Here is a 46282-nt window from a genome sequence, read left to right as displayed (position 1 = left end):
CGCCACGCCGATCATGGAGATGCCCAGCAGCAGGTTGTTCGCCACCTTGGCCACCTGGCCGTTGCCGGCGCCGCCGCAGTGCACAATGTTCTTGCCCATGGCCGCCAGCACCGGGCGGGCGCGCTCGAAGTCGGTCTGCTCGCCGCCGACCATGAAGGTCAGGGTGCCCGCAGCCGCGCCGGCGGTGCCGCCGGATACCGGCGCATCGACCATCGGGTTGCCGTGGGCGAGGGCAGCGGCGCTGACCTCGCGGGCGTTCAGCGGGTCGATGGTGGACGAGTCGATCAGCAGCACGCCGGGCTGCACGTTGGCCAGCAGGCCGTCGTCGCCGAGGAAGACCTGCTTCACATGGGCGGCGGCGGGCAGCATGGTGATGATCACCTCGACATCGTCGCGGGCTACCTCAGCCGGCGATGCCAGGGCGCGGGCGCCGAGGGCGACGGCTGCTTCCACGGCCTTGGCGGAGAGATCGAAGACGCTCAGGTCGAAGCCAGCCTTGAGCAGGTTGGCGGCCATGGGGCCGCCCATGTTGCCGAGTCCGATGAAACCGATGCGCATGGGATGGTCCTCTTCTTCTTGTTCGGGGCGCGCTGTCCAGCAGGCGCCAAGGGAGGTGCCCGCCCGCGTGGCGCCGTGCCCGGACCAGCATCCTTGCTGAAGTCCGGGCCGGCTCGGGGCAGACGGGCGGGCAGGCTTACTTGAGGTTGATGGTGGTGTTCACCGCGCCGCCGACCTCGTTCTCGTCGAACCAGCGTTCGGTGACGGTCTTGGTCTGGGTGTAGAACTGCACCACCTGCTTGCCGTACGGGCCGAGGTCGCCGAGCTTGGAGCCGCGCGAGCCGGTGAAGGAGAACAGCGGCACCGGCACCGGAATCGGCACGTTGATGCCTACCTGGCCGACGTCGATCTCTTCCTTGAAGTGCCGCGCGGCGGCGCCGGAGCGGGTGAACAGCGCGGTGCCGTTGCCGTTGGGGTTGGCGTTGATCAGCTCGATGGCCTCGTCGAAGGTTTTCACTGACACCACGCAGAGCACCGGGCCGAAGATTTCCTCGCGGTAGATGGTCATCTGCGGGGTGACGCCGGAGAACACGGTCGGGCCGACGAAGTTGCCCTTGGCGTAGCCGGCCACCTGCGGATTGCGGCCGTCCAGCTCCAGCTTGGCGCCTTCCTGGGTGCCGCGTTCGATCAGGCCGCTGACGCGGTCCAGCGCCGCGCAGGAAACCAGCGGGCCGACATCGGTGTTGGCCTCGGTGCCGCCGCTGACCTTGAGGGTCTGCGCCTTGGCCACCAGGTCGGGAATCCACTCGTGGGCTTCGCCCACCAGGATCGCCACCGACAAGGCCATGCAGCGCTGCCCGGCGGCACCGAAGGCGGCGCCGGCAATGGCGTTGAGGGTCTGCTCCTTGTTGGCATCGGGCAGCACGATGGCGTGGTTCTTCGCGCCCATCATGCATTGCACGCGCTTGCCGGCCTGGGAGGCGCGGTTGTAGACGTGAGTGCCGACTCGGGTCGAGCCGACGAAGGAGACGGCCTTGATGTCCGGGTGGTCGCAGATCGCGTTGACCACGTCCGGGCCGCCATGGATGACGTTGAGCACGCCCGGCGGCACGCCGGCTTCATGGGCCAGCTCGACCAGGCGCATGGTCACCATCGGGTCCTGCTCGGAGGGCTTGAGGACGAAGGTGTTGCCGGTGGCGATGGCCATCGGGAACATCCACAGCGGGATCATCGCCGGGAAGTTGAAGGGGGTGATGCCGGCGCAGACGCCGATGGGCTGCAGGATGGTGAAGGTATCCACGCCACCGGCCACGTTGTTGGCCAGCTCGCCCAGCTGCAGGTTGCCGATGGCCGCGGCGTGCTCGACCACTTCCAGGCCGCGGAACACGTCGCCTTCGGCGTCAGGCAGGGTCTTGCCCTGTTCGGCGGTGAGGATCGCCGCCAGCTCCTTCATGTTCTCGCGGATCAGTTGCTGGTACTTGAGGAAGATGCGCGCGCGGGCGCCGATGGGGGTCTTCTTCCAGGTCTTGAATGCGGCCTTGGCGCTGGCCACCGCGCGCTCGACTTCCTCGGGCGTGGCGAAAGGCACGCGGGCGAGGACTTCCTGGGTGGCGGGGTTGATCACGTCGCGCCATTCGGCGCTGGTGGACTCGACAGGCTTGCCGTCGAGGAAGAGTTTGACGGTCGGGGCGGCAGTTGCGGTCATCGTGGGTTCTCCCAGTCGGGAGGCGCGTCGAGTCGCCTGGCAGTCTGCGCGGGAAGACGGTCGGGAGGGCGCACCCTCCGAACCACTTTCCGCTCGCTTCGTACGCTGTGGCGAGATCGAAGTCGGCCTCTGTGGCTTTCTTGTTGTCCGCATCGATCCTAGCAGTGCATTTTTGATGTGCTCAATGAGGTGATGTGCAAGTATGCTCTGCGTTTTTGCAGACACGGCCCGCGCCGAGGCGGATATGGACTGGGACAACCTGCGGTTTTTCCTTGAGCTTTCCCGGGCCGGCAAGCTGACCGTCGCCGCCCGCCGCCTGGGTGTGGACCACACCACAGTCGCCCGGCGCCTGCAGGCGCTGGAGAAAAGCATTGGCGCCCAGCTGCTGGTGCGCGAGCCCGCCGGCTATCGGTTGACCGAGGCCGGCCACGGGCTGCTACCCCAGGCCGAAGCCATGGAGAGCGCCTGCAAGGTCATCGAGAAACGCCTGGCCGGCGCCGAGGACAATCTCTCCGGCAAGGTGCGCATCGGCGCCACCGAGGGCTACGGCTCGACGCTGCTGACCTCGCAGCTGGTGGAGCTGAACCAGCGCCACCCGCACCTGGGCGTGGATCTGCTGGCGGTGCCGCGCGCGCTGCAGCTGTCGCGCCACGAGGCGGACATCGTCATTACCCTGGAGCGCCCCGGCCGCGGCCCGTATCTGATCACCCGGCTGACCGACTACGTGCTGCGCCTTTATGCCTCGAAGGACTACCTCGCCGAGCGCGGGCCGATTCGCAACCGCGACGACCTGCGCGAGCATGCCCTGGTCGGCTACGTCGATGACCTGCTCTACAGCAAGGAGCTGCAATACCTCGACGAGATCGGCCGGCCACTACACATGGCGCTGCGTTGCACCAGCATCCTCGCCCAGCAGCGTGCGGTGGCGGAGGGCGCCGGGCTGGCGATCCTGCCGGCTTTCGCGGCAGCCGAAGACCCGTCGCTGCAACCGGTGCTGGCGGGCGAGATCGAATTCGTGCGGACCTTCTGGATGCTCATGCCAACCGAGCTCAAGGACATCGCGCGGATGCGCACCACCTGGGATTTCCTGCGGGAGAAGGCCGAAGGCAGCCAGGACGTACTGATGGGCCGCGCCGTGTGAGCGGCGGCAGGCTGGAAGTTTCAACAGTGACAGGGGCCCGCCAGGACAGCGCGGGAACCGTTTGAGGAGAAGGAAGCATGGCTGAAATCATCCCGCTGTCGGCGGATATCGAGCAACAACTGGCCGACCTGCAGCAGCAGGGTCTGGCACTGCTTCAGCTGGCGCCGGAATTGCCGCCCCATGAGGTGGTCGCAGCGATCACCCAGTACGTGCGCGACGCCAAGGCGCAGCAGCGCGAAGTGGACGATGACGCGGTGTTCGCCCTCGGGGCGCTGCTGGGGCGACAGTTCGTCGAAGGGCTGGGCTGGCACTGGGGCGATGTGACCTGGGACAACGATCCCGATTCGGCGGCCATCGGCGTGCTCAACCCGGATGATTCGCTGTTCAACAACCCCATCGGCTGGGTCAGCCAGGCGCTGGGCAGCGACGGCGGCGTGGCCTTCATGCTGAGCTACAACATGATCCAGGCCAACGAGACGCCGGTGTTCGAGCCGGGTAGCGCGACCGGGCTGTACTGACGCTGGCGCGAGGGAGATGGGTTTGCCCCATCTCCCCAGGGTGCCTTGCCGTTACGCCAGGCCGACGTAGAGGTTCTGCACGTCGTCGTTGCCGTCCAGGGCGTCGAGGAAGGCTTCGACTTCCTCCAGCTCCGCGTCGGACAGGCTCACCGGGTTCTTCGCCTTGTAGCCAAGCTTGGCCGAGGCGACGGTGAAGCCATGCTCGGGCAGGGCGCGGCAGACGGCGTCGAGGTCGGTAGAGTCGGTGAGGAACAGGGTGTCGCCGTCTTCCTCGCCCGGCTCGAAGTCCTGGGCACCGGCCTCGATGGCGGCCAGTTCCGGATCGGCGTCAGCGCTGGCCGGGGTGGCCTCGACCAGGCCCAGGTAATCGAAGTCCCAGGACACCGAGCCGGAAGCGCCCAGCTGGCCCTTGCGGAACAGCACGCGGATTTCCGCGATGGTGCGGTTCACGTTGTCGGTCAGGCACTCGACGATCACCGGCACGCGGTGCGGGGCGAAGCCTTCGTAGACCACGCGCTCGAAGGTGGCGGCGCCGTCCAGCAGGCCGGCGCCTTTCTTGATCGCGCGCTCCAGGGTGTCGCGGGGCATCGAGGCCTTCTTGGCCTGCTCGACGACCAGGCGCAGTTTCGGGTTCATGTCCGGGTCGGCGCCATTGCGCGCGGCGATCATGATTTCCTTCGACAGTTTGCCGAACACGCGGCCCTTGGCGTTGGCGGCGACTTCTTTATGTTTGGCTTTCCACTGGGCGCCCATAGTGATCTCTTGCTGGCGGTTGCTGATGGGCGGCAAGTCTAAGGCCTCAAGCGGCCGCTGGCGATATCCAGCGGATCAGCGCGGGACCGCGAACACCGCGCTGGCCTGCGCCACCACCTTGTCGCCCACCGACAGCAGCGCGTTGGCGAAGGCCATCTGCCGGCCGCGCCGGCAGTGCAGCAGGCGGATGCTCAGCCAGTCGCCGACCTGGGCACTGGAGACGTAGTCCAGGGTCAGGCTGGCGGTGACCAGCGGCTGCGGCGGCTGGCTGGAAAAGGCCATGGCGTAGCCCATGCCGATGTCCGCCAGGGTGGCCAGGATGCCGCCGTGCACGCCGCCGCGGCTGTTGGTGTGGCGTTCGTCCAGCAGCAGGCCGAGCTCCAGAGATTCGCCTTCGCCGCGTGCCAGGAAGGGACCGAGCAGGTCCAACAGCGGGTTGCGCCTCGGCAGCGGCTGGAAGCCTTCGGGGTAGTCCAGATCGGCGAGCGCGTTCATTGCCAGCCTCCGGTGTGTTGCAGTAGCACGGCGCGGACGGTTTCGATGACCCGTTGCGGGACCTGGTAATCCGGGTGGGCGCGGAACACCGCGGCGGCATCCGCCAGCCGGGTCAGGGCCAGCAGCTCGCTTTCGGCCCTGCGCGTGTCGCTGGCGCCAGCCGGCAACGCCAGGGCCTGGCGCTCGCAGGAGCAGGCCGCCTGCGAATTGACCAGCCCGCAGTGCCGATGCATGAACTCGTCCAGCCGCTGGCGCGCCCGTGACAGGCGCTTGCGGTAGGCCGCCGGTTCGATCTCCAGCACCGCCGCTGCCGTCTCCGAGTCCAGCCCGAAAGCGATGTCGAGCACATAGGCCAGGCGCTGCTCGCGCTCCAGGCACATCAGCATGCCCTGGGTGCAGGCCAGGGCGATGCGCTCGGCGGCGAGCTTGTCGGCCGGCTCCAGCGGGCGTTCGTTGGCGTCGGCCAGGCGCAGGCCGAGGTCGAGCTTGTCCGCCAGGGCTTCCAGCGACACGGTGGGCGTCTCGCGGACCTTGGTGCGGGCAGTCAGCAGGGCGTTGCTGGCAATGCGGAAGGCCCAGGTGGAGAACTGGCTGTCACCGCGGAAGCTGGCGAGGTGGGTGGTAATACGCAGGAGGATTTCCTGGCTGGCGTCCTGAGCGTCTTCGCGGCGGCCGAGCATGCGCAGGGCGAGGTTGTAGACCGGCGCCTGCAGGGCCAGCAGCAACGCGTCGAGGGCTGCAGGGTCGCCTTGCTGGGCGCGTTGAAGTTGCTGTGGATCGATGGCGGGAAATTTCACGGTGTCCTCCTGACGTACCGGACGAAATGCCGGCTGTTCTTCCTTGGACTCGGTGGCCACGAGTTTTGTGACCGCGAGGCAGCCCGAAGCGGAGAGGGTGCCTGGAAGTTCAGGTAGGAGCGAGCTTGCTCGCGAACGGGCTTGCCGGTAGCCAAGGTGCCTGGGCGGTTCGCGAGCAAGGACTGGGCGTCCCCCTCGGTCCTACAAGTTGATCAGCCTTGAGCGGCGAGGAATGCGTAGAGCCGCTCATCCAGCGAGTGCGCAACGTTGAAGCGCATCCACGGCACGCTGCGGCCGTCGGGCATGAACAGCTGGCCGGGGAACAGCAGGATCTTCGCTTCCTTGGCGCGGCTGGCTAGCACCGTGGCGTCGTCCACGGCGCGGTGGCGGGCCCAGAGGAACAGGCCGGCGCGCGGTTCATGGAAGACTTCCAGGCCGGCGGCTTCCAGCCGCCGGGCGACGCTGTCGTGGGCCTCGGCGAGCTGATCGCGTAGCTGGCGCACGTGCTTGCGGTGGCGGCCCTGCAGGAGGATGTCCAGGGCCAGGGTCTCGGTGAGCTCCGAGCTGGTCAGGCCGCTGACCATCTTCAGCGGCACCAGCTCCTCGATCAGCTCAGGGTGCGCGGCGATGAAGCCGGTGCGCAGGGCCGGGGCGATGACCTTGGACAGGCTGCCGATGTAGATCACCCGCGCCAGTTGGTCGAGGTTGGCGAGGATCAGCTGACCGGCGGGGTCGAGGTCGGCATAGATGTCGTTCTCGACGATGAGGAAATCGTACTTCTCGGCCAATTGCAGCAGGCGGTGCGCGGCGGCCAGCGACAGGCTGCCGCCGGTGGGGCTCTGCAGCCGCGCCTGGGTGAAGTAGACCTTGGGGCGGTGCTCGCGGGCCAGTTGCTCCAGGCGGTCGAGGTCCAGCCCGTCGGCGCTGCGCGGCACGCCCAGCAGCTGCGCGCCCTGCAGGCGCAGGTTGAGGAACAGGTTGTGGTAGCCGGGCTCGTCCACCAGCACCGGGTCGCCGCGCTGCACCAGGTAGCGCACGGTGAGGTCCAGCGCCTGGCTGGCGCCAGCGGTCAGCAGGATCTGCTCGGGGCTGGCGGCCACCCCGGCATCGGCCAGGCGGTCGGCCAGCTTGCCGCGCAGCTTCAGGTTGCCCTTGCTGTGGCCGTAGTTGCCGAACTGCGTCGGCTCCTCCCGCGCCAGGCTGCGCAGGCCGCGCAGCAGACCCTCGGCATCCAGCCAGTGCTCGGGCAGCAGGCCGACGCCGGGGCGCAGCTCCATGCCCAGCGGCTGGAACACCTTGTGCAGCAGCAGGTGGGCGTCGAAGTCGAACTCGGTGGGCGTCTCGTCGCTGGCGCCGTCTTCGACCACCTGGCCGCGCACGAAGAAGCCCGCGTTGGGCACGGCGTTCAGGCAGCCGCGCGCCACCAGCCGGTCGTAGGCCTCGACCACGGTGAAGTGGCTGACGCCATTGGCCTGGGCGAACTTGCGGATCGAGGGCAGCTTGGCGCCGGGGCGCAGGCGCTGCTCGTCGATGGCCTGGGCGATGCCGTCGACGATCTGGGTGACCAGGGGAATGTCCGAGGTGGGGTCGAGCAACAGCATCCGAAGGTCCGATTCTGGTGGGGAAGGATCTGTACAGGTCGCCGGACCATAACAGCACTGCAAATTCCGTGAGGTCCCTGTGCATGGTGCGGGCCGGGCGCGCGCAGCACACTCGGTCCCAGACGGCGGCAATACGCCGCACAGCCTGAATAAGAACCCCCGAACAAGAACAGGGACAGCCCGTCATGCGTGACACAGCTTACAACATCGATCCGTCGAGCATTTCGGCCGAAGAGTGGCAGGCGCGCTGCGACCTCGCCGCGCTGTACCGGCTGATCGCCCACTTCCGCTGGACCGACCACATCGACACCCACATCTCCGCGCGGGTGCCGGGCGAGCCGGGCCACTACCTGATCAACCGCTACGGCGTGCTGTTCCATGAAATGCGCGCCTCCGACCTGGTCAAGGTCGACCACCACGGTGACGTCATCGACCCGCGCTTCGGCCCGAAAAGCGTCAACCGCGCCGGCTTCAACATCCACTCCGCGGTGCATGCCGCCCGCGAAGACGTGGCCTGCGTGATCCACACCCACACCGCCGCCGGCATCGCGGTGTCCGCCCAGGAGGACGGCCTGCTGCCGATCAGCCAGCACGCGCTGAAGTTCTACAACCGCCTGGGCTACCACAACTACGAAGGCATCTCCCTGGACCCGGAAGAGCGTGCGCGCCTGGTCAACGACCTGGGCAGCCACATGGTAATGATCCTGCGCAACCACGGCCTGCTGGCCACCGGGCGCTGCATCGCCGAAGCCTTCAACCAGATCTACTTCCTCGAACGTGCCTGCCAGGCGCAGATCCAGGCCCTGGCTGGCGGCCGCCAGCTGCGCTACCCGCCTGCAGCGGTGTGCGAGCGGGTGGCCGTGCAGGAAGAAGAAGCGCTCACCGATGGCCTGCACCTGCTGGCCTGGGAATCGGCGCTGCGCCTGATTGAGGACGGTGAGGCGGTCTACCGTACCTGACCTGCTATCGTGCCCCGGTCCGCAGAGACCGGGCGCCTGCGTGCTTGAAGCATCTGCCAACAACAAAGCCAAGAGGTGGAAATGAAAAACCCGATTCTGGGAGCCCTGCTCATGGGTATGGCGTCCGGCGCCATGGCCGCTGACCTGACCGTGATCTCCTTCGGCGGTATCAGCAAGGACGTACAGACCGAAGCTTTCTACAAACCCTTCGAGAAGAAGGAAGGCATGAAGGTGATTGCCGGCGAGTACAACGGCGAAATGGGCAAGATCAAGGCCATGGTCGACACCGGTGGCGTCAACTGGGACGTCGTCCAGGTGGAAGGCCCTGAGCTGCTGCGTGGCTGCGAGGAAGGCCTGTTCGAACAGCTCGACCCGGCGATCCTCGGCAAGGCCGAGGACTACGTGCCCGGCACCATCTCCGACTGCGGCGCCGGCCTGCTGGTCTGGTCGATGGCCATGGTCTACGACGGCAAGCGCCTGGCCAACGGCCCGACCGGCTGGACGGATTTCTGGGATACCAAGAAATTCCCCGGCAAGCGTTCCCTGCGCAAGGGCGCCAAGTACACCCTGGAGATCGCCCTGCTGGCTGACGGCGTGAAGAAGGAAGACCTGTACAAGGTGCTTTCGACCAAGGAAGGCGTGGATCGCGCGTTCAAGAAGCTCGACCAGATCAAGCCGTCGATCCAGTGGTGGGAATCCGGCGCGCAGCCGATGCAGTTCCTCGCCAGCGGTGACGTGGTCATGAGTACCGCCTACAACGGCCGCGCCTTCGCCGCACAGGAAGAAGGCGTGCCGATGAAGGTGGTGTGGAATGGCAGCCTGTACGCCATCGACTCCTGGGCGATCCCCAAGGGCAGCCCGAACAAGAAGGCCGCCGAGGACTTCATCGCCTTCTCGCTCTCGCCCGAACAGCAGAAGATCCACACCGTGAAGCTCGGCTACGGCTCGGTGAACCTGGGGACCAACAAGCTGATCGATCCCAAGCTGATCGAACGCCTGAACACCGCGCCGGCCAACCTGGAGCAGGCCGTGCCGGTGAACTTCGAGTTCTGGGTGGACCACGGCGAAGACCTGGAGCAGCGCTTCAACGCCTGGGCGGCGAAGGGCTGACCTGCCTCGGGCGCTGCTTGCAGCAGCGCCCAGGTTGAGTGATCGCGGACAGGGTCCGCTCCTGCGAGGATCGTGTTCCCCCGCAGGGGCAGGCCCTGTTCGCGTTTTTGTTTCGGCAATGCAGGCGACGAATTCACGCTGCCCAGTCGGATGGGGAGTCCCTGCAGGAGCGGACCTTGTCCGCGAAAGCCTCCATGGCGTCCTCCGGCGTCACAACGGCGGATAACGCTGGCGCGTTATGCGTCCTACGGTTTGTGCCGTGCCGTGCCGTGCGGTTCGCGAGCAAGCTCGCTCCTTGTAGGAGCGAGCTTGCTCGCGAACGCCCAACGCCGGCCTTGCCGGAGAGCTCCCAACGTAAGATGGCGTGGAGCGCAGCGATACCCATGCTGCCCACCCACCGAAGTCACCTCAGACCCGCCGCCAGACGCTCGCCAGCCACGGTTGTTGCTCGCGCGGCAGGCCGGCGGGGCGGTAGTAGTGTTCCAGTTCGCGGAAGCCGGCGGCTTCCAGCAGGCGGGTCCAGTTCTGCAGGTCGTGGTAGGAGCCGTAGCGCCCGCCGTTCCAGCCTTCCTGGTTGTCACCGCGGGGGTTGGAGCTGAACAGCACGCCGCCCGGCTTCAGGGCCGCATGCAATTGGTCGAGTACGCGCGGCAGTTCGCTGCGCGGGACGTGGAACAGGCTGGCGTTGGCATAGATGCCGTCGAAACGGCCGGCGGGCAGGTCGAGGGCGAGGAAGTCCTGCTGCCAGACTTCGCAGCCGCTGGCTTCGCAGGCCATGGCGACGAAGTCGGCGCAGCCGTCGAGGCCGACCGGTGCGTGACCCATGGCCTTGAGCGCACAAAGGTCACGGCCGGGGCCGCAGCCGAAGTCGAGCAGGGCGAAGGGCGCCTCGCCCTGGACGTGCCGCAGCAGCGCGGCGATGTTCTGGGTGACGTCGTGGTCCCAGGTGCCTTCGCGGAAGGCCTGGGCGCTGTCCTGGTAGTGCTGCAGGGTGACGCGGGAGATGTCGCGCAGGATCGGGTCTTCGGTGCTCATGGCGGTGGTCGGTCTGGAGTGGATGTCCGAGTCTACAACGACGCCCGATGGATGACCCCATTGGCCGGCAGGTAACCCGACTTCCTCGCACCCGTAGGGCGGATAACCCGGAACGGGTTATCCGCCGATGTCACCGCGGCGTATAACGCTGGCGCGTTATACGCCCTACGGTTTGTGCCGTGCATACGGGGAGTTTGAAAGTCAGCGCCGGGGCGCGCTGTGGGAAGGGGCGCTTCTAGACTGGGGTCTTGCCATCAAGGATCGCCAGGATGTCCATCCACCAGAAACTCGCCACGCTCGACTGGCCCGCACTCACTGCGCAACTCGACGCCGACGGCCATGCTGTTATCCCCGGCCTGCTCGACAAATCCCAGTGCGAGGTGCTTCGCGCGCTCTACGTGCAGGACTCATCGTTCCGCAGCCGGGTGATCATGGCCCGGCACAACTTCGGCCTCGGTGAATACCGTTATTTCGCCTATCCCTTGCCGGAGCTGTTGCAGGAGCTACGCGAACGCCTCTATGCGCCACTGCGCGCCATCGCCAACACCTGGCACGAACGCCTGGAGACCGGTATCCATTATCCGCCCGAGCATGCCGGGTTCCTCGACCAGTGCCACGCCGCCGGCCAGCAGCGGCCGACGCCCTTGCTGCTGCGCTACCGCGCTGGTGACTACAACTGCCTGCACCAGGACCTGTACGGGGAGCTGGCATTCCCGCTGCAGGTGGCGATCCTGCTGTCGCAGCCGGGCGAGGAGTTCAGCGGCGGCGAGTTCGTGCTGACCGAGCAGCGCCCGCGCATGCAATCGCGGGTGAGCGTGGTGCCGTTGCAGCAGGGCGACGCCGTGGTGTTCGCCGTGGCCCAGCGGCCGGCACGTGGTGTGCGCGGCTATCACCGGGTCAATCTGCGCCATGGCGTCAGTCGCCTGCATACCGGCGAGCGCTTCACCCTTGGGGTGATCTTCCACGATGCGTTGTGAGGAGTAGCATGGGTCGGTCCAGGGAGATGGGAGACCGATATGCACTACGAAGTGATTCAGCGCCATCGCAGCGAGTACCCGGCGCCCATCACCTTCGTCCGCGGCGCGCCTTTGTACGTGGGCGAACGCTACGAAGGCGCCGAGGGCTGGGAGGACTGGTATTTCTGCTCGACGCCGGGCCAGCGCCAGGGCTGGGTGCCGACCCAGGTATTCAACATGACCGCGCCGGGCGCCGCGGTAGCGACGGAGGATTACACCGCTCGCGAACTCGACGTGGAAGTCGGCGAGCGGCTGGAAGGCGGCCGGGAGCTGGGCGGCTGGCTCTGGTGCGTGCGCGGCGGTGGCGAATCCGGCTGGGTGCCGCTGGATTGCCTGCAGGAAGTCAGCGCCTGATCTGAATGGGGGTCAGGCCTTGTAGCGGCGTCCCGCGCGCTGTTTGAGCCAGGCAATCAGGCCGCGCTGCTGCACTACCGTGGGCTGCTCCACCAATAGCGCGGCGCTGGCCTTCTGGCGGAAGTCCAGTAGCCGGCTCATCGCCTCGGCGATTTCCTGGCGCGCTTCCATGCAGGGAGCCAGGGTTTCCTTGTCCAGGTAATAGGCGGCGCCGTCGCTGATGGCAGTGAACTGCGCCTGCCAGGCCGAACCGGTGAGCACACCGGCCTCGCCGAACACCTCGCCCGGCCCCATGCGCCCGGCCTCGATGGCCTGGCTGTCGTGGGGCAGGGTGACGCTGACCACCCCGGAGTCGATGATCAGCAGGCGCTCGCTGACATCACCGGGCGCCAGCAGCACTTCGCCGCGCTTGAACGGCCGGCGCTGCATCCGCGTCGCCAGCTCGTCGCGCTCCTCCTCACGCAGTGCGTCGAACAGGCCCGAGCGCACCAACAGCGCCCGCGCCCGCGAGGCGCTTTCACGCATCGGCGCGTCAGCTTCGGTCAGCAGGTTGATACCGGCGGCCTGCAGATGGCGGTAGGCGAGGTCGAACAACTGGTTGCGCACCTCGCGCTTCTCGCCCATGGCGGCGACGAAGCCGCTCATTTCGTATTCCACCCCGTCGGGCGCGGACTTGCGCACGCTCACCGCTGGCGCCGGGGAGGCCAGCAGGGCGCGGCAGCCACCAAGAGCGTGCTCCAGCGCTTCGATCACCTTGCGCGGACGGATGTGCGGGCTGACCGTCAGGCTCACGCTGACGCCATAGAGATTTGCCGGGCGGCTCAGGTTGAGCACCTTGGCCTTGGCGGCGAGGGAGTTGGGCACCACTGCCAGCGTGCCCTGGGAGGTTTGCAGGTAGGTGGAGCGCCAGTCGATCTCGGTGACCTTGCCCTCGATGCCGTCGATGGAAATCCAGTCGTCCAGCTGGTAGGGCTTGGTGGTGTTCAGCACGATGCCGGAGAACACGTCGCTCAGGGTGCTCTGCAGCGCCAGGCCGAGGACGATGGCAACCACCCCGGAGGTGGCCAGCAGGCCCTTCACCGGCAGCTCCAGCACATAGCCGGCGGCGGCGATGATGGCGACCAGGAAGATCAGCGCGCCGACCACATCCTGCAGCAGCCGGCCGCCATGGCCGATGCGCTGCACCAGCAGGAAGCCCAGCACCACCGTCAGGCAGCGTGCGGCGAACAGCCACCAGAAGATCTGCACCGCAGTGGCGACCATGTGGCTGGGCAGGTCGTCGGCCCAGGGTGCGGCGCGCAGCGGGTTCATCCCGGCGTTGAACAGCAGCAGGCTGAACAGCAGGAAGCCCAGGATGCGCGCCGCCAGGCGCCAGTGCGGATGGGCCGCGCCAATCAGCCGCCAGAGCAGCAGGTCGATCAGCAGCAGGATGGGCGCGGCGAACAGCGGGTGGGTGGTGAGCAGGGCGGGCATCGAGCCTCTCCTTGGAACGATCGCAAGAAGATGGCACAGAATGCGCCTTTCGGGCAGCGTCCTCAGCTGGCGTTGGGGTTGTCCAGCAGCTCCAGCCACTCATCGGTCTCGACCTTGCCGGCAATGTTCAGCTGGGGATCGCGGCGGTCGTACAGCACCAGCGTGCTGCCGTATTCGGGGGTGTCGGCGTCGCTGGCCTTGAGGTTCTCGCGCAGGCGGTCGAAGCACTCGCTGTGGGTGACCAGCACCATGTTGCGGTCGGCGGCCTTGTGGCTGAGGATCTGTTCGGCGAAGTCATCGTCGCTGCAGGCCAACAGCCAGTCCTGGCGCACTATCGGCTTGCCGAACATCAGGTCGGCGGTCTGCGCCGTGCGCAGCGACGGGCTGCTGTAGATGTCGGTGGCGGCCAGGCCGAGGCGGGTGATGGTGCTGCCCAGCTGGGTAGCCAACTGGCCGGCGCGGGCGGTAATGCCTTCGGTGTCGCCCAGGCAGGGCGCCTCGGAGCGGTCGCAGCGCTCCATGTGGCGTACCAGCAGGATGACGCCGCCTCGGGCCCACTTCTGCGCGAAGAGGCCGCTGCTGGGCGGTTCGGCCTGCGGGGAGGGCAGGCCGCGCCAGGCGATGAGGGCAAGCGCGGTGCAGGTCAGCAGGCCGGCAGTGAGTAAGCGGAATCGGGGCAAGATCAGGGCTCTCGAATTTGCGTGTTCGCGTAGGACGCGGAACACACGAGGCTGGGAATTCAGGGAATGCTGCACTCGGTCCGGTGACAGTCATAAGTTGAATTGATGACTGAGCGAAGACGAAAGTTCCACACTCGAAATCCCTTGTAAGGTCTTGCCTTAGTCCTCTGTGCTATCGATCACGCTGACCGTGGCAGTAGTTCCGGCACGCAGTCGGGCGCGTTCCTTGTAGTTGGGATCGATGCCGATGCGCACGGGAATGCGCTGGGCCAGCTTCACCCAGGTGTAGCTCGGGTTGATGTTGGCCAGCAGGCGCGCGCCGGGGGCGTTCTCGCGGTCGGTGATGGCGAAGGCGATGCTCTCGACGCGGCCATCGAAGCGCTCACCGCTCATCAGTTGGACCTTCACCGCGTCGCCTTCGTGGATGCGCGGCAGCTTGGTTTCCTCGAAGTAGCCGCCGACGTAGAAGGAGTCGCTGTCCACCAGCGCCACCAGCGAATGCCCGGCGGTGGCGTAGTCGCCGGCGCGGGTCAGCAGGTTGGTGACGTAGCCGTTCACCGGCGCGATCACCTGGGTGCGCTCCAGGTCCAGGCGCGCCTGTTTCTGCGCGGCTTCGGCCAGTGAGACGTTGGCTTGTGCCAGGCCCAGGTTGGCCTGCTCGCGCAGCAGCTGAGCCTCAGCCACGGTGACGTCGGTCTGGGCCTTCTCCCATTCCTCGTTGGAGATCGCCGAGCGCGCCTTCAGCGCGCGGCGGCGGACTTCTTCGCTGTGGCGCTGCTGCAACAACGCCTGGTTGGCGGCAATGGCAGCCTGGGACTGGCCGAGGGCGGCGCGGGCGACTTCCACCGCGCGGTCGGCACGCAGTACCGCCAGCTCATAGCGTGCCGGGTCGATGGTCAGCAGCAGCTCGCCCTTGTTGACGTGCTGGTTGTCCTTCACCCGCAGTTCGACGATGCGCCCGGTGACATCGGCCGAGACCGTCACCACGTCGGCGCGCACTCGCGCATCGCGGGTCCAGGGCGCGCGGGTGTAATAGGTCCAGGCGAAGTAGCCGAGGATCAGGGCGAGCGCCACCACCGCCAGAGTGATCAGCGGCGGCAGGGCTTTGCGCAGGGCGGTCATTCAGTGCAGGGCTCCCATGAGCAGGATCAGGCCGGCGCAGATGCAGGCGTAGAGGGCGCCTTCGAACAGCGCCTCGTGCCAGACCAGGCGCAGCACGCCGAGACGGCGCAGGCTCCAGTCCAGCAGCAGGAATATCGGCAGGGCCAGCAGCAGGGCCTGGGCCAGGGGCGGCAGGTAGACCCCGCCCAGTTCGATATCAACGGGCATGCAGCGGCTGTTCCCCTTGATCGTCGTGCAGGTCCAGGGCTTCGCCGTAGAGGTCGCGGAAGCGTTCCAGCAGGTCGGCGGCCACCAGCAGCGCCACGCCGCTGACGAACACCGGGCGCATGGCATCGCCGCTGGGATAGCTGCCGTGGCCCTGCAACTCATCCAGTTCGCTGCCCAGTTCACGCAGGGCGGGCAGCACTCGGTGCAGCGGCGCGGCGGGCGGCTGGTCGAGGCAGGCGGCCAGCTCGTCGAGTACCAACGACAGACGTTCGCGCAGGGTTTCGGGCAGTCCTCTGGCATTGAGGCTCTCGCGGCGCAGCTGATGCAGCACCACGCCCAGGGTCATGCTTGCCAGGCTGCACTGGAAGCGCTCGGCGGACTCGCTGTCACGCGCCGCCGGCAGCAGCCCGAGCATGATCGCCAGGCGATCCACCATGCGGCTTTCGAACAGGAAGCGGCGCGCCTCGCTGGGCTTGGAAAGCAGCACCGAGCGCACTTCCGCGCGGGTCCGCCGCGATTGCCGGCGCAGGCGCGCATCGGCGTCGAAGGGGAACACCCAGGCGTACACCAGCAACGCCAGCACCCCGGCGCTGACGTAACCGCCGGCGAATTCGAACCATTGCAGCGAGGTGTTGATCCACGCGCCCTGGTTCTGCGGGCCGACCAGCAGGAAGGTCGACAGTCCCAGGCCGATGCCGATCCCGGCGGTCTGCGGATTGGCCAATCCCACCGCGATCACGTACAGCAGCGGCGTGAGAAACAGCGCGAGCATCTCGAAATCGCCGATGCTGGGCAGCAAGAGGAATTGCAGCAGCGCCGCCGCCACCAGCGCCATGGCCAGCCCGCGCATGTACGCCAGGCTCGCCATCAGCGGGCGCGGGAAGGTGGCCAGCAGGGAGCAGAGGATGCCGATCAGGATCATCCCGGCGCGGGCGCCGTCCCAGGCGGTTTCGACCCAGATCCAGCCAGCGCAGCACAGTGCGACGAAGGCGCGGGTAGCGTTCATCGCGGCGAGGTGGAAGTCCAGGTGCAGCGCGTGGGCCTGGCTCTGCGGATAGGAGCTACTGCCGGGGCGGCCTTCCTGGATCGCTTCGCTCAGTTCGATCATCTCGTCCAACTGCTGCATCAGCCGCGCCTGCTCGAAGCGCAGCGCCCAGGCCAGGGAGCGCAGCGAGGTGGGCAGGCCGTCGGCCAGCTCCTCCGTCTGCCGCGCGGCGGCGTCGAAGCGCTGGCGCAGCTGGGTGATGCGCTTGCGGGTGGCGGTGGGCAGGTCGCGGCCGAACTCGGCCAACTCGGCGAGGCAGGCCAGTTCGTCCTCGCGCAGGCGCCGCACGGATTCCGGCAGCGGGCCGCTCAGGCGCGCCTCGATCAGCTTGCGCTGGCGCCGCAGGATGGCCAGCCGCGAGGTCATCAGCACCAGCTGGTTGGCCAGTTGCTGCACCAGTTCATCGGCGCCGCGCAGGCGCGGGGCATCGAAATACAGGTGGCGGCGCAGCATCTCCAGGGCGGCGATCTCGCCCAGCAGCTGTTTCTGCCGTTGCTGGAAGTCTTCTTCGAGTTCCTCGCCACGGATCACCGCGGCGGCGTGTACGGCGATCAACCGGATCAGTTGGTCGACCTTGGCGAAGTAGCCGCGCGCGACGCTCTGCGGGCGGGCGAAGAACAGGCTGACCAGGGTCACGCAGGCCACGCCGAGCAGGGTTTCGGTAACGCGGGTGATGGCCAGGGTGTAGGTGGACTCGGGCGCCGGCTGGGCCAGCAGCGCAACTATCACCGCGGTGAAGCCGCTGAGGACGAAGGCGTGGGAATAGGTGAAGCGCATCAGCGTGCCGCCGGCGGTGCAGATCGCCAGCCACAGCGCCAGGGTGACGATGAAGGGCAGCGGCGCCTGGGGGAACAAAGCCATGATCGCCACCGCGACCATGGCGCCGATGGTGGTGCCGATCACCTGGGCGAAGCTCTTCTGCAGGGTCATGCCGGCCAGCGGGGTGCTGATGATCACCACCGTCATGGTCGCCCACTTGGGCTGGTCGAGGTCGAGCAGGAATGCCAGGTACAGCGTCAGCAGCCCTGCGATCACGGTGCGCAGGGCGAACAGCAGGGTGTCGCGGCCAGGGTGGATGATGGCGCGCAGGTACAGCAGCATGGGGGACATGCCAGGCCCTCTGGTCTTGGCGGGGCGGCACGGCGTTGCAGCACGGTGCCGGCGAACCCTGATCAGTGTGGTCGAGGTTCGGCGGCTTTGCGGGAATTTTCCTTCAGCCTGTGGCGTGCAGCGACTGCGCCAGGCGCTCCTGGATGAAGTCGAGGAAGCACTGGATGCGCAGGGCCAGCTGCGAGTTGCGGTAGTACACCGCGTGGATCGGCTGGCGGCGCTCGCTGGTCAGCTCCGGCAGCACGCGCACCAGGCGCCCGGCGCGGATGTCGTCGCAGGTCATGAAACTGGCGAGGCAGGCGATGCCCTGGGCGCTGATGGCCAGCTGGCGCAGGGTTTCGCCGCTGGAGGCAGACAGCGACGGGTTGACCGTGAGGGTGTCGCCGCCGGCATGGCGGATCGGCCAGACGTTCAGCGCCTCGGGCTGGGTGAAGCCGAGCAGCGAGTGGCCGAGCAGTTCTTCCAGGTTGGCCGGGGTGCCGTGGCGTTGCAGATACTCGGGCGCGGCCAGCAGGTTCAGGCGGCTGCTGCCCAGGGGCCGGGCGTGCAGGCTGGAGTCGGCGAGATGGCCGATGCGGATGGCAATGTCGGTACTCTGTTCCAGCAGGTCGATGTTCAGGTCGTTGGTATTGAGCTGCAGTTCGATATCCGGGTAACGCTCGCGGAAGGCGCCGATATGCGGCACCACGGCGTGCAGCATGAACGGCGAGGCGGCGTTGATCCGCAGGCGTCCGGCCGGGGATTGCTGACGCAGGGCCAGGCGCTCTTCCAGGGCGTCCATCTGTTCGAGGATGTGGCGGGCGTTTTCCAGGAAGAACTCGCCTTCCTCGGTCAGCTTCATCCGCCGCGTGGTGCGGTTGAGCAGGGTGGTGCCGAGCTTTTCCTCCAGCTTCGACAAGGCCCGGCTGACCGCCGAGGGCGTCAGCCCCAGCTGTTCGGCGGCGGCGGTGATGGAGCCGCAGTCGATCACCGTGGCGAAGGTCTTGAGTTCGTCGGAGTGGGCTTTCATTGGTGGGCCTGTTCGGGAGCGACGGGGGGATTGTAGAGCCAGGGGCGGTGATTGTAGGAGCGAGCTATGTCCGCGATCACGCCCATGGGGCGCTCCTACAGCACAGCTCTGGCGTTTCGGGCTGGGTAGGAGCGGACTTTGTCCGCGATCGATTCACCGCAGCTCCGATCGACCACCAGGCGCGGCCCAACCATCGCGGACAGAGTCCGCTCCTACGGGGATGGCAGTAACGGTCAGTACGTCCCCGGATAGGCGCCGCCATCGAGCAGCAGGTTCTGCCCGGTCAGGTAGCCGGCGTGGGCGCTGCACAGGAAGGCGCAGAACGCACCGAATTCCTCGGCGCTGCCGAAGCGCCCGGCAGGGATTTCCTGTCTGCCGGCCTCCACCAGTTCGCCTTCGTCACGCCCGCTCAGCGTCGCCGAGCGGTGGTAGCCGCTGCGCAGGCGATCGGTGTCGAAGGAGCCGGGCAGCAGGCCGTTGATGGTCACGTTGTTGCCGGCCACCTGGGGCTGGCGGGCTACGCCGGCAACGAAGCCGGTCAGCCCGCTGCGCGCGCCGTTGGACAGGCCGAGGGTGGCAATCGGCGCCTTCACCGAACCGGAGGTGATGTTGATGATGCGCCCGAAGCCGCGCTCGGCCATGCCGTCGATGGTCGCCTTGATCAGCTCGATGGGCGTGAGCATGTTCAGCTCCAGGGCGCGCAGCCAGTCCTCCCGTTCCCAGTCGCGGAAATCACCGGGCGGCGGGCCACCGGCGTTGTTGACCAGGATGTCCACCTGCGGGCAGGCGGCCAGCAGTGCGGCACGCACGTCCGGCTGGCTGATGTCGCCGGCCACTTCGCGCACTTCCACGCCCAGCTGGCGCAGCTCGGCGGCGGTGGCGGCGAGGGTGTCGACGTCGCGGGCGTTGATCGCCAGGTTCACGCCTTCGCGGGCCAGCGCCAGGGCGCAGCCCTTGCCGAGGCCCTTGCTGGCGGCGCAGACGACGGCCCAGCGGCCCTTGATGCCCAGATCCATGGTGTTCTCCTGTTCGGTGTTAAGCGCCGGTACTTCCGGCAAGCGTAGGAGCGGACTTCGTCCGCGATCGTTTCATCGCCGCTCCAGTCAGGCATGGCACGAGGCAGGCCCATCGCGGACAGAGTCCGCTCCTACGCACATACGCCATCCCGCGCACGGGTCGGTCAGGCGATGACCATCGGCGCCGGTAGGCGACTGATCCATTTACCGCGGCCTTCGCCGGACTTCAAGCGGCGCAGCGCTGTGGGCAGCTCGGCGAAGTCGAAGAACTGCTTTGCCGGCGCCTGCAACTGGCCGTCGGCAACGCCCTGCATCAGGCGCGCGGCGGCCTGGTGCAGCTCCTGCCAGTCCAGTGTTTCGCCGTGGGCATGGATGCTGTTGAGCGCCACCTCATGCAGCGAAATGGCGGTGCTGAAGGCCGGCAGCGGCGCGCTTTCCTGGCGGTCCTGGACGCACACCAGGTGGCCGTTGTAGCCCAGCAGCGGGGCGAGGCTGGCTGCGTGGTTGCCGCTGACGGTATCGAAGATGCCATGCAGGCGGCGCGGACCGAGGGCTTCGCGCAGTTGCTGGGACCACTGGCCGTCGCGGTAGTCGAAGACCCCGGCGATGCCCAGTTGCAGCAGGTGCTCGCGGTGTTGCGCCGCTGCCGTCACCCAGACGCGCAGTCCGCGCTGCAGGGCGAGTTGCGCCAGCAGGTAGCCGACCGCACCGCCGGCACCGGTTACCAGCACGTCGCGGTTGGTGCAGGCCGGCAGCTTGTCCAGCGCCTGCCAGGCGGTGAGGCCGGGGCAGGGCAGGCTGGCGGCGGTGGCGTCGTCCAGTGAGTCCGGCACCGGGTAGACCGCGCGGGCGCGCAGCAGGGTGTATTCGGCGAAGCTGCCGCCACGGGTCAGCGCCTGGTGATAGGCCACGCGGGCGCCTGCGCGCAGGTTCACCTCGCTGCCCACCGCGATGACGATGCCGACGCCATCCACGCCGGGCACCTGGCCCTGCTGCCAGTCGTCGCGGCCCCAGTCGATCATCTTCCAGTCCACCGGATTCAGCGCGATGGCGGTATTGGCCACCAGCACCTCGTCCGGACCGGGCGTGGGCACCGGCAGGTGGGCGAGGACCAGACCGTCGAGGCCGGCGCCGGGCGTCCAGGTCCAGGCTGCATAGTCGTTTGCGGGGGAATGGTCGTTCGCGCTCATGGGTACTCCTTGGAAACGGCAAAGCCGCCCCGAGGGGCGGCTGTCGATCAGTTGCGGATCAATCCCAGGTCGGGGCCAGGCTTTCCGGGCTGGTGATGCGCTCGTTGCGCTCCAGCGCGGCGATGGCGGCCATGTCGGCGTCGGAGAGACGCAGGTCGACGGCGCGCAGGTTGCCTTCGAGGTTCTCGCGCTTGGTCGACGACGGGATCACCGAGTAACCCAGCTGCATGGCCCAGGCCAGGGTGACCTGCGCCGGGGTGACGCCGTGGCGCCTGGCGATCTCGATGATCACCTCGTCGCTCAGCACCTTGCCGTAGCCCAGGGTCATGTAGGAGGTGATGTGGATGCCCTGGCTCTTGGCGAAATCCACCACCTTGCGGTTCTGCAGGTAGGGATGCAGTTCGACCTGGTTGGTGGCGATCTGGCCGGCGCCGACGGCGGCGATGGCTTCCTGCATCAGTGCGATGGTGAAGTTGGAGACGCCGATCTCGCCGGTCAGGCCCTGGGCCTTGGCTTCGGCCAGGGCGCCCATGAACTCGGCGACTGGCACCTGGCCCTTGGGCGACGGCCAGTGGATCAGGGTCAGCTCGACGCGGTCGGTGCGCAGCTTGTGCAGGCTGTCCTTGAGGCTGGGGATCAGCTTGTCGGCGGCGTAGTTCTCGGTCCAGATCTTGGTGGTCAGGTACAGCTCGTCACGCTTGACCTTGCTGCCGGCGATGGCTTCGCCGACGTCGGCTTCGTTGCCGTAGATCTGCGCGGTGTCGACGGCGCGATAGCCCAGCTCCAGTGCGGTGCGGATGGAGTCGATGACAGTCTGGCCCTTGAGGCGGAAGGTGCCGAGGCCGAATGCGGGAACGCTCATGGGAAATCTCCTTGGTCGATCAGTGAGTGGGAACCGCGCCAGGGGCGGCGGGTTCCATGGAATTGCTGCGGTCCAGACGGCCACTCAGGGCGGTCAGGCCGAAGGCGGCGAGGGTGACGACGGCGGCGATCCAGGGCGTATGACCCAGGCCGAGGTGGCTGACCACCAGGCCGCCGGCCCAGGAACCACCGGCCACGCCGAGGTTGAAGGCAGCGATGTTGAAGCCGGCGGCGACGTCCACGGCGTCCGGCGCCACGCGCTCGGCCTGCTGCACCACATACACCTGCAGGCCCGGTACGTTGCCGAATGCCACTGCGCCCCAGGCCAGCACTGTCAGTACCACCAGCCACGGGTTGCCGGCAGTGAAGGTCAGCACCAGCAGCACCGAAGCCAGCAGGCCGAAGATGATCTTCAGTGCGCTCACCGGGCCGCGCTTGTCGGCCAGGCGGCCGCCCCAGATGTTGCCGATGGCCACCGAGACACCGTAGGCCAGGAGCACGGCACCGACCATGTTCGGGCTGAAACCAGCGAGGTCCTGGAGGATCGGCGCGAGGAAGGTGAAGGCGATCAGCGAGCCGCCGTAGCCCACGGCAGTCATCGCATAGACCAGCAGCAGGCGCGGTTGCAGCAGCACGCGGGCCTGGCGCAGCAGCGGCGCCGGCGGGGTGTGCTGGATGTTCTTCGGCACGAACAGCAGGCTGCCGAGCAGGGCGACCACGCCGAAGGCGGCGACCACCAGGAAGGTCACGCGCCAGCCCAGGTGCTGGCCGATGAAGGTGCCCAGGGGGATGCCAGTGACGAAGGCCACGGTCATGCCGCTGAACATGGTGGCGATGGCGCTGGCAGCCTTGTCCTTGCTCACCAGGTTGGTGGCGATGATCGAGCCGACCGAGAAGAACACGCCGTGGGCCAGGCCCGTGAGGATGCGCGCGATGATCAGCGATTCATAGCTGGGCGCCTGCCAGGCCACCAGATTGCCAACGGTGAACAGTGCCATCAGGCCGACCAGCAAGTCCTTGCGCGGGATGCGCCCAGTCATGGCGGTGAGCAGCGGCGCGCCGATGGCGACGCTCAGGGCGTAGAGGCTGACCAGCAGGCCGGCGGAGGGCAGGGTGACGCCCAGGTCGCTGGCAATGGTGGGTATCAGGCCGACGATGACGAACTCCGTCGTGCCGATGGCGAAGGCGCTGAGGGTCAGCGCGAGGAGTGCGAGGGGCATGGTGTGGGGCTCCGGACGAATGGATGCGATGGACGGCATTGTCCGGAACTCGGCCCGTGAGAAAAACGCGATGAACGGCAAAGGATAGTTGAGCTGAATTCACGAATAAGCTGGCGGTCTACGCTGGGTACGTCCATCCAGGAGTATTCAGCCATGCATTACACCGGCACCTGCCACTGCGGCGCGGTGGCCTTCGCCTTCGACGCGGAACTCGATGAACTGGTGCGCTGCGACTGCTCGCTGTGCGGCAAGCGCAACGCCCTGATGGCCACCGTACCCAAGGACAACTTCCGCCTCACCCGCGGCGACCAGGCATTGCGCCTGTATCGCTGGAACACCGGGGTGGCCATGCATTACTTCTGCGGAACCTGCGGCATCTACGTCTACCACCAGCGCCGCAGCAACCCGGCGGTGCTCAGCGTGAATGCCTGCTGCATCGATGGGTTTGACCCCGAGTCGCTGCCGGTACTGAAGGTGGATGGCAAGAGCCGGAGTGTGGTTTCGGCGCCGAAACCTTAAGAGCGGCCGGTGCAAAGCGTTCGCGAGCAAGCTCGCTCCTACAGACCAGATGAGCCTCGGTGTGCCTTTTGTAGGAGCGAGCTTGCTCGCGAACCGCATGACTCAGAGGTAACGGCAGGAGTGCGTGTATGGCGCGCGGGCAGCATGGGTATCGCTGCGCTCCACGCCATCCTACAGCCTAGGGTTGCCGGAAGGTTCGGCGCGAGGGGCGCATGGACGGTAGGGCGCATAACGCGCCAGCGTTATCCGCCGTCGTGACATCGGCGGATAACCCGTTCCGGGTTATCCGCCCTACGCAAACACCGGCTCTGGCTCTGGATATTGATGACTTCCAGAGAAATACCCGCACGCTCCGGGGTGCCCCTTTCAGGAGGCCGAAGGTGATCGGAGTTTCAGGGGTTGAGCGACATGGATGTCGCGAGAGCTGCGATGGGCCAGGGACGGTCCTTCGCAGCGGGCCCCTGGAACTCCGAAGAACCGAGGGTACTTTTCGCGAAGCGAAAAGCCGGATGTAGGGGCGAGACCTTTGCCTACTTTGGGTCTTTCCAAAGTAGGTCGCCCGAGGGGGCGAAACACGGAGTCCGCGCGTACGCCGAGGCGGCGCGGAAACTCCTCAGCCCAAGCCCAAGCCCAAGCCCAAGCCCAAGCCAAAGCCAAAGCCAAAGCCAAAGCATCGCGGAGAAGCTCCGCTCCTACAAAGTCAAAAGCCCCTCACCCTAACCCTGTCCCAGAGGGAGGGGGACTGTTCGGCGTGAGCGGTAGCCATGGCATCAGCTGGCTCGGCCGTGCCTGTACGAGGCGTACGGCAAGGGCCAACCCAAGGCAAACGCTCCAACCCAAACAAACAAGCCTGCCTGCCGAGGCGCCCAATCCCAATCAACGAACACAAAAAAGCCCCGCACAAGGCGGGGCTTCTTCTTCATCCATAGCGCGATCAGTTGGCGGCAGCAGCGGCAGCCATGTCCGACACGCTTTCACCACGGTGCGCACTGAACTGCGGAGCCAGGGAGCCGATGATCATGCCGATGGCGCTGCAGATCAGGCCCACCAGCTGCGGCGGCCAGAAGTCGCCTTCCTGGTGACCCAGCTCCAGCGACACCCAGCCGATCAGGCCGCAGGCGATGGCAGTCAGGGCGCCCTGGGTGGTGGCGCGCTTCCAGAACAGGCCGAAGAACAGCGGTACCACGGCGGCGACCAGGGTCACCTTGTAGGCGTTGCCGACCATCTCGTAGATGCTGGCGTTGGACAGCAGGGCGAACAGGCAGGTGGCGACGGTCATCGCCAGTACGCTGCAACGCATGGCCAGCAGGGACTGGCGGTCGCTCATGTTGGGCAGGAAGTGCTTGACGATGTTCTCGGTCAGGGTCACCGACGGGGCCAGCAGGGCACCCGAGGCGGAGGACATGATGGCCGAGAGCAGGGCGCCGAAGAACATGATCTGGGCGAACAGCGGGGTGCGTTCCAGGATCAGGCGCGGCAGGATCTGCTGGGAGTCTTCGGTCAGCCAGTGCTTGACCATCTCCGGCTCGATCATCTGCGCGGCGTAGATCAGGAAGATCGGCAGCATGCAGAAGACCAGGTAGCAGCAGGCACCGGTCATGGTGGCGCGCTTGGCGATCGTTTCGGTCTTGGCCGACATCACGCGGGCATACACGTCCTGCTGCGGGATGGAGCCGAACATCATGGTCACCGCAGCGCCGAGGAAGGCGACGATATCCTTGGCCGAGGTGCCGTGCAGGAAGGTGAACTTGCCTTCGCTGGCGGCGTGGCTGATCACGTTGACCGGGCCACCGGCCATGTCGCCGATGAGCCAGACCAGGTAGAACAGACCGCAGACGATGATGATCATCTGCAGGAAGTCGGTCAGCGCCACCGACCACATGCCACCGAACAGGGTGTGCAGCAGGACGATGATGGTGCCGATGATCATGCCCTGGGTGGTGGTGATGCCGCCGTCGGAGAGCACGCTGAACACCACGCCCAGCGCGGTGATCTGTGCGGCGACCCAGCCCATGTAGGAAATGATGATCACCAGGCTGGTGAAGATTTCCACGTGCTGGCCGAAGCGCTTGCGGAAGAAGTCACCGATGGTGAGCAGGTTCAGGCGGTACAGCGGGCGGGCGAAGACGACACCCACCAGCATCAGGCAGCCGAAGGAACCGAACGGGTCTTCGATGATCCCGGAGAAGCCTTCTTCGAGGAAGGTGGCGGGAATGCCAAGGACAGCCTCGGAGCCGAACCAGGTGGCGAACACCATGGTCACGACGAGGGGGAAGGACATGCTCCGGCCAGCGGCGGCATAGTCCGAGGAGTTGTGCACGCGGGTGGTGGCGTAGAAACCGACAGCTACGGTGATCACCAGATACACCGCTACAAACCAGATCAGCATTTGTTCGTTCCGTTGGCTCGCCGGGAACCGTACTGCCGAGACATAGCTCGGGCAGGTGGGCCACGACTGACAAAGTTGTTTTTGTTGGGTTGCGCGGCCGAGGTCATCCGGTGCACCAGGCAGTGGGAGCCGGAAAAACGTAACCAGTTGCGACAACGGGCCGCAGTCTGCCAAATCCGTCAAATATGTCAAACACTTGAATTGATCATGAGCGAAAAAAATTACATCGGATGACGAATGGTGTAAGCAAACGATTGATTTGATTGGCTGCTAACGATTCTGACTGACTGGTTAGTCGTTTATTTTTTACAGGTCATGTTCGATAAGCAGAACATCTGCCAAGCCGCTAGGCTCTTGGCACTGGCCGTTTTCAAGGACCTGCATGTTCGATCACCTGAATCTTGCGCAACTGCTTTCCAGCTACGGCTACCTGGCCCTGTTCATCGGTTGCCTGCTGGAAGGCGAAACCATCCTCATCCTCGCCGGCCTGGCGGCCCACCAGGGCCTGCTCGGCTACGCGCCGGTGGTGTTCTGGGCAACAGTGGCCGGGACCCTGGGTGACCAGTTGCTGTACTGGACCGGCCGCCGCGCCGGCGACCGCGCGGTGCCCTGGCTGCAGCGCCGGGGCCTGGCCATCGAGCGGGTCACCGGGCTGATCGAGCGGCACCCGCTGCTGGCGATCTTCTCCGTGCGCTTCCTCTACGGCATGCGCCTGGCGGGGCCGCTGCTGATCGGCGCGAGCCGGGTAGGGCCGCTGCGCTTCCTGCTGGTCAACCTGCTTGGCGCATTCTGCTGGGCGCTGCTGTTCGCCAGTGCCGGCTACTGGGCCGGTGAAGTGCTGGAACGCTGGCTGGGCAACCTGCGGCCGTACCGTCTGCCGATCTTCCTCGCGGTGGTGGTGCTGGTCGGCGGGCTGGAGCTGTGGCGTCGACAAAGGCAGCGGCAAAAGGCGCAGTCGGCCGCGTCGCGGGAAAGATTGCACAAGCCTTGATGCAGAGCGGCTTGGATTCTGTGGCCAGATGATTAGAATCGCCGCTCTTTCGTTCAAGGACGCTGTCATGAGCCTCTACCAGCCCGGCATTCTCGCCACTCCGGTTCCCGCCCACGCCCGCCATCTGTTCTTCGATCTGAAGTCGCTGCAGGACCTGCCCGCCGCGCTGGATCGCCTGATGCAGTTTGCCGACGGCGAGCGCGCGGTGATTGGCTTTGGCGAGTCGCTGGTGCGCGCTCTGGGGCGTCGTATCGACGGGCTGCGCGAGTTCCCGGCGATCTCCGGCGTGGGCGTCGACAACCCGTCTACCCCGCATGCCCTGTGGGTCTGGCTGCGCGGTGACGAGCGCGGCGCATTGCTGCTGCGCACCCAGGAGGTCCAGTCCCTGCTGGCACCGGCGCTGGAGCTGAGCAGCCTGACCGAGGCCTTCCGCCACGGCAGCGGCCATGACCTGACCGGCTACGAGGACGGCACCGAGAACCCGCAGGACGACGACGCCGTCGCTGCTGCCATCGTTGAATCGGGCGCAGGCATTGCCGGCGGCAGCTTTGCCGCGATCCAGCAATGGCGCCACCAGTTGCAGGACTTCGCCGCGCTGCCGCAGCACGAGCGCGACGACATCATGGGCCGCCGCCTGAGCGACAACGAGGAGCTGGACGACGCGCCGGAGTCCGCCCACGTCAAGCGCACCGCCCAGGAGAGCTTCGAGCCGGAAGCCTTCATCGTCCGTCGCTCCATGCCCTGGACTCAGGGCCAGGACGCTGGGCTGATGTTCCTCGCTTTCGGCTGCACCCTGGACGCCTTCGAGGTCCAGCTGCGCCGCATGAGCGGCCTGGAAGACGGTATCACCGACGCGCTGTACCGCTTCAGCCGCCCGCTGACCGGCGGCTACTACTGGTGCCCGCCGCGCAAGGGCGGGATGCTCGACCTGAGCGCGCTGCTGGGCTGATATCGCCGCTGCGCCTTGAAAGCCCCGTCAACGTGCGGGGCTTTCTTTTTGACGCTGGTGCGCCGATTTCGTGGACAAGGTCCGCTCCTACTCGGTGACGACTGGCGTAGGAGCGGACCTTGTCCGCGAGTCCCGACCAGAGTCGCGCAGCTGAAATCCGGCTCCGTTACTCTCCGTGACTCCCACAATGGCCCCCCGATCTTCCCGGAAATTGGCTGTTGGCCCTCGCCGACACCGGGCGTAGCGTGGACCCATCTCCCCACTGCCGAGACCACCGCCATGCCCGCCACCACTTCCCTGAAATGCCTTCTCGCTGGCCTCGGCCTGGCCCTGAGCCTGCCGCTCTTCGCCCACGATGCCACCCAGGAAAAGATCGAGGTCCAGCAGGAGCAGAAGCTCCCTGACGCTGCCGGCAAGAAGGGCCTGATGATTACCGTCTCCTATGCGCCCGGCCAGGCCTCCGGTGCCCACGTACACAGCGGCTCGGTGTTCGCCTACGTGCTCGAAGGCGCGGTGATCTCCCAGTTGGAGGGGCAGAAGCCGGTGACCTACCAGGCCGGCCAGTCCTGGTACGAGGCGCCGAACACGCCGCACTTGGTGTCGCGTAACGCCAGCAACGAGAAGCCGGCCAAGCTGCTGGTGTGGATGCTGCTGGACGAGAAGGCCCCGGTGCTGACGCCGTTGAAGCAGTGACCCCATGACGAAGAACCCCGCCGATTGGCGGGGCTCTTCGTTACAGCTTGGACGTCGCAATGGTCTCGGCGGATAACCTGTTCCAGGTTATGCGCCCTACGCAGGCCAAGGATTACTCCGGCGTGCGCTGGGTCATGAAGAGTGCCGCGACCCGTAGGGCGCATAACGCGCCAGCGTTATCCGCCACAGAGGTCCCGGCGGATAAAGGATCACTCCGGCGCACCCGGCACCTTGCGTGGCGCCATGAAGAACATCCAGGCCAGGGCCAGGAAGTACATGGTCGGGATGATGGTGAAGAGGATCGCGTAGTTGTTGTGGGTGACGGTGAGGATGTAGCCGACGATCTGAGTCATGAACATCCCGCCAATGGCCGCGAACATGCCGCCAAAGCCGAACACCGTGCTCATCAGGTGCTTGGGCGTGTAGTCCATCACCAGGCTCCAGATGTTCGCCGTCCACGCCTGGTGCGCGCCCACGCCCAAGGCGATGGCGGCCACGGCGATCCACAGGCCGCTGGCCTTGGCGGCGAAGATCACGCCGATGATCGCGCAGGCGCAGATGAACATCGACAGCAGGCGCGCATGGATCGAGTTCATGCCGCGGCCGATCAGCCAGGACGAGAGGATGCCGCCGCCGATGCTGCCGAAGTCCGCGGTCAGCCAGATCAGCATCAGCGGGATGCCCATCTGGGTGACGCTGATGCCCAGGCCGTACTGCTGGTTGAGGAACGGCGGCAGCCAGTAGAGGTAGAACCAGAACACCGGTGCGGTCAGCGAGTAGGCGAGGGCGAAGGCCCAGGTGCCGCGCATGCGCAGCACGGCGGAAAAGGGCACGCGCTCGGCCGGCGGCTCGTCGGCTTCCTGGATGTAGTCCAGCTCGCTCTGCTTCACCGTCGGGTGTTCTTCGGGGTTGAAGTACTTCAGGCTCCACAGCACCACCCAGACGAAGCCCAGCGCGCTCATGCACAGGAACGCCGCCTGCCAGCCCCAGGCCGCGAGGATCAGCGGCAGCAGCGCCGGAGTGACCATGGCGCCGACGTTGGTGCCGGCGTTGAAGATGCCGGTGGCCATGGCCCGCTCGCCGGCAGGGAACCACAAGCGCGTGGTCTTCACGCAGGCCGGGTAGTTGGCCGCTTCGGTCAGGCCGAGGATGAAGCGGCAGACCATGAAGCCCGCCGCCGAGCTGGCCAGGCCGTGGGCGCCAGTGGCGAAGCTCCACAGCAGCACGGCGAAGAAGAACGCGCGCTTCACCCCGATGCGGTCGATCAGCCGGCCCTGCAGCACGAAGCCGATGGCATAGCCGACCTGGAACCAGAAGTTGATGTTGGCGTAGTCCATGGCCGTCCAGGCCATCTTCTCGGCGAGCACCGGTTGCATCACGCCCAGGGCGGCGCGGTCGATGTAGTTCAGGGTAGTGGCGAAGAACACCAGGGCGAGCATGCCCCAGCGCACCTTGCCGACGGCCATGGCGCCACGCACCTTGCCGAAGAAGGAGGAGCCGTGCGGGGCGACCGCGGCGAGGGGAGCGGATTGCGTATGGATCATGATCGGGCCATCCGTTATCGGGCTGACGCGCAGCCTCAGGAATTATTGTCGTGCCGCAGGCATCCCGCGTGCTCCACCGCCGATCGGCGGGGGCATCAGGAAAGACGTGCGGTGGCTGGCGAAAATCAGTGCGCCCGACGGCGCCCGAGCAAACTGCACAGCCCTGGCATCAGGCGGGCCAGGACGGTTTGCCGGTGGGGGATGGAGGCGGCGAGGCGAGGGTGAGGGATGTACATGAGCATTTACCCGTTCTTGAAATTGTTATGGATGACACGCAGGCCATCTCGCAGCGGCTTGTGAGCATCCCACGGGCAAAGGCAGTGCCGGGGGAGCAGCCGGATTGCGTCGACGTGGCTAAATCTTGAGCAGCGGCCGGAACAGCGTCAATTCGATAAACGGCCTTTGGTTCGGTAATCGAACACAAAACTAACCAGTTAGTACACTTTAAATTGCCGGCAACCCGGACCGCCAGAATAATCAGACTCAGCCGGAGACCGATTCCAACAAGCCCCCAACCACGCCCGGCAGGAGTTCCCCAGATGCAACGATCGATCGCCACCGTTTCCCTGAGCGGGACCCTGCCGGACAAGCTCGAAGCCATCGCCGCCGCTGGTTTCGACGGTGTGGAAATCTTCGAGAACGATCTCCTCTATTACGGCGGCAGCCCGCGCGACGTGCGCCGGGTCTGTGCCGACCTGGGGCTGGCGATCACCCTGTTCCAGCCGTTCCGCGACTTCGAGGGCTGCCGCCGCGATCGCCTGCCGCGCAACCTCGACCGCCTGGAACGCAAGTTCGACCTGATGCAGGAGCTGGGCACCGACCTGGTGCTGATGTGCAGCAACGTTGCCGCCGACTCCCTGGGCGAACGCGAATTCCTCCTCGAAGACCTCGGCCTGGCCGCCGAGCGCGCCGGCGCCCGTGGCCTGCGCGTGGGCTATGAAGCCCTGGCCTGGGGCCGCCACGTGAACACCTGGCAGCAGGTCTGGGACCTGGTGCGCGAAGTGAACCACTCGGCGCTGGGCGTGATCCTCGACAGCTTCCACACCCTCTCGCTGAAGGGCGACCCGGCGGGCATTGCGCAGATTCCGGGGGAGAAGATCTTCTTCGTGCAGATGGCCGACGCGCCGATCCTGGCCATGGACGTGCTGGAGTGGAGCCGGCACTTCCGCAACTTCCCCGGCCAGGGCGAGTTCGATCTGGCGGGCTTCCTCGCGCCGATCCTCAAGAGCGGCTATCGCGGCCCGCTGTCGCTGGAAATCTTCAACGACGGCTTCCGCGCCGCACCGCCGCGCGCCAATGCCGCCGACGGCCTGCGCTCGTTGCTCTATCTCGAAGAGAAGACCCGCGAGCGCCTGCTCAGTGAGGGCACACCGAAGGAACAGCTCGACTGCCTGTTCGCGCCGCCGCCGGCCAGCCAGCTGGAGGGCGTGGAGTTCCTCGAATTCGCCGTCGACGAGGCCCTTGGCGCGCGCCTGGGCAACTGGCTGGAGCGCCTGGGCTTCGCCCGCGCCGGCGAGCACCGCTCCAAGGCGGTGAGCCTGCTGCGCCAGGGCGATATCAATATCGTGCTCAACGCCGAACCCTATTCCTTCGGCCACAGCTTCTTCGAGGCCCACGGCCCGTCGCTGTGCGCCACCGCTTTGCGCGTGCGTGATGCCGCCAGCGCACTGGAGCGCGCGCAGGACTACAAGGGCCAGCCGTATCGCGGGCTGGTCGGCCCCAACGAGCGGGAGATTCCGGCCGTGCGTGCGCCGGACGGGAGCTTGATCTACCTGGTCGAAGAACGCGCCGCCGGGCAGACCATCTATGACATCGACTTCCGCCTCGATCCCGAGGTGCAGCCCAGCGGTCGGCTGCAGCGCATCGACCACATGGCCATGGCGCTGCCGGCGGACGGGCTGGACAGCTGGGTGCTGTTCTACAAGGGCCTGTTCGACTTCGAGGCCGACGACGAAGTGGTGCTGCCCGATCCCTACGGCCTGGTGAAGAGCCGCGCCCTGCGCAGTGCCAACGGCAGCGTGCGCTTGCCGCTGAACATCTCGGAGAACCGCAACACGGCGATCTCCCATGCGCTGTCCAGTTATCGCGGCTCCGGCGTTCACCACATCGCCTTCGCCTGCGAAGACATCTTCGCCGAGGTGGCGCGGGCGAAGGACGCCGGAGTGCCGCTGCTGGAAATCCCGCTGAACTACTACGACGATCTTGCCGCGCGCTTCGACTTCGATGACGAATTCCTCAGCGAGCTGGCCTACTTCAACGTCCTCTACGACCGCGATGCCAGCGGCGGCGAGCTGTTCCACGTGTACACCGAGCCGTTCGAAGAGCGCTTCTTCTTCGAGATCATCCAGCGTCGCGGCGGCTATGCCGGCTACGGCGCGGCCAACGTCGCCGTGCGCCTGGCGGCCATGGCCCAGGCGCGCAACGGCACCACGCGTCGGCCGAAGGTCTGAGCCGCCGCGCTTTGCCTGAAGGGGGCGGGGGCGCGCATAATCCGCGCATCCCTTCACCCCAGCAGGCGCCCCTGGCGCCTGCTCGACGATGCAAAGCCATGACTGACAGTGCCACCCAGCCGATTCCCGCCGAAACCGCCCGCCGCGGCCGCAAGAACAACCCGGAGAAGACCCGCGAGGACATTCTCCAGGCGGCCATCGTCGAGTTCGTCCAGCAGGGGCTTTCCGGCGCGCGGGTGGACGCCATCGCCGAGCGCATGAACACCTCGAAGCGGATGATCTACTACTACTTCGGCAGCAAGGAGCAGCTCTACCAGGCGGTGCTGGAGAAGCTCTACGGCGACATCCGCGGCACCGAGCAGTCGCTGCACCTGGCCGAACTTGAGCCGCTGGAAGCCATGCGCAGGCTGGTGGACTTCACCTTCGACCACCACGACCGCAACGTCGACTTCGTGCGCATCGTCTGCATCGAGAACATCCACTACGGCCAGTTCGCCTCCGGCTCCGAGGCGATCCGCTCGATGAACAGCAATATCCTGCGCACCATCGAGGACATCCTCCAGCGCGGCGCCGCCAGCGGCCAGTTCCGCGACGGCCTGCAGGCCATCGACGTGCACATGCTGATCAGCGGGTTCTGCTTCTACCGCGTGTCCAACCGGCACACCGTCGGTTCATTGTTCCAGATCGAGCTGGAAGACGCGGCGGTGAAGGCGCGGCACAAGGAAATGATCGTCGAGGCGGTATTGCGTTACGTCCGCCCCTGATCTGCTTGGCTCCGGCACGGCGGTCGTTCGCGAGCAAGCTCGCTCCTACAAGCTGACCGGCGCGCTCCTCTTAGGAGCGGACCTTGTCCGCGAAATCCTCCCACCCACACCCATATCACCGTCAAACACCTGCGCAGGATGGCGTGGAACGCAGCGATACCCATCACCGGCGCCCATCGGCGGATAACCCGTTCCGGGTTATGCGCCCTACGTGAACTCAGGTAGCCGGCCGCACTTTCTCATAGCGCACGTCCCGCTCATCCACCCGCCCGGCAAGCTGCCAGCCTCGTCCGAGGTAGAAGGCATTGGCACGGATATCCTCGCCGCCATCGGTGACCAGCCAGATGCTGGCGTGTTCGCGGAACAGGCACTCTTCCGCTGCCGCCAGCAACAGCCCGCCCAGCCCACAGCCCTCGAACTCCGGCCGCACGAACAGCGCAAACACTTCGCCCGATTCGCCATCGACCATGGCAAAGCCACCGGCCTTGCCATCGAATTCGGCGACCCAGGCGCACGGCGACGCCTCGATGGCCTCGGTCAGCGCCTCTGGAGTGATGCCCAGGTCGGTCATCTGCTCGCGGCTCAGGTGGTTCTGCCGCACGCTGGTACGGATGTCGAAGAGGGTGTCGATGTCGGCCACGGTGGCGGGGCGGATCGTTGCGGGCATGCTCATCTCGTCGGGATCAGCTGGCGGAAAAACCAGCGTGGTAGGCGACCTCACCGGCGGCCGCTGAACCGTCCAGCGACAATGCCATGAAGTACTCGGCCGGCACGCCCGCATAGCGGATCTCCGGGGTCTGGCGGAAGCCGAAACGCGGATAGTAAGCCGGGGCGCCGAGCACCACGCAACCGCTGGCGCCGAGCTCCCGCAGTCGCTCCAGCCCGGCGCGGATCAGTGCCGCGCCAATGCCCTGGCCATGCAGGTCGGGCCGTACGGCGACTGGCCCGAGACCGTACCAGCCGAGGTCGCGACCCTCCAGGGTGACGGGGGAGAACGCCACATGACCGACCACTTCGCCGTCCAGCGTGGCCACCAGCGACACACTCAGCGCCCCGGCGGCACGCAGGGCATCGACGATGGCGCCTTCGGTGCCGCTGGCGTGCTCGGCCACGGCGAAGGCGGCGGTGATCACCTGACGGATGACTGCCGCGTCTTCTGGCTGTTCGGGGCGAATGGAGTAGCTCATGCAGCGAATCCTCGTTGAGTCGCCGGCCTTTGGTTACTGGCCGGGTTGAGCACTATAAGCCAAGGTCGGCCATGATGATTCCGGGACGGCCAGTCCGGCGCGCTGTCGGCGGATAACGCCTGGGGCGTTATGCGCCCTACGGTCTGCCTGCATGCTCCGCGCATCACCGTAGGGCGAATAACCCGGAACGGGTTATCCGCCGTTGGGAGTGGATAACGCCCGCGGCCTCATGCGCGTCGTGGCTCGGCGACGGCACCGCGCTCAGCGTCGCCAGAACCCGCGCGGGCCCTTGGGCTTGGTCTCGATGGGGGTAATGGTCGGCAGGTCGTCCAGCGGCACCCAGACCTCGCCTTGCCAGTCGAGCACGGTGACGAAACCGTCGAGCCAATGCAGGCGCATGCGCCTGGGCTGATGCGGGCATTGCTGGGACCCATCGCGCAGCAGCGGAATCACGTCGTGGCTGAACCACTGGCGCAGGGTGCGATTCTCCGGGTGGCTGTGGCGATAGAACGCCATGTACAGCGCCGCTTCGCTGATCACCTCGACTTCCTCCTCGCTGCCGCTGTTGCACAGCAGGCGCACGGTCTTGGCTTCGCCTTCTTCCAGGCGCCGGGCGAGAACGGTGGGGTGGTGCAGGCCGAGCAGGCGCGCGACGTCGGTGCCGACGAACCAGGGCTGGTTGTCGATCATCACGCCGCGCACAGGGCGGTTGTGGCGCAGGAAGGTGGTGGCGGTTACGGCATCAAGAACATCCATGGCTAGTACTCCACATAGTCGGAGAGAGCCGCCGTCCCGTTCTTGTCTTGTGAGGGAGGCGGAGCGCGTGGGGGTGAAGAACCGGGAACTGGCTACCGGCAGGCCGAGGCCTCCCCACGCGATCCGCCATAAGAGCGCTGTAGTTTCCTACAGTTGCGTGGGGGCCTACGAAAACGATCCGCTGTTTTCGCATGCACCTTTGGCGCAATCGCGCCTGTTGCTCAGGTCTTCACACCCGGCCACGGGATTGACCGTGGCGGGTTGGAATCTAGCGACGGCCCTTGTAGGCCCACAAGGCGGTTTGCCGGTGGGAAGTTTCGGGGGTGTTGGGGTGGTTCCGTAGGAGCCGATGGACCGGGCGAGTCGGCGTGGGGACGGTTCGCGAGCAAGCTCGCTCCTACAGATGGGCGATATGCCTGGGTGTTCGCCGGCAGCCGCGTCTTCCGCCGCGTGGGATTTCGCGGACAAGGTCCGCTCCTGCGGGCAGGGTGCGATGCTCTTCGTGGGACCGAGGGGGACGCCTTGTTCCTGCTCGCGAACCGCACGGTACGGAGGATATACAAGGGCTCAAGCTGGATGCGGAGTGCGGGCAGCATGGGTATCGCTGCGCTCCACGCCATCCTACAACCGAGGGTTGCCGGTACGGCGCGGTGCGAGGGGGATCGAGAGTAGGGCGCATAACGCGCCAGCGTTATCCGCCGCGGTGGCATCGGCGGATAACCCGTTCCGGGTTATGCGCCCTACGTACAGACACCCGCTCCAGCTGCAGCTCTGGCTCTGGCTCTGGCTCTGGCTCTGGCTCTGGCTCTGGCTCTGGCTCTGGCTCTGGATTTTGAGGTTTTCCAGAGGAATATCCGCACACTCCGGAGTGCCCCTTTCAGGAGGCCGAAGGTGATCGGAGTTTCAGGGGTTGAGCGACATGGATGTCGCGAGAGCCGCGATGGGCCAGGGATGGCCCTTCGCGGCGGGCCCCTGGAACTCCGAGGAACCGAGGGTACTTTTCGCGAAGCGAAAAGCCGCATGTAGGGGCGAGACCTTTGCCTCCTTTGGGGCGTTTGCCAAAGGAGGTCGCCCGAGGGGGCGAAACACGGAGCCCGCGCGCACGCCGAAGCGGCGCGGAAGTTCCCAAGCCCAAGCAAAAGCATCGCGGAGAAGCTCCGCTCCTACAAAGTCAAAAGCCCCTCACCCTAACCCTCTCCCGCAAGCGGGAGAGGGGACCGTCCGGCGTGTGAGGAAACCGCGAAGTCAGCCGGTGCGGACGCGCCATCGCGTCCAAGCCCCGCTACTGCAAGATCAAAAAAGCGCTGATCCTCCGGCTCTCCAGTCCCGCGATAACGCAAGCCCAGCGCCGCGCCACCACCGATACGGTAAGCTGCGCCCCTTTCCCAGCGTTCCACCCGGAGAACGATCCATGGAAGACCTCAACACCCTCTATTACTTCACCCAGGTGGTGGAGCAGGGTGGCTTCGCCGCCGCCGGGCGGGCGCTGGACATCCCCAAGTCCAAGCTCAGCCGGCGCATCGCCCAGCTGGAGGAGCGCCTGGGCGTTCGCCTGCTGCACCGCACCAGCCGGCACTGCTCGCTGACCGAGATCGGCCAGGAGTACTACCAGCGCTGTGTGGCCATGCGCATCGAGGCCGAGGGCGCTTCCGAGGTCATCGAGCGCAACCGCAGCGAGCCGCGCGGCCTGGTGCGGCTGGCCTGCCCGACGACACTGCTGAACTCCTGGGTCGGGCCGATGCTTACCCGTTACATGCTCAGGTACCCGCTGGTGGAGCTGTTCATCGAGAGCACCAACCGCCGCGTCGACCTGCTCCACGAGGGCTTCGACATCGCCCTGCGGGTGCGCTTCCCGCCGCTGGAGAACACCGACATGGTGATGAAGGTGCTGGGCAACAGCACCCAGTGCCTGGTGGGCCGCCCGGACTTTCTCGAACGCATGGCCGGCGACAGTTCGCCCCTGGGTTTCGGCCAGCTGCCGAGCCTGCACTGGGGCGGCATGCAGCGTGAATACCAGTGGGAGCTGTTCAATGCGGAGGGCGAGCGCCTGCTGATCGCGCACAAGCCGCGCATGGTCACCGACGACCTGCTGGCCCTGCGCAACGCCGTCCTGGCTGGCGTCGGCATCGCCCACGTGCCACGTGTGGCAGTGCGCGAGGACCTGGCTGCCGGCACCCTGGTGGAGCTGCTGCCGGGCTGGTGGCCCAAATGCGGCATCGTCCACGCGATCTTCCCCTCGCGCCGTGGCCTGCTGCCGTCGGTACGCACGCTGATCGACTTCCTCGCCGAGGAGTTCCAGAGCAGCGACATGGCCTGACGCCCGAGCAATTATCAGCTCAGTGACTGTCCGCGCTGGGCTGCGCGGGCGGGGCGATCTTGCGCATCAGCGGCACCAGTAGCAGCGTCACTGCGAAGCACGCACCGACCAGCAGGAAGGCGTCGGCGAAGGTCAGTGTCTGCGCCTCGCGCCAGGTCAGGTCCCACAGGTGTTTCAGCGCCTGCTGCGAGGGTTCGCCGTTGAGGTCCATGGACGGCGCCAGCCAGTGGTTGAGCGCTTCGTTGCCGCTGTTCAGGTGCTCGGCCAGGCGCAGGAAGTGCAGGTTGGCGCGGTCGTTGAGCACCGTGGCGCAGGCGGCAATACCGATGGCGCCGCCCAGGTTGCGCATCAGGTTGAACAGCCCGGAAGCCAGCTTCAGGCGCTCCGGTGGCAGCGAGCCCAGCGCCAGGGTCACCGTCGGCGCCACGCAGAACTGCTGCGCCATGCCGCGCAAGGCCTGCGGGAACATCAGCTGGCCTGCGCCCCAGTCGTGGGTCAGTGGGGCGAATTCGTACATCGACAGGGTGAACATCACCATCCCCAGCAACAGTATCCAGCGCAGGTCGACGCGCCGGGCGAGGGCTGCGTAGAGCGGGATGCTCATGATCTGGAAGATGCCGGTGGAGAAGATCGCCAGGCCGATATCCAGCGCGCCATAGCCGCGCACGCGGCCGAGGAACAGCGGGGTCAGGTAGATGGTGGCGAAGATGCCGATGCCGGTGACGAAGCTGAACAGGCAACCGAGGGCGAAGTTGCGTTCCTTCAGGGCGCGCAGGTCGACGATGGGGGTGGCGACGGTGAGGCTGCGGTAGATGAAGGCGACGCCGCACAGGGCGGAAATCCACGCGGTGGCGACGATGGTGTCGTCGCTGAACCAGTTCCAGCGCGGGCCTTCCTCCATGGTGTATTCCAGGCAGCCGAGGAACAGCGCCATCAGCAGGATCGCCGGGTAGTCGGCGCCCTTGAGCAGCGACAGGTCGGGCTTGTCGATGCGCACCATGATCGGCACCACGATGGCGACGAACAGCCCCGGCACCAGGTTGATGTAGAACAGCCAGGGCCAGGATGAGATATCGGTGATCCAGCCACCGACCACCGGCCCCAGGGTCGGCGCCAGGGAGGCGATGGCGCCGATGGTGGCGGCGACTATCACCCGCTGCTTGCCATCGAAATAGAGGAAGCCGGTGGTGAACACCATGGGGATCATCGAGCCGCCGAGAAAGCCCTGCAGCGCGCGGAAGGCGATCATGCTCTGGATGTTCCAGGCCATGGCACAGAACAGGCTGGTGAGGGTGAAGCCCAGCGCCGAAGCGGCGAACAGCCAGCGCGTGGAGAGTACCTTGGACAGCCAGCCCGACAGCGGGATGACGATGATCTCGGCGATCAGGTAGCTGGTCTGCACCCAGGCCAGTTCATCGGCGCCGGCCGAGAGCCCGCCACCGATGTCGCGCAGCGAGGCGGAGACGATCTGGATGTCCAGCAGGGCGATGAACATGCCCAGGCACATGCAGGCGAAGGCGATCACCTTGCGCCCGGTGGACAGGCTCTGCACCGGCACCACTTCGCTGTTCCAGTGTCTGCTTATCCAGAGCTTGCTGGCGGCGAGGTTCACGGCTGGCTGCCCTGGGCGACGCGCTGGTCGGCTGCGCCATGTTCGTGGGCGCGGGTGTCCACTGCCACCAGCACCGAGAGACCGGGGCGCAGGTTCCCGAGGCGGCCGTCGGCGTCGTCCAGGTGCACGCGCACCGGCACGCGTTGGACGATCTTGGTGAAGTTGCCGGTGGCGTTCTCCGGCGGGAGGATGCTGAACTGCGCGCCGGTAGCCGGGGCGAGGCTGTCCAGGTGACCGTGGAAGACCTTGCCCGGCAGGATGTCCGCTTCGATGGTCACCGCCTGGCCGGGCTGCATGCGCGCCAGCTGGTCTTCCTTGAAGTTGGCGTCGACCCAAAGGCCCTGCGCGGGCACCACGGCAAGCAGCTGGGTGCCGGCGGCGACGTAGCTGCCGACCCTAGCGCGGCGGTTGCCGATGTAACCGTCCACCGGCGCGCGTAGCTCGGTGTAGCCGAGGTCCAGGCGCGCCAGGTCGCGGGCGGCGACGGCCTGCTCCAGCGCGGCCTGGGCCTGCTGCCGCTGGCTGTGGATCACATCCAGCTGGCGACGCGCAGCGAGCAGGCTGGCGCGGGCCTTGTCGCTGTTGGCGCGGGCGGATTTGAAGCTGGCGTCGGCGCGCTGCGCGGCTTCCACCGACACGGCGTTAGTGCGCACCAGGGTTGCGTAGCGGCGCTGGTCGTCGCGGGTGCGCACTTCCTCGGCGCTGGCGGCGTCGATCTCCGCCTGGCTCTGGCGGATCAGCGCGTCCTGTAGCGAGGCCTGGGCATCGACATTGCCCAGCGCGGCTTCCTCGGCATGTACCGCGCCCTCGGCTTTCGCCAGCGCGGCGCGGTAGTCGCGGTCATCGATGCGTGCCAGCAGGTCGCCGGCATGCACCAACTGGTTGTCGCTCACTTTCAGCTCGGCGATGTAGCCAGCCACGCGCGGGCTGATGACGGTGACGTCGCCGCCGACATAGGCATCGTCGGTCTTTTCCAGGAAGCGCCCGTCGAGCCACCAGTGCCCGGCGTAGGCGCCTATGCCGAGGATGGCTGCCGCGGCAATGGCCAGCTTCAGCGGCGTGCGGGATTTCGGTCTGGCCGTGTCGACGGCTGGCGTGGCGGGGAGGGAAACGGGCTGGTTCATGGCGGCCTCGCTCAGGCGTGATCGGCGTGGGGAGTGTTCTGGGGAATGTTCTGCGGATTTGCTTGCGCGAAGACGGGGACGAGCCGGTCGCCCTCGCGGCGGTGAATCTGGTGTTGCGGGCCGATCGGCTCGCCGCTGTCGGCGTCCACCAGGGCGATGCGCACCGGGCGGCCGTTGCGGACGTCCACCAGCTCGGCGGTGCTGGCCATGCCGGCGTGGCGCTTGCCCCACTGCAGCAGGGTCAGCAGCACCGGGCGCAGGTCGCGGCCACGGTCGGTGAGCAGGTATTCGAAGCGCGGCGGGTGGTCGTTGTACTGGCTGCGCTGCAGCAGGCCGCTGTCCACCAGGGTGCGCAGGCGACGGGTGAGCACGTTGCTGGCGATGCCCAATCGTGCGAGGAACTGGTCGAAGCGGGTGGAGCCGTAGAAGGCTTCGCGCAGGATCAGCACGTTCCAGCTGTCGCCGATCAGGTCCAGCGCCTGGGCCACGGGGCAGGGCAGGTGTTCGAAGCGGATTCTGCGCATGTCGGGCTCCTTTAGATTATGTCAATCATTCAATCAGGCCGCGCTTTCAGGGGCCTGGATGAACGTCAGGCAAGAGCTACCCAGAAAGATTATGGTCGTAATGTAATTGGGTCGCTTGCTTTGCGCAAGTGACTCATCGAGAGGTGCTGGAGGCGGGGGATGAACGGCAAACCTGGGTGGGGCGGGACGCGCCTGGAAGTTGCCTGATTCTGCGCAAGTTGCCGGGGAAAGTTGCGTGAAAGTTGCTCGCTAAATATTCGGTGATGAACTTTGAAAGCAACGGAGGAATTATCTGAAATGGGTCTGGAACATCGGTTCCATAACTTTTTCGCAGACAAAAAAAGGCCGCCTGGGGAGGCGGCCAAACCAAAGGATGATGAAGTGGAGCAATCCTCCGGATGCTCTGGAGCGGGCATCCGAGACTCATGGTCTTCATCGGGGCGCAAGCTTAATGGCGATCGGGGGAAATGCTGAATCATTAAGCTCGATATCGACTATCGACAGCGCTGGTTTGAGACCCAGGCGGCGGATTGTTATCTCTTCGCACGCTCTGCCGATGGCAGGGAACGATAAGAAAGTTGCTCAGAATTCAATCGATACGCCTGCCAAGACAAGTCCAACAAAGGGGTAGAAGATGTCCACGTTCCGACTCACATTGCTCGGTGCATGCCTGGGGGCGAGCGCCGCCGGTATGCCGTTCCAGCTGGCCCACGCCGACGCCGTTGCCGATCAGTCCGAAGCCACCGGCTTCATCGAAGGCAGCACGGCCTCGCTGCTGATGCGCAACTATTACTACAACAGCGACCGCAAGTCCGGCGCCGGGGACCGCAAGGACTGGACCCAGGGCTTCACGCTGAACTACAGCTCCGGTTTCACCCAGGGCACGGTCGGCTTCGGCGTCGAGGCCTTCGGCAACTGGGGTATCCGCCTGGATGGCGGCGCCGGTACCTCCGGCACCGGCAACCTGCCGGTGCGTGATGACGGCTCGCCGGAAAGCGAGTACGGCCGCGCCGGCGGTGCGGTGAAGCTGCGCGTGTCGAAGACCGAGCTGCGCTGGGGCGACCTGCAACCCACTGCACCAGTGTTCGCCGCCGGCGGCACCCGCCTGTTCCCGCAGACCGCCACCGGCTTCAACGTACTCAGCAGCGAGATCGCCGGGCTGGACCTGGACGGCGGCCACTTCACCGGCGGCAACGGCCCGGTGACCACCAATGGTGACCATGGCATCTGGGCCTCCTACGCCAACGTCGAGGCCAGCAGCATCGACTACGTGGGCGGCAAGTACGCGGTCAACGACACGCTGAACTTCTCGCTCTATGCCTCGAAGCTCGAAGACGTGTGGCGCCAGTACTACGGCAACGCCAACTACACCCTGGCGCTGGCGGATGACCAGTCGCTGAACTTCGACTTCAACCTCTACCGCACCAACGACGATGGCAGCGCCAAGGCCGGCGAGATCAGCAACACCACCTGGTCCGCCGCCGCCGCGTACACCTTCCTCACCGCCCACACCCTGACGCTGGCCTACCAGAAGGTCCACGGCGATACGCCGTTCGACTACGTGGCCTTCGGTGTCAATGGCCCCGGCGACACCGGCGACTCGATCTTCCTCGCCAACTCCATCCAGTACTCTGACTTCAACGGCCCGGAAGAGAAGTCCTGGCAGCTGCGCTACGACCTGGCGATGGCCACCTACGGCATCCCCGGCCTGAGTTTCATGGCGCGCTACGTCAACGGCCACGGCATCGACGGCAGTAAGATGGCCGCCGACAGCCCGTACCGCGGCTATGGCTACGGCGATGACGGCAAGCACCACGAGACCAACCTGGAAGCCAAGTACGTGGTGCAGTCCGGACCGGCGAAGGATTTGTCCTTCCGCCTGCGTGAGGCAATCCACCGCGGCAACGCCGACCAGGCCGAGGGCGACGTCAACGAGTTCCGCCTGATCGTCGACTACCCGTTGTCGATCCTGTAACGCCAGAGCGGCACCCAGGCGGGTGCCGCTCTACGGTGCTCTTCGTAGGAGCGAGGGGGACGCCCAGTTCTTGCTCGCGAAGGGATTTCCGGCTGCTCCGGCGTCAAGCGGTTCGCGAGCAAGCTCGCTCCTACAGGATTCAACGTTACGCGCAGATATTCCCGGTCCGAAGGGCGAATAGCGCGCCAGCGTTATCCGCCATTGGCGGGTTGGCGGCGGATAACCTGTTCCAGGTTATGCGCCCTACAGGTGCGGCCTGTTGCGAGCCTGGAATGCGGGCGGGGCGCTACAATCGGCGCTCCGTTTCCGTTTCGCGAGCCCTGTCGATGTCCGAAGAAGAGCGCAGCACGCAATTGATCGATGGCCCGGTGGGCAAGCTGCAATTGCTGATCGACCGGCCAGGCGTGCCGGCGAAAGGCATCGTACTGATCAGCCATCCGCAGCCGCTGCTCGGCGGCAGCCCGAAACACCGTGTGCCACTGACCCTGTCGCGCAAGCTCTGTGGTGCTGGCTGGTTGACTGTGCGGCCAAGCTTCCGCGGTGTGGACGGCAGCGAAGGCGAGTACGCCGAAGGTATCGGCGAGGCGCAGGACATGCTCGCGGTGATTGCGCACCTGCGCAGCGAGTATCCCGAGTTGCCCTTGGCGCTGGTGGGCTTTTCCTTCGGTGCCTACGTGCTCGCCCGCGTGGCTGGCGAGTTGTCACCACCTGCGGATGCCATCGCGTTGATGGGCTTGCCGGTGGGCACTGTCCGTGGTGGCCGAGACTACGAGGCGCAGGAGCTACCGGCCGATTGCCTGTTGCTGCACGGCGAGGCGGACGAGATGGCGCCGCTGAGCAACCTGCTGCACTGGGCGCGACCGGCGCAGCGCGAGGTGGTGCTCTACGCCGGCGCCGACCACTTATTCAAGGGCTGCCTGGAGCGCGCGGTGGAACGGGTCGTGGAGCACTTGCAGGCGGTACTGGCCTGAGCGTCGTCACAGGTCCTTCTTGAGTTCCTTGTCCAGGTGCTTGTCTTCCTTGTGGCGCTCCTTGTCCAGGTGATCGTCGGCTTTCTCCACCTCGTCCTTGTCGTGCTTGTAGCCCTTGTCGACTTCCTTGGCATCGTGGTCGACGCCGTCGTCGATGTCTCGGTGCAGCTCGCGAACGTCCTTGGCGACGTCGCCTTCGGCTTGCGCCAGGCCTGCCGTACCGCCCAGGAGCAGCAGGCTGGTGACCAGGGGAATGATGGCTTTGTGCATGGTGGCGTCCTCCGCTTTCTGCGCTTTTTCCTTGATCGCCTGGTGAGTCCAGCCGCCTCGCAAGTCTAGCCACCACGCCGGCTCGCGCTGTCTTTCCGACCGCAGGAGCGCTTCAGGTCAGAACAGCGGTCAGCACAGATTGCGCAGGTACTCCCAGGGATAGATGCCGCGGTCGTGGCCATCGTCGAACACCAGTTGCACGCCGTAGCCCTGCAAGTTCAGCTGCTGCAGGACGACCTCGGCCGCGACCAGTTCGATGCGCCCCTGAAGGCGCGCCGCTCGGCACTGCGAGCAGGGGCAGGCACCGCGCAGGCGGGCGAAGGCGATGCACTGTTCGACGCCGTCGTCCCAGCGGATGCGCAACTCGCGGTCGGCGCTGGAGCGGTGCAGCGCGACCGGAGTAATCATGCTGACTGCCCCACCAGTTGAGTGAGGGCGATGCGCACCGCCTTGCGCACTTCCGGGTCGCCGTCGTTCTCGGCATTGCGCAATGCATCGATGGCATCGCCGCTGCCCAGCTCGCCCAGGGCCAGCGCCGCTTCCTTGCGCAGGTTGCTGATGCCGTGGCCGAGCACCACTTTCAGGCCTTCCAGCGCCGGCAGGTAGCGCAGCTTGCCCAGCGAACGGGCGGCGCGCAGACGCACCTGCCAGAAGTCGTCTTCCAGTGCCTGCACCAGCGCATCGCCGGCTTCGGGCAGCGCCAGTTTGCCGAGGGTGCCGGCGGCTTCCTCGCGTACCTGCCAGGCCGGGTCGGCCAGCGCCGCTTGCAGGGCGGGCAGCACGCTGGCATCGATGGCCAGGCCGAGGGCGCCGGCAGCGGCACGGCGCACTTCGGCGTCCGGGTCATCACGGGTCAGGCGCGCCAGGTGTGGCAGGGCGTCGGTGCGCTTGAGCCAGCCGAGGATGCCCACGGCCTCGCGGCGCACGCCGGCATCGCTGTCGTCCAGCGCCGTCAGGGCCGGTTCGGCGGCGTCTTCCAGGCGCAGTTCGCGCAGGGCGCGCAGGGCGCTGCGGCGGACGAAGATATCGGCATGGCTTGCCCAGGGCAGCAGGCGCACGCCGGCTTCGGCGGTTTTCAGCTCGCTCAGGCTTTGGGCGGCTGCGTCGCGCACGTCGTTGTCGCTGTCGGCCAGGGCCTGGCAGAGGGCGTCCACCACCTCGGGCTCTTCCCAGGCTTCCAGCAGGCGCGCGGCTTCGGCGCGGACGCTGGCGGCGGCGTCGTGGTTCAGCGCGTGGGCGAGCCAGGGCAGGCCGTCGGGCTCCTCCAGGTCGGCCAGCTCGATCAGGGCGATACGGCGCACACCGGCGTCGGCGTCCTGCAAGCGTGGCTGCAGGTCGATTATGTCGGGGTTGCTTGTGCTGAGATTGAAGTCGGTCATATGGCGAATCGCGGTATCCGTTGTGGAGTGGGCAGGCCCAGCGGGGTCAGGCGTGGCAGCTGGCGGCCGTCCTCGTGGCGCAGCAGTTCCAGGCAGTGGCGCTTGAGCCGGGAGAATTCCGGGCTGGTGAGCAGGTCGGCGTGGCGCGGGCGCGGGAAGTCGAGGCGGAGGTCTTCGAGGATGCGTCCGGGGCGCGGGCTCATCACCAGGATGCGGTCGGCGAGGAACAGCGCCTCGTCGATGTCGTGGGTGATGAACAGCACGCTGGTGCGCAGGCGCGTCCAGATATCCAGCAGCAGCTCCTGCATCATCATCCGCGTCTGCGCGTCGAGGGCGCCGAAGGGTTCGTCCATCAGCAGCAGGCGCGGCTGGTTGATCAGCACGCGAGCGATCTCCACGCGTTGCTGCATGCCCCCGGAAAGCTGCGACGGCCAGCGCCCGGCGAAGCCATTCAGGCCCACCAGCTGGAGCATTTCGTCGGCCTGGCGATGGCGCTCGGCGCGGGGCACGCCGCGCATCTTCAGGCCGAAGGCGACGTTGTCGCGCACGCGCCGCCAGGGCAGCAGGGTGTGGTGCTGGAACACCATGCCGCGCTCGGGCGAAGGGCCGGCGACTTGGGTGCCATCCACTTCCAGCTGGCCGGCGCTGGGCGTCAGGTGCCCGGCCAGGGCGCCGAGCAGGGTGGACTTGCCGCAGCCGGAGGGGCCGAGCACGCAGACGAACTCGCCCGGCTCGATGGCGAAGCTCAGGGACTGCACGGCTTCGAAGGCATCGCGGCCGTGGCCCAGGTGGATCGACAGACCGTCGACGCGCACGCGCCCCGGTGTGCTGGCGCTGGTGTCCTGCGGCACGCGCGGCGTCACCACGTGCAACTGCACCTGCGGGTACTGCGCGAGAAAGTCGCCCAGGTGCTGGCACAGCCAGTAGGTGGCGAAGCCGGGGTTGCAGCTCAC

Annotated in this window: 44 protein-coding genes; 15 read left to right on the top strand and 29 right to left on the bottom strand. The window is 66.6% G+C overall.

The features are described from left to right. Together QO207_RS27535 and QO207_RS27530 are read right to left on the bottom strand one after the other, a co-directional pair. Nucleotides 1-558, bottom strand: a 558-nt coding sequence (locus tag QO207_RS27535; protein ID WP_301535425.1) for an NAD(P)-binding domain-containing protein, incomplete at its 3' end; no start/stop codon positions are given. Nucleotides 559-694: 136 nt separating this feature from the next. After that, nucleotides 695-2203, bottom strand: a complete 1509-nt coding sequence (locus QO207_RS27530; protein ID WP_301535424.1) for a CoA-acylating methylmalonate-semialdehyde dehydrogenase — start codon at nucleotides 2201-2203, stop codon at nucleotides 695-697. A 244-nt stretch (nucleotides 2204-2447) separates the two neighbouring features. Here QO207_RS27530 and QO207_RS27525 point away from each other — a divergent pair, with 244 nt between their 5' ends. Both QO207_RS27525 and QO207_RS27520 read left to right on the top strand, forming a co-directional pair. After that, nucleotides 2448-3344: a LysR family transcriptional regulator gene (locus QO207_RS27525; protein ID WP_301535423.1), complete on the top strand. Its 897-nt coding sequence runs from the start codon at nucleotides 2448-2450 to the stop codon at nucleotides 3342-3344. 77 nt (nucleotides 3345-3421) lie between these two features. After that, nucleotides 3422-3862, top strand: coding sequence for a hypothetical protein (locus QO207_RS27520; RefSeq protein ID WP_301535422.1), 441 nt, complete (start codon nucleotides 3422-3424; stop codon nucleotides 3860-3862). Between the two features lie 51 nt (nucleotides 3863-3913). Here QO207_RS27520 and QO207_RS27515 read toward each other — a convergent pair whose 3' ends face one another. From QO207_RS27515 to QO207_RS27500, 4 genes are all read right to left on the bottom strand, one after another. Continuing rightward, a complete protein-coding gene (locus tag QO207_RS27515; protein WP_301535421.1) occupies nucleotides 3914-4615 on the bottom strand; it encodes a YebC/PmpR family DNA-binding transcriptional regulator in 702 nt (233 codons plus the stop codon). 75 nt (nucleotides 4616-4690) lie between these two features. Beyond that, nucleotides 4691-5110, bottom strand: a complete 420-nt coding sequence (locus QO207_RS27510; protein ID WP_301535420.1) for a PaaI family thioesterase — start codon at nucleotides 5108-5110, stop codon at nucleotides 4691-4693. Further along, complete coding sequence (locus QO207_RS27505) at nucleotides 5107-5907, bottom strand: RNA polymerase sigma factor (protein ID WP_301535419.1); 801 nt, start codon at nucleotides 5905-5907, stop codon at nucleotides 5107-5109. Before QO207_RS27505 ends, QO207_RS27510 begins: the two co-directional genes overlap by 4 nt. A gap of 212 nt (nucleotides 5908-6119) precedes the next feature. Then, nucleotides 6120-7508 carry a PLP-dependent aminotransferase family protein gene (locus tag QO207_RS27500; RefSeq protein ID WP_301535418.1) on the bottom strand — a complete coding sequence of 463 codons (1389 nt, stop codon included), beginning with the start codon at nucleotides 7506-7508 and terminating at the stop codon, nucleotides 6120-6122. A gap of 185 nt (nucleotides 7509-7693) precedes the next feature. Here QO207_RS27500 and QO207_RS27495 point away from each other — a divergent pair, with 185 nt between their 5' ends. Both QO207_RS27495 and QO207_RS27490 read left to right on the top strand, forming a co-directional pair. Beyond that, nucleotides 7694-8467 (top strand): class II aldolase/adducin family protein, encoded by a 774-nt coding sequence (locus QO207_RS27495; protein ID WP_301535417.1) that lies wholly within the window; start codon nucleotides 7694-7696, stop codon nucleotides 8465-8467. An 81-nt stretch (nucleotides 8468-8548) separates the two neighbouring features. Further along, nucleotides 8549-9577 (top strand): ABC transporter substrate-binding protein, encoded by a 1029-nt coding sequence (locus QO207_RS27490; protein ID WP_301535416.1) that lies wholly within the window; start codon nucleotides 8549-8551, stop codon nucleotides 9575-9577. A 408-nt stretch (nucleotides 9578-9985) separates the two neighbouring features. On the opposite strand, the gene QO207_RS27485 is transcribed toward QO207_RS27490, so the two are convergent. After that, nucleotides 9986-10612 (bottom strand): bifunctional 2-polyprenyl-6-hydroxyphenol methylase/3-demethylubiquinol 3-O-methyltransferase UbiG, encoded by a 627-nt coding sequence (locus tag QO207_RS27485; protein ID WP_301535415.1) that lies wholly within the window; start codon nucleotides 10610-10612, stop codon nucleotides 9986-9988. A gap of 269 nt (nucleotides 10613-10881) precedes the next feature. Here QO207_RS27485 and QO207_RS27480 point away from each other — a divergent pair, with 269 nt between their 5' ends. Both QO207_RS27480 and QO207_RS27475 read left to right on the top strand, forming a co-directional pair. Next, the gene (locus QO207_RS27480) at nucleotides 10882-11589 is read left to right on the top strand and encodes a 2OG-Fe(II) oxygenase (protein WP_301535414.1); all 708 of its coding nucleotides are present in this window, start codon (nucleotides 10882-10884) and stop codon (nucleotides 11587-11589) included. 39 nt (nucleotides 11590-11628) lie between these two features. Continuing rightward, a complete protein-coding gene (locus QO207_RS27475) occupies nucleotides 11629-11982 on the top strand; it encodes an SH3 domain-containing protein (protein ID WP_301535413.1) in 354 nt (117 codons plus the stop codon). Nucleotides 11983-11994: 12 nt separating this feature from the next. Here QO207_RS27475 and QO207_RS27470 read toward each other — a convergent pair whose 3' ends face one another. The 10 genes from QO207_RS27470 to QO207_RS27425 form a co-directional block, all read right to left on the bottom strand. Continuing rightward, nucleotides 11995-13455, bottom strand: a complete 1461-nt coding sequence (locus QO207_RS27470) for a mechanosensitive ion channel family protein (RefSeq protein ID WP_301535412.1) — start codon at nucleotides 13453-13455, stop codon at nucleotides 11995-11997. A gap of 62 nt (nucleotides 13456-13517) precedes the next feature. Continuing rightward, nucleotides 13518-14135 (bottom strand): histidine phosphatase family protein, encoded by a 618-nt coding sequence (locus QO207_RS27465; protein WP_301535411.1) that lies wholly within the window; start codon nucleotides 14133-14135, stop codon nucleotides 13518-13520. Between the two features lie 159 nt (nucleotides 14136-14294). Next, nucleotides 14295-15257: an HlyD family secretion protein gene (locus tag QO207_RS27460; protein ID WP_301535410.1), complete on the bottom strand. Its 963-nt coding sequence runs from the start codon at nucleotides 15255-15257 to the stop codon at nucleotides 14295-14297. After that, a complete protein-coding gene (locus QO207_RS27455) occupies nucleotides 15258-15464 on the bottom strand; it encodes a DUF1656 domain-containing protein (protein ID WP_045207441.1) in 207 nt (68 codons plus the stop codon). Next, nucleotides 15454-17619 carry an FUSC family protein gene (locus QO207_RS27450; RefSeq protein ID WP_301535409.1) on the bottom strand — a complete coding sequence of 722 codons (2166 nt, stop codon included), beginning with the start codon at nucleotides 17617-17619 and terminating at the stop codon, nucleotides 15454-15456. Before QO207_RS27450 ends, QO207_RS27455 begins: the two co-directional genes overlap by 11 nt. A gap of 103 nt (nucleotides 17620-17722) precedes the next feature. After that, on the bottom strand, nucleotides 17723-18628 hold the full coding sequence (locus tag QO207_RS27445; RefSeq protein WP_301535408.1) for a LysR family transcriptional regulator: 906 nt from the start codon (nucleotides 18626-18628) through the stop codon (nucleotides 17723-17725). 233 nt (nucleotides 18629-18861) lie between these two features. Further along, a complete protein-coding gene (locus tag QO207_RS27440; protein ID WP_301535407.1) occupies nucleotides 18862-19644 on the bottom strand; it encodes an SDR family oxidoreductase in 783 nt (260 codons plus the stop codon). 164 nt (nucleotides 19645-19808) lie between these two features. Beyond that, the gene (locus QO207_RS27435; RefSeq protein ID WP_301535406.1) at nucleotides 19809-20834 is read right to left on the bottom strand and encodes a zinc-binding dehydrogenase; all 1026 of its coding nucleotides are present in this window, start codon (nucleotides 20832-20834) and stop codon (nucleotides 19809-19811) included. Between the two features lie 58 nt (nucleotides 20835-20892). Further along, on the bottom strand, nucleotides 20893-21696 hold the full coding sequence (gene dkgB, locus QO207_RS27430) for a 2,5-didehydrogluconate reductase DkgB (protein WP_301535405.1): 804 nt from the start codon (nucleotides 21694-21696) through the stop codon (nucleotides 20893-20895). Between the two features lie 19 nt (nucleotides 21697-21715). Then, entirely contained in the window at nucleotides 21716-22915 is a 1200-nt protein-coding gene (locus QO207_RS27425) for an MFS transporter (RefSeq protein ID WP_301535404.1), read from the bottom strand. A 153-nt stretch (nucleotides 22916-23068) separates the two neighbouring features. On the opposite strand from QO207_RS27425, the gene QO207_RS27420 reads away from it, so the two are divergent. Next, nucleotides 23069-23434: a GFA family protein gene (locus tag QO207_RS27420; protein WP_301535403.1), complete on the top strand. Its 366-nt coding sequence runs from the start codon at nucleotides 23069-23071 to the stop codon at nucleotides 23432-23434. Between the two features lie 934 nt (nucleotides 23435-24368). Here QO207_RS27420 and QO207_RS27415 read toward each other — a convergent pair. Then, nucleotides 24369-25823 (bottom strand): sodium:solute symporter family protein, encoded by a 1455-nt coding sequence (locus QO207_RS27415; RefSeq protein ID WP_301535402.1) that lies wholly within the window; start codon nucleotides 25821-25823, stop codon nucleotides 24369-24371. Nucleotides 25824-26205: 382 nt separating this feature from the next. On the opposite strand from QO207_RS27415, the gene QO207_RS27410 reads away from it, so the two are divergent. The 3 genes from QO207_RS27410 to QO207_RS27400 all read left to right on the top strand — a co-directional run bounded on the left by QO207_RS27410 (nucleotide 26206) and on the right by QO207_RS27400 (nucleotide 28456). Further along, nucleotides 26206-26814 (top strand): DedA family protein, encoded by a 609-nt coding sequence (locus QO207_RS27410; RefSeq protein ID WP_301535401.1) that lies wholly within the window; start codon nucleotides 26206-26208, stop codon nucleotides 26812-26814. A gap of 67 nt (nucleotides 26815-26881) precedes the next feature. Then, complete coding sequence (locus tag QO207_RS27405) at nucleotides 26882-27763, top strand: Dyp-type peroxidase (protein WP_301535400.1); 882 nt, start codon at nucleotides 26882-26884, stop codon at nucleotides 27761-27763. A 279-nt stretch (nucleotides 27764-28042) separates the two neighbouring features. Beyond that, complete coding sequence (locus QO207_RS27400; RefSeq protein ID WP_301535399.1) at nucleotides 28043-28456, top strand: cupin domain-containing protein; 414 nt, start codon at nucleotides 28043-28045, stop codon at nucleotides 28454-28456. Between the two features lie 209 nt (nucleotides 28457-28665). Here the strand turns inward: QO207_RS27400 and QO207_RS27395 are convergent, their stop codons facing one another. Further along, entirely contained in the window at nucleotides 28666-30000 is a 1335-nt protein-coding gene (locus QO207_RS27395) for an MFS transporter (protein ID WP_301535398.1), read from the bottom strand. Between the two features lie 539 nt (nucleotides 30001-30539). Here QO207_RS27395 and quiC point away from each other — a divergent pair. Both quiC and QO207_RS27385 read left to right on the top strand, forming a co-directional pair. Continuing rightward, on the top strand, nucleotides 30540-32450 hold the full coding sequence (gene quiC / locus QO207_RS27390; RefSeq protein WP_301535397.1) for a 3-dehydroshikimate dehydratase QuiC: 1911 nt from the start codon (nucleotides 30540-30542) through the stop codon (nucleotides 32448-32450). Nucleotides 32451-32548: 98 nt separating this feature from the next. Continuing rightward, nucleotides 32549-33214, top strand: a complete 666-nt coding sequence (locus QO207_RS27385; protein WP_301535396.1) for a TetR/AcrR family transcriptional regulator — start codon at nucleotides 32549-32551, stop codon at nucleotides 33212-33214. 217 nt (nucleotides 33215-33431) lie between these two features. Here the strand turns inward: QO207_RS27385 and QO207_RS27380 are convergent, their stop codons facing one another. The 3 genes from QO207_RS27380 to QO207_RS27370 all read right to left on the bottom strand — a co-directional run bounded on the left by QO207_RS27380 (nucleotide 33432) and on the right by QO207_RS27370 (nucleotide 35157). Then, nucleotides 33432-33881, bottom strand: coding sequence for a GNAT family N-acetyltransferase (locus tag QO207_RS27380; protein ID WP_301535395.1), 450 nt, complete (start codon nucleotides 33879-33881; stop codon nucleotides 33432-33434). A gap of 16 nt (nucleotides 33882-33897) precedes the next feature. Continuing rightward, nucleotides 33898-34401, bottom strand: a complete 504-nt coding sequence (locus QO207_RS27375) for a GNAT family N-acetyltransferase (protein WP_301535394.1) — start codon at nucleotides 34399-34401, stop codon at nucleotides 33898-33900. A gap of 261 nt (nucleotides 34402-34662) precedes the next feature. Then, on the bottom strand, nucleotides 34663-35157 hold the full coding sequence (locus tag QO207_RS27370) for a BRO family protein (protein WP_301535393.1): 495 nt from the start codon (nucleotides 35155-35157) through the stop codon (nucleotides 34663-34665). A gap of 1411 nt (nucleotides 35158-36568) precedes the next feature. On the opposite strand from QO207_RS27370, the gene QO207_RS27365 reads away from it, so the two are divergent. Further along, nucleotides 36569-37474 (top strand): LysR substrate-binding domain-containing protein, encoded by a 906-nt coding sequence (locus QO207_RS27365; RefSeq protein ID WP_301535392.1) that lies wholly within the window; start codon nucleotides 36569-36571, stop codon nucleotides 37472-37474. A gap of 19 nt (nucleotides 37475-37493) precedes the next feature. Here QO207_RS27365 and QO207_RS27360 read toward each other — a convergent pair whose 3' ends face one another. The 3 genes from QO207_RS27360 to QO207_RS27350 are packed head-to-tail and all read right to left on the bottom strand — an operon-like array spanning nucleotide 37494 to nucleotide 40734. Then, nucleotides 37494-39059 carry a DHA2 family efflux MFS transporter permease subunit gene (locus QO207_RS27360; protein WP_301535428.1) on the bottom strand — a complete coding sequence of 522 codons (1566 nt, stop codon included), beginning with the start codon at nucleotides 39057-39059 and terminating at the stop codon, nucleotides 37494-37496. Nucleotides 39060-39082: 23 nt separating this feature from the next. Then, entirely contained in the window at nucleotides 39083-40210 is a 1128-nt protein-coding gene (locus QO207_RS27355; RefSeq protein ID WP_301535391.1) for an HlyD family secretion protein, read from the bottom strand. Between the two features lie 11 nt (nucleotides 40211-40221). After that, the gene (locus QO207_RS27350; protein ID WP_301535390.1) at nucleotides 40222-40734 is read right to left on the bottom strand and encodes a helix-turn-helix domain-containing protein; all 513 of its coding nucleotides are present in this window, start codon (nucleotides 40732-40734) and stop codon (nucleotides 40222-40224) included. A gap of 691 nt (nucleotides 40735-41425) precedes the next feature. Between QO207_RS27350 and QO207_RS27345 the strand changes: the two genes are divergently transcribed. Together QO207_RS27345 and QO207_RS27340 are read left to right on the top strand one after the other, a co-directional pair. Beyond that, on the top strand, nucleotides 41426-42709 hold the full coding sequence (locus tag QO207_RS27345) for an OprD family porin (protein WP_301535427.1): 1284 nt from the start codon (nucleotides 41426-41428) through the stop codon (nucleotides 42707-42709). Nucleotides 42710-43035: 326 nt separating this feature from the next. Beyond that, on the top strand, nucleotides 43036-43680 hold the full coding sequence (locus QO207_RS27340) for an alpha/beta hydrolase (RefSeq protein WP_301535389.1): 645 nt from the start codon (nucleotides 43036-43038) through the stop codon (nucleotides 43678-43680). Between the two features lie 6 nt (nucleotides 43681-43686). On the opposite strand, the gene QO207_RS27335 is transcribed toward QO207_RS27340, so the two are convergent. From QO207_RS27335 to QO207_RS27320, 4 genes are all read right to left on the bottom strand, one after another. Further along, nucleotides 43687-43950, bottom strand: coding sequence for a hypothetical protein (locus QO207_RS27335; RefSeq protein ID WP_301535388.1), 264 nt, complete (start codon nucleotides 43948-43950; stop codon nucleotides 43687-43689). A 129-nt stretch (nucleotides 43951-44079) separates the two neighbouring features. Next, a complete protein-coding gene (locus QO207_RS27330) occupies nucleotides 44080-44358 on the bottom strand; it encodes a gamma-butyrobetaine hydroxylase-like domain-containing protein (RefSeq protein WP_301535387.1) in 279 nt (92 codons plus the stop codon). Further along, on the bottom strand, nucleotides 44355-45329 hold the full coding sequence (locus QO207_RS27325) for a HEAT repeat domain-containing protein (protein WP_301535386.1): 975 nt from the start codon (nucleotides 45327-45329) through the stop codon (nucleotides 44355-44357). The genes QO207_RS27330 and QO207_RS27325 overlap by 4 nt, the downstream gene beginning before the upstream one ends. Then, complete coding sequence (locus tag QO207_RS27320) at nucleotides 45326-46180, bottom strand: ABC transporter ATP-binding protein (protein WP_301535426.1); 855 nt, start codon at nucleotides 46178-46180, stop codon at nucleotides 45326-45328. The genes QO207_RS27325 and QO207_RS27320 overlap by 4 nt, the downstream gene beginning before the upstream one ends. Nucleotides 46181-46282: the final 102 nt, after the last annotated feature.

Source organism: Pseudomonas sp. CAN1, assembly GCF_030462585.1.
Lineage (GTDB): Bacteria > Pseudomonadota > Gammaproteobacteria > Pseudomonadales > Pseudomonadaceae > Pseudomonas.
The sequence above is the reverse complement of the archived record's forward strand: the minus strand, read 5'-3'. Positions and strand labels throughout refer to the sequence as shown.

Excerpts from the sequence above, each read along its gene's own strand:
- QO207_RS27470 (WP_301535412.1), bottom strand. The coding sequence starts at position 13,455 with ATGCCCGCCCTGCTCACCACCCACCCGCTGTTCGCCGCGCCCATCCTG.
- QO207_RS27335 (WP_301535388.1), bottom strand. The coding sequence starts at position 43,950 with ATGCACAAAGCCATCATTCCCCTGGTCACCAGCCTGCTGCTCCTGGGC.
- QO207_RS27495 (WP_301535417.1), top strand. The coding sequence starts at position 7,694 with ATGCGTGACACAGCTTACAACATCGATCCGTCGAGCATTTCGGCCGAA.
- QO207_RS27460 (WP_301535410.1), bottom strand. The coding sequence starts at position 15,257 with ATGACCGCCCTGCGCAAAGCCCTGCCGCCGCTGATCACTCTGGCGGTG.
- QO207_RS27530 (WP_301535424.1), bottom strand. The coding sequence starts at position 2,203 with ATGACCGCAACTGCCGCCCCGACCGTCAAACTCTTCCTCGACGGCAAG.
- QO207_RS27345 (WP_301535427.1), top strand. The coding sequence starts at position 41,426 with ATGCCGTTCCAGCTGGCCCACGCCGACGCCGTTGCCGATCAGTCCGAA.
- QO207_RS27420 (WP_301535403.1), top strand. The coding sequence starts at position 23,069 with ATGCATTACACCGGCACCTGCCACTGCGGCGCGGTGGCCTTCGCCTTC.
- QO207_RS27435 (WP_301535406.1), bottom strand. The coding sequence starts at position 20,834 with ATGAGCGCGAACGACCATTCCCCCGCAAACGACTATGCAGCCTGGACC.
- QO207_RS27380 (WP_301535395.1), bottom strand. The coding sequence starts at position 33,881 with ATGCCCGCAACGATCCGCCCCGCCACCGTGGCCGACATCGACACCCTC.
- QO207_RS27520 (WP_301535422.1), top strand. The coding sequence starts at position 3,422 with ATGGCTGAAATCATCCCGCTGTCGGCGGATATCGAGCAACAACTGGCC.
- QO207_RS27325 (WP_301535386.1), bottom strand. The coding sequence starts at position 45,329 with ATGACCGACTTCAATCTCAGCACAAGCAACCCCGACATAATCGACCTG.
- QO207_RS27395 (WP_301535398.1), bottom strand. The coding sequence starts at position 30,000 with ATGATCCATACGCAATCCGCTCCCCTCGCCGCGGTCGCCCCGCACGGC.
- QO207_RS27510 (WP_301535420.1), bottom strand. The coding sequence starts at position 5,110 with ATGAACGCGCTCGCCGATCTGGACTACCCCGAAGGCTTCCAGCCGCTG.
- QO207_RS27450 (WP_301535409.1), bottom strand. The coding sequence starts at position 17,619 with ATGTCCCCCATGCTGCTGTACCTGCGCGCCATCATCCACCCTGGCCGC.
- QO207_RS27445 (WP_301535408.1), bottom strand. The coding sequence starts at position 18,628 with ATGAAAGCCCACTCCGACGAACTCAAGACCTTCGCCACGGTGATCGAC.
- QO207_RS27500 (WP_301535418.1), bottom strand. The coding sequence starts at position 7,508 with ATGCTGTTGCTCGACCCCACCTCGGACATTCCCCTGGTCACCCAGATC.
- QO207_RS27480 (WP_301535414.1), top strand. The coding sequence starts at position 10,882 with ATGTCCATCCACCAGAAACTCGCCACGCTCGACTGGCCCGCACTCACT.
- QO207_RS27330 (WP_301535387.1), bottom strand. The coding sequence starts at position 44,358 with ATGATTACTCCGGTCGCGCTGCACCGCTCCAGCGCCGACCGCGAGTTG.
- QO207_RS27425 (WP_301535404.1), bottom strand. The coding sequence starts at position 22,915 with ATGCCCCTCGCACTCCTCGCGCTGACCCTCAGCGCCTTCGCCATCGGC.
- QO207_RS27515 (WP_301535421.1), bottom strand. The coding sequence starts at position 4,615 with ATGGGCGCCCAGTGGAAAGCCAAACATAAAGAAGTCGCCGCCAACGCC.
- QO207_RS27455 (WP_045207441.1), bottom strand. The coding sequence starts at position 15,464 with ATGCCCGTTGATATCGAACTGGGCGGGGTCTACCTGCCGCCCCTGGCC.
- QO207_RS27350 (WP_301535390.1), bottom strand. The coding sequence starts at position 40,734 with ATGCGCAGAATCCGCTTCGAACACCTGCCCTGCCCCGTGGCCCAGGCG.
- QO207_RS27440 (WP_301535407.1), bottom strand. The coding sequence starts at position 19,644 with ATGGATCTGGGCATCAAGGGCCGCTGGGCCGTCGTCTGCGCCGCCAGC.
- QO207_RS27370 (WP_301535393.1), bottom strand. The coding sequence starts at position 35,157 with ATGGATGTTCTTGATGCCGTAACCGCCACCACCTTCCTGCGCCACAAC.
- QO207_RS27490 (WP_301535416.1), top strand. The coding sequence starts at position 8,549 with ATGAAAAACCCGATTCTGGGAGCCCTGCTCATGGGTATGGCGTCCGGC.
- QO207_RS27340 (WP_301535389.1), top strand. The coding sequence starts at position 43,036 with ATGTCCGAAGAAGAGCGCAGCACGCAATTGATCGATGGCCCGGTGGGC.
- QO207_RS27400 (WP_301535399.1), top strand. The coding sequence starts at position 28,043 with ATGCCCGCCACCACTTCCCTGAAATGCCTTCTCGCTGGCCTCGGCCTG.
- dkgB (WP_301535405.1), bottom strand. The coding sequence starts at position 21,696 with ATGAGCGTTCCCGCATTCGGCCTCGGCACCTTCCGCCTCAAGGGCCAG.
- QO207_RS27415 (WP_301535402.1), bottom strand. The coding sequence starts at position 25,823 with ATGCTGATCTGGTTTGTAGCGGTGTATCTGGTGATCACCGTAGCTGTC.
- QO207_RS27525 (WP_301535423.1), top strand. The coding sequence starts at position 2,448 with ATGGACTGGGACAACCTGCGGTTTTTCCTTGAGCTTTCCCGGGCCGGC.
- QO207_RS27405 (WP_301535400.1), top strand. The coding sequence starts at position 26,882 with ATGAGCCTCTACCAGCCCGGCATTCTCGCCACTCCGGTTCCCGCCCAC.
- QO207_RS27485 (WP_301535415.1), bottom strand. The coding sequence starts at position 10,612 with ATGAGCACCGAAGACCCGATCCTGCGCGACATCTCCCGCGTCACCCTG.
- QO207_RS27355 (WP_301535391.1), bottom strand. The coding sequence starts at position 40,210 with ATGAACCAGCCCGTTTCCCTCCCCGCCACGCCAGCCGTCGACACGGCC.
- QO207_RS27410 (WP_301535401.1), top strand. The coding sequence starts at position 26,206 with ATGTTCGATCACCTGAATCTTGCGCAACTGCTTTCCAGCTACGGCTAC.
- quiC (WP_301535397.1), top strand. The coding sequence starts at position 30,540 with ATGCAACGATCGATCGCCACCGTTTCCCTGAGCGGGACCCTGCCGGAC.
- QO207_RS27385 (WP_301535396.1), top strand. The coding sequence starts at position 32,549 with ATGACTGACAGTGCCACCCAGCCGATTCCCGCCGAAACCGCCCGCCGC.
- QO207_RS27475 (WP_301535413.1), top strand. The coding sequence starts at position 11,629 with ATGCACTACGAAGTGATTCAGCGCCATCGCAGCGAGTACCCGGCGCCC.
- QO207_RS27365 (WP_301535392.1), top strand. The coding sequence starts at position 36,569 with ATGGAAGACCTCAACACCCTCTATTACTTCACCCAGGTGGTGGAGCAG.
- QO207_RS27375 (WP_301535394.1), bottom strand. The coding sequence starts at position 34,401 with ATGAGCTACTCCATTCGCCCCGAACAGCCAGAAGACGCGGCAGTCATC.